Source organism: Streptomyces sp. XY431 (assembly GCF_001279805.1).
In the GTDB taxonomy this organism is placed as follows: domain Bacteria; phylum Actinomycetota; class Actinomycetes; order Streptomycetales; family Streptomycetaceae; genus Kitasatospora; species Kitasatospora purpeofusca.
Window position 1 is genome coordinate 1 of record NZ_LGDO01000140.1, and the last position, 56,475, is coordinate 56,475.

Sequence of the window (56,475 nt, forward strand, 5' to 3'; positions counted from 1 at the left end):
CGGTGGCATCGCGGCGGTCTCGCGGATTCCGGGCAGTATGGAGGTCTGGTACGTGGGCGGGAACGGCTCGGTGCAGGACCACTTCTGGTACGAGGGCAGCACCTGGCAGCGGTTCGAGCTCTCGCCCCCCGGCAGCGCGTCCACCCACAGCGGTGTCACCGCCGTCTCGCGGATCCCGGGCAGTATGGAGGTGTTCTTCGTGGGCGGGAACGGTTCGGTGCAGGACCGTTTCTGGTACGAGGGCAGTACCTGGCAGGGTTTCGAGCTCGCCCCCGCCGGCAGCGCGTCCGTCACCACCGGGCTCGCCGCGGTCTCCCGCGTTCCCGGAAGCATGGAGGTGTGGTTCACCGGTGGGGACGCGTCGATCCAGGACCACTTCTGGTACGACACGTCGAGCAAGAACTTCGACCAGGACGTCACGACCGACATCGCGATCGGCGGCTCGGTGCACGTGGTGATGCGGCAGGACGGCTTCTTCTCGTTCAGCACGCACGCGCACGACAGCGGCTTCGACAACATCGACTACACGATCTCCGCCGCCGTGCTGACGCCGGACGGACACGTGTTCACGTTCCAGCACTCCGGCCACACGGAAGGCACCGTCGCCGGACTGCCCTTCGGTACGCCGGACCGCAACGACGACTTCACGTTCGTCGGGAACAACCCCGAGATCACGGCCCGGTGGGACGGCATCCTCAACGGCACCTTCAAGGCGAGCCTGGACGCCACCGACACCCTCGCGGCCGGAGTGACCGGAGCCCTCGGCGACCTGGTGAAGGCGGTCCTCGCCGCCGCGGGGAAGGCGGCGGCGGACGCGGTCGTCAAGCTCGTCTCCTGACCGGGCCGGTCCCACGCGGGCCGGTCCCACCCCCGGGCTCCGGCCCGGACCGGTCGGCCGGGCGGTCGAAGCCGTGGGGCAGCTGCGGGGGTAGCACGAGGGTGTCCGCCCCGGTCTGTGAACGACCGGGGCGGACACCCTCGCGACCGCACTTCACGTACGCGTCGACGACCTGCTGAGGACTTCGCCCGAACCGGCGCCGGGACCGGGCGGTGCCGAGCCCGGTCGCTGCGGCGGTGTGCGGGACCCGCTCGGCCTCACTGCCGAGGCGCCCGACGGCAATCGGCTAGGCCGGGAGGAAGAAGCCGGTGATGTCGGCGAGGCGCCCGTCCTCGTGGTGGCGGGCGGCGCTGATGCCGGTCGACGCGGTCCCGTCCTGCCCGTCGAGCTGGGTCCAGCGGGCGAGGGAGCGGTCGTGGTGCTCCAGCACCTCGTCGATGCGGAACCGGTGGCCGGGGAAGGCTCCGGCGAAGCCGGCCATGTAGGCGGCGAGTTCGGTCAGGTTGCCGACCTCGGTCCCGGGGTCGCGGTAGGCGACCTCGTCGACCGCGACCGCGCCGAGGGCGGCGATCCGGTCGGCGGGGTCGGCCGACCAACAGGCGGCGTAGTCGTTCCAGAGCCGCTGGGTGTCACTCATGGTCGTCCTGCTTTCGTGGGGTCCTCAGGGAGCCGATCGACGCCATCGCGCCGTCGGTGACGCTGTGCAGTGCGGTGCGGGGCAGGCCGGCCCGGACGAGCACCAGCAGGCCCTGGTAGAGCGCGAGCAGATGGGCGGCCGTGGTTCCGACGTCGAGGTCCGCCGGCGCGTCGCCGTGCTGCCGGGCGCGGGTCAGCGCGTCGGCGAAGCCGCCTTCGATCGCTGCCAGGCCGTGGTGCACCCCGGCGGCGGCCTGGGGGAGGGCGAAGGACTCGACGGCGGTGTTGGTCAGCAGGCAGCCCGGGTCGGGCTCGGTGCCGGTCTCGATCGCCGAGGTGAAGAACGAGCGGATGCCGGCCAGGGGGTCCGCCGGCTCCAACAGGTGGACCCGGACCCGGCCCCGCACCACCCGCTCGTTGTAGGCGTCCAGTGCGGCGTGGAACAGGCCGTCCTTGTTCCCGAAGGTCCGGTACAGGCTCCCCGGGTGCAGTCCGGTGGCCTCCTCGATGTCCCGCAGCGAGGCGCCGAGGTACCCCCGATGGCGGAAGAGCCGCATGGCCGAGGCCAGCACCTCGTCCTGGTCCCAGAGCTGCCTGCGCCCCATTCCGACCTCCGTAGTTGAACGATTGCTCACAAAAATAGCACGGCCCGGAGGCGATCGGTTCCGAGGCCGGTCGTCGCCGACCGGGCCGGCCGCCCGGTCGGCCGCCGCTTCCCGACGGTCCCGGTGTGACCGGGATCACGCCCAGGGGAAAACCCGCAGGCCCGCGCGGCCGTCTACCAGGTGTGAGACGCGCAAGGGCGGCAGCGCCGCCGCAGGAACTGGACGAGGAGCAGCTGCTCCGACGGGTGGCCCGGGGGGACCGGGTCGCCTTCGAGGAGCTGTACCGCCGCACGTCGCCGTGGCTGGCGGTGCGGCTGCGCCGCCGCTGCGCCGACGAGCAGATGGTCGCCGAGGTGATGCAGGAGACCTATCTGGCGGTGTGGCGGGCGGCCGGGTCGTTCGCCGGGAGCGGGGCCGGCGGGTCGGCCGTCGGCTGGTTGTGGACGATCGCGGCCCGCCGTCTGGTCGACGCGTTCCGGCGCCGGGCCCACCACGCGGAGCCGCCGCCGGCCGCCGCCCCGCACCCCGTGGCGCCCGCCGCCGAGGAGGAGGCGCTGCTGGCCACCGTCGGCGGCGACGTCGGGGACGCGCTGGGCCGCCTCGCGCCCGAGCTCAGGGACGTCCTGCGGGCCATGGTGCTCGACGGACTGTCCGTCCGGGAGACGGCCGTCGTCCTCGGACTGCCCGAAGGCACGGTCAAGACCCGCGCCCGCCGGGCCAGGATCGCGATGCGGGAGGCACTGGCATGACCGTGGAACACCCCTCGGCCCGGCTGCTCGCCGACTACCTGGACGACGGCGCGCCCGGCGCCGCTCTCGCTGCCGACGAACTGTGGGCCGTGGAAGCCCATCTGGAGACCTGCCCGGCCTGCCGGGACCGGCTGTCGGCCGCCGTCGGCACCGGGGCGCCCGCCGTCGCGGCGCTCACCGCCGCCGTCTGGTCGGAGCTGGAACCGCAGCTGTCCGTGGCCGCCCCGGCGCCCCCGCGCCGCCTCGCGGCCCGGCTGTCCACCTGGACGACGCCCGCGATGACGCCGTGGCTGGCCATGGTGCTGGTCGTCACCGGGCTCGCGCTGCTGCTGGACCGGGCGAACGCCGGGCCGGACCCGGACCGGATCTCCCTGCTGCTGGTGCTCGCCCCCGTCCTGCCGGTCGGCGGTGTCGCGGCCGCCTGGTCGCGCGGCCTGGACCCGGCGTACGAGCTGACCGCCGCCACTCCGCGCGCCGGACTGCCCCTGCTGCTGCGGCGCACCGCCGCCGTGCTCGCCGTGGTGCTCCCCGCGCTGCTGCTCGGCGGGTGGGCGACGGGCGTGACGGCGGCGCAGTGGCTGCTGCCCTGCCTGGCGTTCACCTCGACCACCCTCGCGCTCGGCACGCTGGTCGGGGTGACCAGGGCGGCCGTCGCCGTGGCGGCCGGCTGGCTCGCGGTGGTGGTGGCGCCGACCCTGGCCGCCGGCCGGACCGCCGCCGTCCTGCGGGCCGACGGCCTGCCGGCGTGGGGCGTACTCCTCGCGCTCGGCGTGGCGGTCGTGGCCGCCCGCCGCGGGGCCTGGACCGCGCCGGGCCAGAACCGCTGACCTTCCCCCCCATTCACAGACAGGAGGACGCGCACCGTGCGTGCCGTCACCAGGGCCGAACTGGCCCCCACCACCTACGCCCGGGAGATCCGGGCGACCGGACTCCAGGTCAGGGCCGGCCGCAAACGGCTCGCCGTCGACGGGCTCGACCTGTCCCTCGGCACCGGGGTCCACGGCCTGCTCGGCCCCAACGGGGCGGGCAAGACCACCCTCATCCGGGCCCTGGCCACCGTGCTGCGCCCCGCCGGCGGCGAGCTGGAACTGCTCGGCGAGACCGTCCGCGGGCCCGGCGAGTACCGCGCGCTGCGCCGTCGGATCGGCTACCTGCCGCAGGAGTTCGGCTACTACAAGCGGTTCACCGTCCGGGAGTTCGTCGAGTACATGGCCTGGCTGAAGGAGGTCCCGGCGGCGGAGATCCCGGCCGCGACCCAGCGCGCCGTGGAGCGGGTCGGCCTCGCCGACCGCGCCGACGAGCGGATGAAGGCCCTGTCGGGCGGCATGGTGCGGCGCGCGGGCATCGCGCAGGCCATCGTCAACGATCCGGCGGTGCTGCTGCTGGACGAACCGACCGTCGGCCTGGACCCGGCGCAGCGGCTGCGGCTGCGCGAACTGCTCCAGGAACTGGGCACCGAGGCCTGTGTGGTGGTCTCCACCCACCTGGTCGAGGACGTCGCGGCCGCCTGCACCGATGTGCTGCTGTTCGCCGAGGGCCGGCTGGTCTTCCACGGCACCCCGGACGCGCTCGCCGCGGCGGGCGGTCCCGAACACCAGGGCGACAGCCCGCTGGAGCGCGGCTACTCGGCGCTGCTGGTCGATCCGGCGCGACGGACGCGGGGTGCCTGGTGAGCGTTCCCCGCCTGCTGAGCCTGTCCATCCCCTCCTCGGCCCTCCGGCTCCTGCGCACCGAACTGCGCCGCTCCGTCGCCCCGTGGGCGGGCGCGGCGGTCCTGGCGGCCGCGCTCGCGTTCCTGTCCCTCGCCCCCGGGCCGTGGGCCACGGGCACCACCGGCTGGACGGCGCAGTGGACCTCGATGGCCCTGTGGACCCGTCACCTGCTGGTCTTCCTGTGGCCGCTCGCCCTCGGACTCGGCGCGCTCCAGGGGCTGCGCGACCGCCGCTCGCGGACCGCCGAACTGCTGGCCTGCACCCCGAGGCCGGCCCGGCAACGGGCGCTCGCCCAGGCCGGCCCGATCGCCCTCGCGCTCGTCACCGGGTACGGGCTGCTCCTCCTCGTCGGCGGGGTGCGGGTACTCACCGGCGACACCCGGTACACCCCTGCGGGCTGGCTGCCGATCTCGCTGGTCGGAGCGCTCGCGCTGGCCGCCGGGGCGGTGCTGGGCATGGGCGTCGCACGGGTCCTGCCCTCCGTGCTCACCCCGCCCGCGCTGGCCGTCGGCGCCTTCCTGCTCACCAGCCTGCTCCGGCCGACCACGGACGCCGCGATCCCGGCCTCCGCCGTGCCCAACCGGCTCTCCCTGCTCTCACCGGTCTCGGCGCCCGTCCGCGACACGCTGCTCACCATCGCCGCCCCGGTCCACCTCGGGCAGGTCCTGTGGCTGCTCGGCGTGGCCGCGAGCGGCCTGGCGCTGCTCGCCGCCGCCACCCCGCGCGCCCGGCTGCTCGCCCTCGCCCCGCTGCTGGCGGGCGGCGCCCTCGCCCTGGCCGTGCTCCCGGCGGCGCCCCGGGACACCTATGTGGTCGACCGGGCCGCGGCCGCGCCGGTGTGCGAAGGACCGGTGTGCGTGACGGCGCTGCGGCAGTCCCGGCTCGACGCGCTGGCCGGCCCCGGCCGGGAGGCCCTGCGGCTGCTCCACGCGGCTCTCGGCGACCGGGCTCCCGGCAGCGTCCGCGAGACGGTGGAGTCGTACGCGCTCAGCGAGCCGGCGGAACGCTCGGCCGACGCCGTCCTGGTCGACTTCGACGATCCGGTGTTCGCCGCCGCCACCGGTGAGCGGCTGACCAGGGCCCTGGTCGCGCAGGGCATCGCGCCGAACTGCTACCCGCGCAGCGACGTCGAGAGTGGCACCCTGGACGACGCCGTCGCCCAGAGCGTCGCCGCGGCCTGGGTGTTCGGCGACCTCCGCCCGCTGGACGGGACGATGCACCGGGCGAGCGACCAGAGCGAGCTGGCCGGCCCGGTCTGGGAGCGGTTCCGTGCCCTGCCGGAGGCGGAGCAGCGGCGCCGGATGGCCGCTCTGCACGAGGCCGCGGTCGGTTGCGCGAACGATGTGCTCGCCACGCTGACGGGGGTGCCGACCCGATGAGGTGGCTGACGCTCTATGCGCGCTCGCGGCAGGTGCCGGCCGCGCTCGCCGCCGTGCTGGCCGGGGCCGTGGCGGTGTCCGTGCTCGGCCGGGCCGTCGGTGCGGTGGGCGACCCCCGGCTGTCCGTGCTGGTCCTCGCGGCCGGGGCGACGGCGCTCGCCGTCGGCCTGGCCGGGCCGGATCTCGCGCTGGACCGCACGGCCGCGGTCCGGTGGCCGCCCCGGCGGGCGGCGCACCTGCTCGGCGGCGCAGTGCTCGCGGCCGCGGTGCTGCTGACGGCGCGGGCGGGCGTCGGCCTGTCGACCGACCTCGCCCTGGTCGTCCGCGACAGCGCCGGGCTGACGGGGCTGGCCGCGCTCGGCGCGGCCTGGTGCGGCCGGTCCTGCGCGTGGCTGCCGCCGTTCGCGGCGCTCGCGCTCGCCTTCGTCCTGCCGCCCGGGCCTGGCACCCTCGCCCAGCTGCTGACCTGGCCGATGCTGCCGCCGGGCACACCCGCCGCCACCTGGGCCGCGCTGGTGGCGGCCGCCGTCGGCACCGCCGTGTACGCCCTCGGTGGGCCGAGGCGCTGACCCGGCGCCGACGGCGTGGGGAAACAGGGTTGCCCTCCGGCCGAAGATCACGTTGGGTGGGCGCCATGACCGATCTGCACACCGACCGTCTCCTGATCCGCCGCTGGCGGGAGTCCGACCTCGAACCCTGGGCGGCGATGAACGCCGACCCGGAGGTCCGCCAGCACCTGGGCGAGCCGCTCAGCCGGGAGCGGAGCGACGAGTCCGTGGCGCGCTTCGAGGCCGCCTTCGACCGGCGCGGCTACGGCTGGTGGGCCGTCGAGGTCCGGGAGACGGGCGAGTTCGTCGGCTTCGCCGGACTGGACGACATCGACTACGAGGCGCCGTTCACCGGCGTGGAGATCGGCTGGCGGCTCGCCCGTTCCGCCTGGGGCCACGGTTACGCCACCGAGGCCGCCCGCGCCGTGCTCGCCTTCGGCTTCGACAGCCTGGAGCTCCCCGAGATCCTCGCCGTCACCACCGCGACCAACCTCCGCTCCCAGGCGGTGATGACCCGCCTCGGCATGACCCGCGACCCGGCCGGTGACTTCGACGACCTCGACGCCCCCGAGGGGCCGCTCCGTCCCAACGTCCTCTTCCGCCTGGCCCGGCCCGCCACGTCCTGACCGGCCCGCCGGTCAGGTGACCGGCGGGCCGTGACGGCGCGTCCCCGCGGCGCCGTCGGTAGGAGCCGTCAGTACGAGCCCGACTCCAGCTCGGCCACCGCACCCGGCCGGTTCGGCTTCCAGTCGAGCGCGGTGCGGGCGGCGGCGCCGCTGACGCTCTGGTCGAGGGCGAGCGCGTCCGCGAACAGCGGGCCGAAGACCTCGGTGACCTGCGCGGCCGGCACGGCCTTCGGGTCGCCGGCCGCACCGGCCACCCGGCCGGCGGCCCGGGCGAGCTCCCGCACCGGGACGGCCGCCTCGCCCACACCGTGCCAGACGGTCCCGGCCCCGGCCCGCTCGACCGCCGCCAGGAACAGCTCGGCCAGGTCGTCGACGTGGACGGTCGGCCAGCGCACGCCCTCCTCGCCGTAGTACTCGGGCGCCCCCTGGGTGCGGGCCCGGTCGACCAGAATGGCCGGGATGCCGCCGCCCCGGCCGTACACGATGCCGGGCCGGACGACGACCGCGCGCACGCCCTCGGCGGCCTCGTCGAGCACCCGCCGCTCGATCCGGGGGCGGTAGCCGACGATGTCGATCGGGTCGGTCGGGGCCTCCTCGCCGACCTCCTGGGCCGCGCCGGTGGCGCCGAGCACCCAGACGCCGCTGGTGTAGACGAAGGGGCGGCCGGTGCCGCGCAGCGGGGTGGCGAGCGCCTCGATCACGGCGGTGTCGACCTCGGCGTCGCCGCTCGGCGGAGCGAGGTGGATCACGGCCTCGATGTCGGGCGTCACCGCGCCGGCCAGCGAGGCCGGGTCGGAGGTGTCGCCGACCAGCTGGGCGTGCCAGCCGCGAGCGGGCTGCGGCTCCGCGCTGCGGGTGAGGGCGACGACCTGGTGGCCGGCGGCGGTGAGGTGCTCGGTGACGGCGGAGCCGATGTAGCCGGTGGCACCCGTGAGCAGGACCTTCATGACAATCCCCCTGTGTTGGACACGCCTTGTCGAACATGCTCTGTCGAACATGTCGAACATTTCGATGTCGAAACTATAGGGAGCCATGATCCGCGATGTCAAACACTTCCATGTCGAAATGTTAGACTCCGGCGTATGACGGAACAGCAGCCGCAGCACGACGGCGTCGACCGCATCACCGCGCAGTGGCGGGCGGTCCGCCCCGACCTCGACACCTCGCCCATGGCCGTGATCGGTCGCCTCTCCCGCGCCTCCCGGCTGCTGGAGCGCGGGATCAAGGAGAACCTCACCGCGCACGGCGTCGAGCCCTGGGAGTTCGACGTCCTGGCCACCCTGCTCCGCTCCGGCCCGCCGAACGTCCTCACCGCCGGTGAACTCAGCGCGGCCGCGATGGTCAGCTCCGCGGCGCTCACCAACCGCATCGATCACCTCGTGGAGAAGGGCCTGGTGGACCGGGCCGTCGACCCCGCCCACCGCCGCCGGGTGCTGATCTCCCTCACCGACGCCGGCCGGGAGCTGACCAACCGTCTCGTCGAGCACCACCTCGTGGGTGAGGAACGCCAGCTCGCCGGGCTCACCACCGCCGAACGCGAGCGGCTCACCGAACTGCTCCGCCGCGTCCTGCTCACCCTCGGCGACCACGCCGACGGCACCCCATGAACGCCGGGCCGCCATCTTGAACGCAGGGTCGTCGTCCTCGGAGGGGCTTGACTCTCGGGTGGCACGAGACGGCACAGTCGGGGCCGTGGACAGGAGAAACCTGCTGCCGATCGGGCAGTTCTCGCAGGCCAGCGGCCTCTCGGTGACCGCGCTCCGGCACTACGACGCCAGTGGCGTGCTGCTGCCGGCGTTCGTCGATCCGGTGAGCGGCTACCGGTACTTCCGGCGCGACCAGGTGCGTACGGCGCAGTCGATCAGGGCGCTGCGGCAACTGGACATCCCCGTCGAGGAGGTGGGCCGGCTGCTCGGCGGCGGCGAGGAGACACTCGCTGCCGCCCTGCGGGCACGGCTGCTGGCCGCCGAGCGGCGGCTGGAGGTACAGCGCTCCGTCGTCCACGGCCTGTTGGACCGACTCACCGAAGGAGCAGGGATGACCCACCGCGTCACCGTCCGCCAGGGCGCCGCCGAACGGATCCTCGTCCGCGGGGCGACCGTGGACAACTCGGGGCTCAGCGCCTTCCTCCGCACCGCCTACCAGGAGATGTACGAGGTCGCCGGCCGCGGCCCGCTCACCTTCACCGGGCCCGCGTTCGCCCGCTTCCACGGGGTGTGCGACGACGAGAACGAGACGCTCGTCGAGGCGTGCCTGCCGTTCCGGCCGGACGGCGCGCAGCCCGTGGACCTGCCCGAGGGCATGATCGTGTGCGAGCTGCCCGCGAACACCCTCGCCTGTACCGAGGTCGAGGGCGAGGCCGCCGAGTTCCCGCGGATCCTCGGCGGGTACGACGCCGTCGCCGACTGGATCACGGGGCACGGCTTCGCCTTCGCGGGCCCGGTCCGGCTGGTGTACCGCCGCTGGACCGGGACGCCGGACCACCCGGACAACCGCCTGGAGATCGTTTGGCCCTTCGACGAGCCCGCGGACGAGCCTGCGGACGAGCCCGCCGACGAGCAGGGCGAGTCCCGTTGATCCACCGGCCCGTTCAGTCCTGCCACAGGAACAGCAGCGTGTCGATGCAGAGCTCCGTCCACTCGCCGAAGTAGCGGACCTCCAGGCCGGGGACCAGCGCCCCGCCGGTCCGCTCGTCGATCCAGTGGAAGCCGGCCTCGGTGAGGGCCACCCGGGGGCGCCCCAACCGCTCGTACAGGGCGCGCAGTTCGTCGCGGTCGCCCAGGTCGAGCGCGTCCCGCAGCCGCGCCTCGACCGAACGCGCGGCGCCGTCCTTCGGCCTGTCCGTGGAACCGGTCATCGCCCCCGTGCCTCCGGACTGCCGACGGGCAGGTCTAGGGTGGGTGGGGATCTTGGGCCCGCACAGGAGGATGCGCACGGATGAGTGGAACGGTCACGGCGGTCAGCAGCAGCGGTGAGTACACCTTCACCAAACCGAACCGGGCGAGCATCACCCTGATCGCCGGCCTCGGCGTGGCGGGCGACGCGCACGCGGGGGTGACCGTCAAGCACCGCTCCCGCGTCGCGCAGGACCCGACGCAGCCGAACCTGCGGCAAGTGCACCTCATCCACGAGGAGTTGTTCGCCGAGGTGGCGGAGCAGGGCTTCGCGGTGGCGCCCGGCGAGCTGGGCGAGAACGTCACCACCCGCGGGATCGACCTGCTCGGCCTGCCGGTCGGCACCCTGCTGCGGATCGGCGCCGAGGCCGTGGTCGAGGTCACCGGGCTGCGCAACCCGTGCGTGCAGATCGACGCGTTCCAGGACGGCCTGCTGAAGCAGGTCGTGGGCCGCGACGAGGAGGGCAACATCGTCCGCCGGGCGGGGATCATGGGCGTGGTCCGGGCGGGCGGCACGATCCACCCCGGCGACCCGATCGAGGTCGACCTGCCCCCGGGCCCGCACCGCCCGCTCGACCGCGTCTGAACCCCGCGGGGGTCGTCCCTGCCGCTCCGGGTGCCGGGGCCGCTTCCTCGTCATTCGTGAACTGGCACTGGGTCACAGGCTTTTACCGGTACAGGAGTTGTCGTCCCGGGGTGCTGACGGAGGGTGGGGCTAACCTGGCGCCGTGACGAATCGAAACCGAGCCTTCCGTACCGGCGCGGCTGCCCTTGCGGCTGCGGGCCTCGTTCTTCTCACCGCGTGCGGCGGCGGTGGCAGTAGTGGTAGTGGTAGTGGTAGTGGTAGTGGTGACAGCAAGGCGAAGCAGGTCGGCTGGTACCGCACGGTCGGCGACCTCTGCGCGGTGGTGGGGGATCCCGGCCTGCCGGGGGAGTTGAGGGACTCGATACCGGTGACGAGCGCGGGGATCGCGAGCGACCCGTCCAAGACGCTCAGCTGCAGTTACGACGGTGGTCCGGCCACGGAGGACTGGCGGGTGAGCATCGATGCGACGGTTTTCGAGGCGGCCCGCGGCTGCCACTGGCTGGAGGTCTCGGCGGAGAACGCCAGGTCGCCCATCGGCGGGCCCAAGCCGACGGAGACCCGGAAGTTCGAGAGAACCGACGGCGGTGGGCTCGGCCAGGAGGGGTACCGGGTGTCGGTCCGGCACCCGCTCACGGACACCGTCCCCGGGCCGGTCGACCAGCTGCGCTTCACGTCGGCCTTCTGCGACGGGAATCTGCGCCTGGCCGTCGATGTCGACTACGGCGCGGGTTCGGGGATGTCCGCGGACTACCCGGGTGCACTCGACAGGGCGGAGGAGGCGTCGCGGAAGAAGGCCGCCGAACTGCTCGGGCGGGCGCGGGAGAAGCTGTACGAGCGAGCGATGAGCCCGCAGCCGACGGCTTTGTGACGGGGCACCCCGGCCGGGGCGCCCGGTGGTCGGGCGCCCGGTGGTCGGGCTCGGGGTGTACAGGGCTCGGGGTGGACGGGGCTCGGGGTGGCCGAGCCGTTCACGCCCGGCCGTCGTGGGCGGCCGCCGTCAGGTAGGTGTCCAGGTGGGCGGCGGCGCTCAGCATGGCCAGGCCCCGGGTGGTGAGCCGCTCCTGCCAGTCGGTCAGGGCGGCGGCGAGCGCGCTGGTGCCGCCCGCAGTGCGGATCTGGCCGACGACGGCCGCGATGTGCGGCAAGCGGTAGCCGCCGCGCCGCAGCAGGTGGGCGAGTTCGGCGTCGCGGACGTCGGTGGCGCGGAAGACGCGGTGGCCGGTCGCGCGGTCGCGCTGGGGGAGGAGAATGCCGGCGGCCTCCCAGGTGCGCAGGGTGGCCGGGGTGAGTCCGAGGCGGTGCCCGAGTTCGCCGATGCTCAGGGCGAGCGGGCCGGGGTCGGGGGCGGGCTCCGCGGCCTGCGCCAGGTGCTCCACCGCCCCGCGGACCGAGGCGAGGGTCTCCCGGTCGCGGAGCAGCTGGGCGTGGCCGTGGTCGAGCGCGGTCAGGGCGTCGTCGGTCCGGCCCGCGTGGACGGCGTTCATGACCGCCCCGGCGGTCCCGTGCCCGTAGGCGCGGACGAGGGCGAGGAAGGTGCGCAGCGCCGCCGCGTGCAGCCCGGTGTAGATCCGGTACCCGGTGGGCGTCCGCTCGGCGGTCGGAAGGAAGCCGTCCTGCTCGTAGTTGCGGACGGCCTGCGCCGAGAGGCCGTGCTCGCGTCCCAGGTCGACCGGTCGCAGTCTCTTCATCGGTTCTGATGGCACTTTGAAACTTTACAGCCGATTCCCCGGGCGGAGAGCAGCAAAGTTTCAACGGGCACATCAAAGATACGCTTGAGGGGGTCAGGGCAGGGGAGCGGCGAGGGGGAGTGGCGGAGATGACCTGGAACGGCGCCGACCGCATCGTGGCCGCACTGGTCGGCGGGGAGGACTACCTCTTCGTCGCCGGGGGTCGCGGCCGCCCCGCCGCGCCGTCGGCGCGCTCCTGCGCGCCGCCGGTGCCTCCGCGCTCCTCGGCGGCGCCACGTCACTCCAACGAACCCGCGCGGACGGACGGGGGCGAACGACCTCTCAGGTAGGTTAGCCTTACCTAAATTCAGGTGAGAGGAGACGGCCCTGACCAGCACCACCGCCCCCGCGCGATTCCTGCTCTTCCCGCTCCAGGTGGTCCGGACCGCCAGGATCACCCGGCACATGGCCCGCATCACCCTGGGCGGCCCCAGCCTCGCCGGGTTCGTCAACGGCGGGCTCGACCAACGCGTGAAGCTCCTGCTGCCGCTCCCCGGACAGAGCGAACCCCTGCTGCCCGAGGGCGAGGACGAGTTCGGCTGGTACCAGCACTGGCGCACGATGGACCCGGCCGTCCGCCCGGTGCTGCGCACCTACACCGTCCGCGCGCAGCGCCACGACCCCGACGAGGTGGACATCGACATCGCCGTCAACGGCGACCACGGTCCCGGCTCCCGCTGGGCGGAGACGGCGGCGCCCGGTGACCGGGTGATCGTCTGCGGACCGGCGGTCGAGGAGGCCGGCGGCGTCGAGTTCCAGCTGCCCGACGCGGCGGACTGGGTGCTGCTGGCGGGGGACGAGTCCACCCTGCCCGCCGTCGCCGCGATCCTCGACGAACTTCCCGCCGGCCTGCCGGTCCGGGTGTTCGCCGAGGTCGAGGGGCCGACGGAGCACCACTACCTCCCCGCCGACCGGCCCGGCACCACGATCACCTGGCTGCACCGGGGCGCGCCGGGCACCCCCGCCCTCCCCGCCGCCGTCCGCGCCGCCGAACTGCCCTCCGGCACGCCGTACGCGTGGATCGCGGGGGAGGCGGCGGCCGTCCGGGAACTCCGCCGCCACCTGGTCGGCGAGCGCGGCTACGACCGGCGCGCCGTCTGCTTCATGGGGTACTGGCGCCTCGGCACCACCGAGGACCAGCGCGCCGACGAACCGGTGGAGACGGACGCCGACTGATCCGGGCGCCCGGAGGGCCTCGGTCCTTCGGGCGCGTTGCCCGAAAGGGCCGTCCTCCGCCCCCGCCGGAACCGTCCGGTCGGTGCACGAAGTCCTCTCCGGGGTGACCTCCGACGTGACCTCCGACGTGACCCCCGATACGCACCCCACCGGGCCCGCAGCCCCCGCCGGCGCTCCCCGGCCCGCGATCCACCGCCGCCGACTGCTGCTCAGCACCGTGGGCGGCCTCGGCGCCCTCGCGGTCCCGGCCGGCGTCCGGTGGTGGGCGGACCGGGTGCCCGTACGCGGCCCCCGGATCTGGAGCACGGCCGCCGCCGGCGGGCGGATGGTGCTGCCCGCGGGCCCGCGCGAGAGCCTCTACGTGTCGGGGTACGACGGCACCGTCCGGGCCCACGATCCGCGCACCGGCACCGTCCGCTGGAGCCGGGAGGTGACCTCGGCCGACGCTGCCGACTCCCCGGGCGGCTGGCCGCTCGCCGCCGGGAACGGGACGGTCTGCGTGAACTCCGCGACCGGCGTCCGGGCCCTCGACGCGGCGTCGGGGCAGGTGCGTTGGGAGGTCCAGGTCCCCGACTGGCGGGACCTGCCGGCGGAACAGGGTGTCGTGGTGGCCGGCGACCGCGTCCTGACGGGGTACGGGAACGCGCTCCGCTGCCACGACCTGGCCACCGGCGAGGTCCGCTGGAGCACTCCGGCGAACGTCTCGCCGGTGCCGCTCGTGGTCGGCGACACCGTGTACGTGCCCGGCCGGACGGGCGGACTGTTCGCCTTCGACGTGCAGAGCGGCGCACAGCGCTGGGCGCAGGAGGCCGTCGGCCCGGTCGACTTCGCGCCGACCGTGCACCGGGGCACCCTCCATGCGGTGTGCAACGACCCCGCGACGGGAGGTTCGACCGTGCACGCCCTGGACGCGGTCTCGGGCCGGCCGCTGTGGCGGCGGGCGCAGCGCCACAGCCTGGGCGAACTCGCGGTGGCCGACGGGACGGTGTGCCTGCTGAGCGGCACCGACCTGACCGCCCTGGACGCGGGCACGGGCGACACCCGCTGGACGGCCACCGTCCCCAGGGGCCTGGGCCGGGGCATGAGTTCGGCGGCAGCGGCGGGCGGCGCGGTCTACGTCGGGACGAACGACGACCGCCTCTTCGCCCACGACCTCGCCACGGGCCGGCTGCACTGGCGCGACGAACCGGCCACCTCGCCGCCGACACCGAGTACACCCGCATCGCCCTGGCCGCCGCCGGCCCGGCCGTCTTCCGGTCCGGCCGCACCGGCATCCAGGCCCTCGGCACCCTCCCGGCCGCCTGACGGCGCGACTCGCGCTCACGGTCAAGCCGCCTGCGGGGCCGGGAGGTTGCCGAGGCGGGGCATGGCTCCCGGTCGGGGCCGGGCGGCGGCGATTCTTCGCGGCAAAATGGCCGTAGTGAGCGTGGTCGTGGCGGGCGCCGCGTTCGGCCTCGCGACGCCGTCGCACGCCGTCGAGCGGGAGGCCCCGGCGCCCACCGCCTACGAACTCAACCAGGACGCCGCGGCCACGCACCCGGTGCCGGACAGGGCGAACCAGGGTCACTACTGAGCGGGGGACGAACGCCCGAACCGCCGACCGCGGTCCTTTCGGCCCCGGCCCGTTCCGGTCACTTCGGCAGGTCGGCGGAGAGGAAGGGAGCAAGGAGCGCGAACAATGCGTCGGGGCGGTCGAGGGGGATGATGTGGCCGCAGTCCTGGAGATGGTGTCCGACCAGATCATCGGCGACAGGACGGAGTTGGCGTTCGAGCCCGGTGCCGACGGGGTGGGAACCGACGGCCATGGTGGGCATGGTCAGCCGGGCCGTCGCGACGGCGTCCTGGATCTGCTGCGCGCTGGTGGGCAGGGCCCGGTAGTAGGAGAACGCGCAGCGCAGGGCCTCGCTCCCGGTGTACGCGCGGACGAAGGCCGCACGGATGTCGTCGGGTACTCCTCGCCCTAGCGTCCCCGAGTCGAGGAACCAGTCGATGTACGGGGCCTCGTTGCCCGCCAGGACGGTCTCGGCAAGGCCGGGGACGGCGTGGAAGCCGAACCACCACGGGGCGCCGCCCGCGACGACGTCTTCTGCTCCGGGCAGTTGGCCGAGCAGTGCCTCCATCACGACCAGGCGCCGGACGAGGTCGGGCCGGCGCAGCGCGAGCAGGACGGCGGGGGCGGTGCCCGCGTCGATACCGACCACCGCTGCCGAGGGCTCGCCGAGTGCGTCGAGCAGCCCTTCGGCGTCGGCGGCGAGGGTGCCCGCGTCGTAACCCTCGGCGGCGTGTTCACTGGCGCCGAAGCCGCGCAGGTCCGGGGCGATGACCCGGTACTGCCCGGCCAGTCGGTCCATGATGCCGCTCCAGAGCTGCCAGGTGTGCGGAAAGCCGTGCAGCAGGAGAACCGCAGGTCCGGCCCCGGCGATCGCGACATTGAGCCGGACACCGTTCGTCGTGATGCGGTGCAGGCGGTGTGCGGTGGGGACGGGCAAAACGGCTCCTCCGGGTGGTTACCATTGGTGACCACTGAACGATAGGCAACTGCCCGAACGCTTCCTAGACGGCACTTTCAGGGAAGGTGGTGAGCCGCAGGTGACCACCCGAGGAACCCGGGCCGCCGGTCGCGGGGTACGCGGCGATCTGTTCGATCCCCAGTGCCCGACGCGGCAGTTGCTGGACCGCATCGGCACGAAGTGGACGTCCATGGCCGTCAGGACGCTCGCCGACGCCGCACCGGACGAGGTGCGCTTCGCGGAGCTGAGACGCCGGATGCCCGGCGTCTCGCAGAAGATGCTGTCCGTGACGTTGCGGAGCCTGACCCGCGACGGGCTGGTGTCGCGCCGCGTCGAACCGACCGTGCCGCCGCGGGTCTTCTACCGGCTCACCGGACTCGGGCTGTCCCTGGAATCCGCGCTTGCGGGGCTGCGGACCTGGGCCGAGGAGCACATGGCCGAGATCGACCGCGCCAACGAAGCCGCCGACCAGGACGTCGACGAGGGACAGGCGAGCCGGTTCCGCCAAGACCCTTGAAGCCGACCGTCGAAGGCACCCGCTGCCCGGCCGGACCGCTACCGGGCGGACGGCTCCAGGAAGAAGTCCGCCACCGCCGGGGCGACGGCGGCGGGATCCGTCTCGGGGCCGAAGTGGTCCAGCTTCGGGCAGAGCAGCAGCCGGGAGCCGGGCAGGACCTCGTGCACGGACGTGGCCGCACGTCCCGCCCCGGTGCTGCGGGCCTCCTTGCCCGCCATGAGCAGCACAGGCCGGTCGAGCCGCCCGTACTCGCGGAAGGTGTTGTCCCGGGCGGCGATCTCGGCGTGTTCGCGGATCGCGGCGGGCAACAGGGCGTGCTTCTGCGGCCGTTCGGGCTTCTTCAGGGCGAGCGGGAGGATCAGCCGCAGCAGCCAGCGCGGTGCCTTGCCGCTGGTCCCGGGGTTGACGCCGCGGACGAAGGTCAGGAACGCCTCGGCCGGCTTCCCGGCGTCGAGTTCGCGGCGGCACCGCTCGGCCCAGTCGAAGGGGATGGAGCCGTCGACGGACACGCCGGGCTCGTAGACGGCGATCCGCTCGAAGGCGGAGCCGGCCAGCGCGGCCTCCAGGGTCAGGAAGCCGCCGAAGCTGTGGCCGAACACGAACCGCGCTCCGGTGGCCGCGCGGACGGCCTCGATGTCCGCGCACTCGGCGGCCGCGCTGTACGCGACACCCTGCGGGCCGCTCGTCCCGCGCCCCCGCCGCTCGACGGTGTGCACCGTGAAGCGGTCCGCCAACTCCGCCGCCAGCCCGTCGAAGTCGGCCGCGAGCGCGAACGCCCCGGGTATCAGCAGGAGCCCCGGACCGGAGCCGACGCTGCGGTAGCCGATGGCGGTTCCGTCGGCGGAACGCACCGATCCGATCGTGGTGCCCGGTGTTGTGACACGGGTGGCCATTCTGTTTCCCCCTGTTGAAACGATCACATGGACCCGTGCACAGTACCGGGGCGGCCGAGGTCACAACGCCGCCGAGCCCGCGAACTCCCTGTCCGGACAGGGCGGTGACGGTCCGAAAGATCCGCTTACAGGCCCTGGCGCCGCGGCGGGTCGACGTGGGTGCGGGCCGGGGCGAGCAGGAGGTTGAGCAGGGCGGCGCCCTCGGCGGTGTCCAGCGGGACGGGCGCGGGGTCGACCGGCTTGACGAGGGGAGTGGCGGCGTCGTGCTCGTAGAGGATGCAGGCGCTGCCGCCCAGGTCGCGCTTGGACGGCCAGCGCAGGCCGAGCGCCTCCGGCGCCTGGCCGCGGATCCAGGCGGCCCAGCGGCGGGTGTGCGGGTAGGCGTCCGGGGTGGAGTGGATCAGCCACTCGTCCTGGTGGACGGCCGCGAGCTGGTCGAGCGTCATCAGGCCGACGAGCGGGATGTCGCAGGTGGTCTCGATCCGTGACAGCACCCGGCCCCGCACCGAGGCGCGCCGGATCCGGCGCCAGCCGCGCTCGTCGAAGGGGATGCCCCGGACCAGGGTCTCCATCACGGCCGTGCGCTCGGAGAACCCCGCGTACAGGTAGGGCAGATGACTGCCGTCGCCCTGGTAGGAGCAGAACCGTCCGCCCTCGTAGTGGGTGTCGGACGGGTTCGGGTTGAACGAGGTGGCCGGGTAGGCGGCCGAGTGCACGCGGTGGAGCACGGTGCCGGCGGGCAGCACGTCTAGGTGCGGGGTGGCGCGCGCGGCGGGGGAGGGGACCTTCACGTCGGGCATGCGGTCACCAGTCCGCGATCTCGGCGCGGGCGGCGGCGAGCAGGCCGTGCTCGCCGGGGGTGCCCAGCAGGCGGGCGGGGACGGCGTCCAGCCAGGCGTTGGCGCCGAGCCACCAGTCGGCCACGCCCCACGGGTCGTCGTCCGCGTCGAGCAGGCGGTTGACGGCGACCACGACGGGCAGCGGCCGGCCGGAGGCGCCGTCGAACTGGAACGACGGCAGCCGGACGGTGCCCTGGCGGTCGGTCAGCCGGATCAGGTCGGGATCGGCGGGGTCGTGCCCGCCGGCCCGGTAGTCGGCGGCGCTGACGGAGTCCGCGTCGAGCAGCCAGTCGTCGGCGTCGTCGGGCGGGACGGGCAGCGCGTCGGCCTCGGCAGGAGTCTCGGGCCCGCCGCGGTCCGCGGACCGTCCGCGGACCAGGTCGAGCACCTGTAGGACGGCGTCACGGTTCAAAGATTCGACCCGGACGGCCCGTGAGTAGCGGACCGAGTCCTCAAGCGCGGCCCGCACCGGGTGCCCGTCCGGGAGGGCCGCCAGCACCAGCCGGACGATCCTCCGGGCGGTCCGCTCCGGGTCGGCGGACGGTGCGTCGAGCAGGGCCACGACGGCCGCCCTGGCGGTTTCGTCCAGATGCTCCTGGACCTCGTCCCAGTGCTCGTGCAGGACGTCGAGGAGTTCGGTCATCGCCATCGCCCCTCGCCCTCCGCTCTGGTCTCCCGTGTCCGCCGGCCGAGCGCCAATGTAGCGCGAAAGCGGCGGCTGCGGGCGGCCGCGGGCGATGATCCCGGATTGGCAAAGGCGGAACGTGACTGCCTGATCTGCGGCATGATGGGCCATCAGCAGCACTTCGGGGGCGGTGCCGGTTCGCGCGCGGTCGAGATGTCTCGTACACGACCCGCACCGGCCCCGGTGGCGCGCACGGGGTGAGAACCGGACCGGTGCCAAGCTCCCGGTCGGTGGTGCGCGACGCAGGTCATGACTCGCGCTCGGAAGGCGGCCGGTGAGCAGTTCCGCGGGATACGGGTGGTCCTATGTCAACCAGGAGGCCGAGCGCCGCCGGCAGTTGCGCGCCCGCCTCGCCGCCGAGGCGCAGCGGGCCGAGAACCTGCGCCGGGCCGAGGCGCGACGGGCGGAGCTGCGGGCCCGGCTGGGCGAGCTGAACGAGCAGGCCCAGGGGCTGCGCGGGGAGGCCGGGCAGCTGCGGCGCGCCTACCGGACAGCCCGGGTCACGGTGGAGACGGTGACCGTCGGGGCCGGGGCGGACGAGGCCGAGCTGACGCGGGCGGTCGAGCGGGCCCGGGCGGCGAACGCGCGGGCCGCCCAGGAGCTGGCCGAGGCGGTGCAGGACGTGTGGTCTGCCGTGCTGCCGGAGGCGGTGGCCGAACCGGAGCGCATCCGCCCGACCCGCGCGGAGACGCGCCGAAGTGCCGGAGAGGCGAAGGCGGCGGCCGAGGCCGCCGCCGAGCAGGCCCGGGCCGAGCAGGCCGACCGCGTCGAGCGGGTCCGGGCCGGCGCGCTCGTCGAGGCGCAGGCGGTCCTCGACCGCGACGTGCCCCGCTGCGACCCGGCCGACCTGGAACGGGTGGCGGGCCTGGTCCGCGCCCTCAGGGCGGCCGCCACCGTCCCCGATGTGCGGGCCACGCTCACCGACCTCGCCGCCCTGGTCCAGCACTCGGTGGGGCGCCGCGCCCGCGACGAGGAGCGGGCCGAACTGCGGGCCGCCCTGGCCGAGCTGGTGCGGGAGGCGGAGCCGGCCGAGCGGGACCGGCTGCTCGCCGACCTCGCCGCCGCCGAGGACCCGGCCTTCCTGCGGCCCGCCGTGGAGGCGGCCGTGGCGCGGGCCGACGCCCGCCGCAACCGGGTGCCGGTGGCGGCGGCGCTCGCCGAGGTGCTGCGCGAGCGGGACTACCTGGTAGGCGAGGACTTCGAGGACCTGCTCGCCGCCGAGGGCGAGGTGGTGGTGCCGTTCGGCGACCCGGATCCGGGCCGGGCCGTCGCGGCTGCGGGTGGAGCGGCCGGGGACGGAGAGACCGGGGCCGGACAGGCCGGGGACGGCGGCGAGCCACCGGCCGCCGGGTACGGGCTGCGCCTGGTGCTGGCCCCGGACCGGGCGACCCTCTCCACGGCGGTGGTCCGCCGGGAGGACGCCGGGACCGGTGACGCCTGGCAGGACGAGGAGCAGGACGAGAGCGTCCAGCAGTGGTTCTGCGAGGAGCAGTTGCCCGCGATCGAGGAGGGCGTCCGGTTGCAGGGCGTGCGGCTGGAGCGGACGTCCGCGATGGTGCCGGGTGCGATGGCCGCGGGCCTCGTCCCCGGCGGGTCGTGGCCGCAGCCGCCGTCCGCCGCGGCCCCGCGCCGCCGCGGCGGCCGGTCGAAGCGCTCCGGCACCACCGGCGCCGCCGCCGTCCGCAAGCCGCAGGAGCGTGGCCGTGAGCGCTGAGCAGCAGGGGAACGGGCCGGCCGGCCTGCGCAAGGACGCGCCGCCGCCCGGCTCCGACGCCACCCGGGGCGGCGCCGACCCCCGCCCCGCGACGCCCAGTTGGATCCGCGAGCTGGACATGGCACTCACCGTGCACCCGCAGGTGCTGCTGACCGGCAACGTCCGCGACCAGTACCTGCTGCCCGACGACCACGCGGCCGGCAGCAGCCCCACCCTTGCGCCGTACAGCCTCGGCGGGGTGATCGAGTCCCTCTGCGCCGCCCGGGGTTACGGCGCGCTCGCCTTCCTCGACCAGGTGCACGAGCGGATCACGCTGCTGCGGCTGAGTGCGACCGTCGACCAAGTACCGGCGGTGCTGAGGGAGTTCGCCGAGCGGGACGAGAAGTGGCGGCGCGGCCGGGACAGTCAGGGCACGGACGGCACCGACGACGAGGACGAGCCGGAGATGCTGGACCGGCTGCGCGACGCGATGGTGGGCGTCGTCCACCACCCCGGCCCGCCGATCGGACTGGTCGTCCCCTACTCCGGCCGGCTCGGCTCGCCGCAGGCACCCGTCGCGGGGGAGGCCGCCCGGCTGTTCGCGGCCGCCGAGGAACTGGGCCACACCGCCCGGCCGGTGCAGGGCGCGAGCGCCGTCACGCCGTACAACACGGTGTTCTGGGTGGTGGAACGGCAGGAGGAGCTGCCCCGGGAGTTCGCGGTCGGCAGCCGTGCGGTGCGGGTGATCAGCGTCCCGCAGCCGCCGCACGACCAGCGGCTCGCCGCCGCCCGGCACGTGGTCGGCGGGCTCGCCCGCTACCAGGCGGCGACCGGCGGACCGGCCCTCACCGAGACCGAGACCGCGACGGCGGCCAAGGCGCTCGCCGACTCCTCGCACGGCATGGGCAGTTCGGAGGTGATGGCGATCGGCAGGATGGCCCTGGACCGGAACCTGCCGGTGCAACGGCTGGACGAAGCGGCCCGGCTCTACCGGATCGGCGTGCTCGACAACCCGTGGGCCACCGACGAACTGCGCGAACGCATCGCCACGGGCGAGGAGTTCCTCAACGGCAAGGTGATCGGCCAGCCGTACGCGGTGCGCCGCACCCTGGAGATCTTCATGCGCTCGGCGGCCGGGCTGAACGGCGCGCAGGCGTCCAGCTCGCCCAGCCGGCCGCGCGGCACCCTGTTCCTCTCCGGCCCGACCGGTGTCGGCAAGACCGAACTCGCCAAGGGCGTCGCGGAGATGATCCTCGGCAAGGACGCCCGGCCGATCCGCTTCGACATGAGCGAGTTCGCCGAGGAGCACGCCCGGGACCGGCTGATCGGCGCCCCGCCCGGCTTCGTCGGCCACGACGCCGGCGGTGAACTCACCAACGCCGTCCGGGCCAACCCGATGAGCGTGCTGCTCTTCGACGAGATCGACAAGGCGAACCCCCGGCTGTTCGACCTCTTCCTCCAGATCCTGGAGGACGGCCGGCTCACCGACGGCCGGGGCGCCACCGTCTACTTCACCGAGTGCGTCCTGATCTTCACCTCGAACCTCGGCATCACGGCCGCCGTGATGGGCGAGCCGCCGAAGGGCGAGGCGGGCACCGGGGACGCGGGCGGCAGCGGTGGCACCAGTGGCACCAGTGGCACCGGCGCGGCCGGGAGCACCGGCGCCACGGAGGTCGCTCCCCGCACCAACCGGCGCCCACTGAGCCGCCACGACGATCCGACGGTGGTCCGCCAGAGCCTGCGGGAAGCCTTCGACGCCTTCTTCAACGACAGCATCAAGCGGCCCGAGCTGCGCAACCGCTTCGGTGACAACTTCATCCCGATGGACTTCATGCAGGAGAAGTGGGTGCCGCGGATCCTCGACAAGGCCATTGCCTCCGTCGTGGGCCGCGTCCTGGAGGCCCACGGCGCCGAGCTGACCCTCGCCGACGACGCGTGGGAGGTGCTGCGGGTCGAGGCGACCCGGCGGTTGGACCACGGCGGCCGAGGAGTGCTGACCGCCGTCGAGTCGGCGCTGGTCAACCCGCTCGCCAAGGAGGTCTTCCGGACCCCGCCCCGCCGGGGCGAGCGGCTCCAGGTCGTCGCGATCGAGGGCGACGGGGACGGCGAGGGCTACCGGCTGGAGGTCGAGCGGTGGCAGGGCTGAGCCCGGACGGCGGCCTCCCGGCGGCTGCCGCTGCTGAGACCGCCACCGAGACCGCGACCCAGGCCGCGACCCCGGCCGCCGCGGCCCTCGTCGGCCAGGTCTACCGCCCTGTGACCTCGCTCGGGCCCGGCCGACGGCTCGGCATCTGGTTCCAGGGCTGCACCCTGGCCTGCCCCGGCTGCATGTCCCGGCACACCTGGGAGGCCACCGGAGCACGGGAGTTGACCGTCGAGCGGTTCGCCGCACTCTGGCGGGCGGCACTCGACGACGGACTCGACGGCCTCACCGTCAGCGGCGGCGAACCACTGGAGCAGCCGGCCGCCCTCGCCGCGCTGCTCGCCGCCGCCGACGCCGAACGCCGCCGGGCGGGGCGCCCGGCCGACCTGCTGGTGTACACCGGCTGGGAACCGGAGGAACTGGCCGCCGAACCGGCCACCGCCGCCGCGCTGGACGGCGCGGACGCGGTGATCACCGGCCGCTACCGGGCCGGGCAGCCCACCCGGCTCGCCTGGCGCGGTTCGGCCAACCAGCGGCTGACCACCCGCACGGCGCTCGGCCGGGAGCGGTACGCGCCCTACCTGGAGCACCGGCCGGAGCGGCCCGAGCTCCAGGTGCGGGTGAGCGAGGGCGAGGTCCGGGTGATCGGGGTGCCGCGCCCCGGGGACCTGGGCCGGATCGAACGAGACCTGGTCCGACGCGGCGTGACCCTTCGGGAGACCTCGTGGCGACCGTGATCTACCGCTGCCCGGTGGGAGCACCGGGGGAGTGCCCGCCCTCCGCCACCCGGGGGTACTGCCAGGTGCACATGTTCCAGCAACTGGAGCGTTACGACCCGGCCGAGGACATCCCGCCGGCCGACACCCCGGCCGACGCCCCGGCCGAAACCCCGGTCGACCGTGTGTCCGCCGGTCCCCGGCCGGCCACCGACCCGGAGGCCGCGACCCGCCCGGCGCGCCCGGCCCGCCCGGCGCGCCCGGCCCGCGCGGCGCAACCGGAGCAGAACCAGCACCGGCAGCAGGACCAGCGCCGGCAGCAGCAACAGGACCGCCGGCAACAGCCGCGACCCGCCCGACCGCCGGTGGTCCGGCTGGCCCTGGTCGTCGCCGGGGTACTGCTGCCCGTCCGCGCCGAACACCGGCGCGGGGGCGGCGGACTGGCGATCGGCCGCGATGAGCCCGACTGCGCGGCGGTCCCCGGCCTGGCCGGCCTCGACCAGCTCTCCCGGCACCACGCCCGGCTGTGCTGGACCGACGGCGCGCTGTACGTCGAGGACCTGGGGTCGACCAACGGCACCTTCGTCGACGGCCGCCGGATCGAGGCGCCGACCCGGATCGGACCGGGGAACCGGTTGAGGTTCGCGCTGGACCTGGACGTCCAGGTGGTCGAGATCGACGAGTTCGGCGCGCCCCGGTGAGCCGGGGCCGTGAGGAGGAGAACGGCGCGATGGCCGACACACCGCCGGAGCCCGGCCCGCCCACCCGCGTCCAGCGGCCCGGCCGGGGCAAGGGCGAGGGCCAGGGTCAGGGCCAGGGACAGGGCCCGACGCCGGACGCGCCCGGCGGCGCCTCCGCCGAGAGCCCGCGTACCCGCGTGCAACGGCCGCGCACCGACCCCGGCGCCTCCGCCGAGAGCCCGGGTACCCGCGTACAACGCCCGAAGACCGACCCCGGCACCGCCGCCGCTACGGGCACCGTTCCCGGCGCACGCACCCGCGTCCAGCGCCCGGGCGGCCCGGTCCCGCCCAGGACCCCCGCCGAACCGTCGCCCACCGCCGCTCCACCCACCGCCGCTGCTCCACCCACCGCTGCTCCACCCGCCGCCACCCCGCCCACCAGCGTCCCGCCTGCCGGTCCCGCCGACTTTCCCACCGCCCTCACCGACCGCTACCACCCCGTCGGCCGGGTCGGCTCCGGCAGCGAGGGCACCGTCTGGCACGTCAGCCGCGCCGACGGCCGTGGCAGCAGCAGGGGCAGCAACAGGGGAAGCGGCGACGGCGACGGCTACGCGGCCGTGAAGGTCGGCAACCCGGGCGTGCGGGCCGACACCGAACTCCTCGCCCACCTCGCCAGCGACCCGCTCTTCCGCCGCCACGTCCCCGAGATCCTCGGCCACGGCCAGGTCGAGCACGCGGGCGCGCTCTGCGACTGGCTGGCGATGGAGTACCTTCCCACCACCCTCGCCGACCACGTCGCCGAGCTGCGCCAAGAGGGCCGCCTCGGCCGCCGCGGCGCGACCGAGCGGATCATCCGCGAACTCGTCGACCTGCTGGAGTTCTGGCAGGTGAGGATCAAGCGCAACCCGGTCGACTTCAAGCCCGCCAACATCCTGGTCCGCGGGGGCGGCCGGAACGGCGGCTCCGCCACCGAGTTCGTGGTGGCCGACTTCGGCGGCGTGGCCAAGCTCACCGCCAGTCGTCGCTTCTCCACCGACATGCAGGTCACCGTCGCCTACATGGCACCGGAACAACTCGCGGGCAGCAACGACCCGGCCGGGCCGTGGTGGGCGCTCGGCACCATCCTCTACGAGGTGTTCACCGGCGCGAGCCGCTACCGCCGCGCGGACGGTGGCCTGGTCAGCGACGAGGCACTGCAGTTCCGGCTGGTGATGGACGACGAGGTGGACCTCACCGCCGTCGCCGAGGAGCGCCACCGGCTGCTGCTCCAGGGCCTGTTCACCAAGGACCCGGCCGACCGGTGGACGGCGCCGCAGGTCCGGGCCTGGCTGAAGGGCGAGAGCCCGGAGGTGGTCCGCAGCCGGGTCGCCCCGCCGCCGCCCGGTCCGACCCCGCCGCCCGGGCCCAAGCACCGTCCGATCGCGTTCCGGGGCGAGGACTTCCACGAACCGGCGGCGCTCGCCGAGGCGTTGCTGAAGCGCTCGGCGGACGCGGCGGCCTGGCTGGTCAGCGGCGGTGCCCGGCGGCTGCGCGACTGGCTCCGGGACGAGGTCAAGGACACCGTCCTCGACCTGCACTACCTCAAGGACGTCGAACGCGGCACCTCCGCCGAGAAGTCGGCGGCGGCCTCCCGGGCCGTGCTGGCCCTCGGCGCCGCGTTCACCCCCGAGGCGGTCCCGTACGTGCGGGACCGCCGGGTCGACGTGGCCGGGCTGCTGGAGCTGGCCGAGCAGCCGGACGCGTCGACCGTGGTCGACGAACTGGTGGCGGCCGGGCTGCTAGGGCTCGCCGCCCGCTTCCACTGCGGCCACCCGGCCTGCCCGGAGCGGGCCTGCGCCCGACTGCTCGGCCTCACCGAACTCGCCGCCGTGCTGAACCGGGTCGAGCGCGAGGCCCGCACCCTCGGCGGCCGCAACGGCGGCACCAGCAACGGCAGCACCAACACCAACACCAACACCAACACCAACGGCGACGGCCGCCTCACCGCCGCCGAACGCAAGGCCGCCCGCCGCTGGATCCTCCTGCTCACCCTCCAGCCGGACGGGCAGCGGCGTGCCCTCGTCCGTCGCCTCTCCGCCCTGCCCGGCCCGCTGGGCGCCCTGCCCGCACCGGTCCACTCGACCGTGGCCGCCGTCGCCGACGGGGCGGGCGCGGTGGCGGCGCGGGTGCGCGGCGGCGGCCGGGAGCAGTTCCGCCGCAACTGGTCGGAGCTGCGCCGCCGGGCGCTCACCGCCGACCCGGCGACGGCCGACGGGCGGGGCGTGCTCGCCGCGGCGGCCGTGCTCCAGGTGCGGAGCGTCCGTTCCGGCGGTGCACGGCGCGGCCGCAACCGGGAGGCGTGGAAGGCGGACCTGCGCGCCTGGCGGAGCGGCGCGCAGAGCGCGCTGCCCCGGCGCGCGGTCGCCGGCGTGCTGCTGTTCCTCTGCCTCGCCGTCACCCTCTGGGCGGGCGCGGTCTGGCGGATCTCCGTCGACGCCGGGGTGGGCGGGGCCGTGGCGCCCGGCGGCGCGTTCGACGGCCCGCTGCGGACGGCGGGGGAGGCCGCCGCGCGCGCGACGGCCGGTCAGCTCGGCGCCGCCCTGGTCGCCGCCCTCGCGGTGGCGGCGTTCCCGGCCCGGATCGGGCGCCGGATCCTGTTCCTCGCCGCCGCCGCCTCCTTCGCCGTCGGCTACCTGCACCTCGGGCCGCCGATGACCGTGCTCAGGCCGCCGCAGCAGGTGATCGACCGGGTGGTCATGTTCGAGGGCGGGACAGCGAGTTGGGCCGGGGTGGCCGCGACGGCGACCCTCGTCCTGGTGCCGGTCCTCAACGGCCGCTCGGTGCGGTGGCTGCTCGCCCCGGCGCACGAGGCCGCGCAACGGGCGGCCGGCGACCGCCGCAACCTCGCCACCCGCCGCCGCGCCCGGGGCGGCGGCACCGGCGCGGCCAGGGGCTGGCGTCCCGGCCGCGACGGCTACCGGGACCGGCTGCTGTTCTGGCTCGGCGGGACGCTGGTGCTGACCCTGGTCCTCTGGGCGGTGGTCGAAGTCCGGCTGGCGGTGGTCCACCGCGACCAGCACCCGAGCCCGGAGTCCTGGGGCACCGGCCAGGTCGGCGCGGCCTACCAGGCCGACTACCTCCTCCTGCTGGCCTTCCTCACCCTCGTCGCCGCGGCCACCGTCCCGCGCGCGGCCCGCCGTCTGCTGGCCGCCGCCGCGGTCGGCACGGCGGTCCTCGGCGCCTGGCCCCCGCCGCTGGGCCCGCTGGAGGCGCTGCGCATCCCCGTCCTGGGCCCGTGGTTCCGCTCGATGGCCGAGATCTGGGGCCACGCCGCCTTCTGGGCGGCGCTCCTGGTGATGCTCCCGCTCGCGTGCTACCTGGCCGTCTGGACCTCCCGCCGGATCGGGGAGTAGGAAGTCGGCCGGTCCGACTTCCCACTCCTCCTCCGCATGCACGCCGGCACCCCGCCCCGCCCGGACCCACCTCCCGGGGCGGGGCGGGGCGGGGGCGGGACGAGGCGGGGTGCGCGGCGGTGCCGGGTTACGGGCAGAGGCGGCCGGGGCGGCACTCGGGGTCGGCGTCGGCGGGACGGTAGTTGGACCACCACAGCGCCCGCTGGTTGTAGTAGACGACCAGGTTGCCGCCGTTCTGGACGGCGAGGTAGGCGCCCGGGTGGCCGGCCGTGCGGCTCTCCCACAGGGGGCGCCAGGCGGCGTCGTAGGCGGTGAGGTTGCCGTCGGCCTGGACGTAGAAGTACGAGCCGAGACCGTAGGTGCCGACGGCCGTCCAGATCGGGACGTTGTTCTTGTACAGCACCACGTGGCCGTCGTACTGCTGGAACAGCACGGTGCTGCCGTCCGGTGAGGACCAGCTCTGGCCCGGGCTCAGGCCCGCGGTGGCCCGGATGACGGTCTGGTCGGCGTTCGACACCGCGGCCGCGGAGACGGCAGCGGTGGCTGCGGGGCCGCTCGCGGCCGGGGCGCCGCCGGCGGCCTGGGCGGTGCCGCCCAGCAGGCCGGCCGCCATCAGCACGGCACCGGCCGCGACACCGGCGCGGGGGACGAGGGATCTCGCGATTCTCATGACGGACACACTCCCGAAGTCGTCTCTGCCTGGGTGCGGCCAGTCTCACGGCGCCCGCCGCACCCGGGCAAAGCCCTTCGACGCCCCTCGAATCCGGGCGCACGGACGGGCGGGGCGGGTCCCGGTCCAGGGGTTCAGTGCCGGGGGCTCAGTGCGGCCGCAGCCCGGTGAACACCACGTCCAGGACCCGCCCGTGGGCGGCCGGGTCGGGGCCGAGCTGCTCCAGGGTGGCGCCGGTGCCGACGATCAGCGCGATCAGTTCGGGCAGGGTCAGGTCCGCGCGGACGGCCCCGGCCCGCTGGGCGCGGTCCAGCAGTTCCGCCAGCCGGGTGCGGATGACCTCGGAGGACGCGCGCAGCGAGGAGTGCACGTCGATGCCGGCCGCGGCGAGAGCCCGGGCGAACTCGTTCTTGCCGGCGGACTGTTCGACGATCAGCCGGAAGCAGCCGAAGAAGGCCTCGGCGGGCCCGGCCCCGGCGGCGAGTTCGGCGGTCCCCGCCGCGATCGTCTCCAGCCGGCGCACCATCACCGCCTCCAACAGGGCTTCCTTGGTGGGGAAGTGCCGGAACAGCGTGCCGACGCCGACACCGGCGGCGCGGGCGATCTCCTCCGTCGGCACGCCGACGCCGCAGGTGGTGAACACCTCGGTGGCGGCGTCCAGCAACTTGGCCCGGTTGCGGGCCGCGTCCGCCCGGAGCGGGCGCTCCTGTGTGCCGCTCATCCTCTCAACTCCCTTTTGTTCGAAGGCGGGAACGCCGGTCGGCGGACCCTGGACAACCGGACTGTCCAGTCCGTATCGTCTTTACCGGAGTCGCTGGTCCGTTTCCAGCGGCCACATCCTCGTCCCTGTCGCTCCGTCCTTGTCGTTCCGGGGGTTGATCATGTCCGAAACGCGGTCACCGCGCGAGACCTTCCACGTACTGCTCGACGGCATCACGGCCGGCCGCTTCACCGAGCTCGCCGCGCTCTACGCCGAGGACGTCGTGGTGGAGACGCCCCTCGAACCCGGCGGCCCGGGCCGGTTCGAGGGGCGCAAGGTGCTCGCCGAACGGTTCGCCCAGCTCGGCGAGCAGTCCCCACTGGAGCTGAGCTCCCGGAACGTGGTGGTCCGCGAGACCGACGACCCCGAGGTGATCGTCGCCGAGTGGGACTACGAGGTGCGCCACCGCACCACCGGGCGGAGGCTCACCGCCGCCAACATCCAGGTCCTGCGGGTGCGGGACGGACTCATCGTGCACAGCCGCGACTTCCACGACCACCTGGCGCTCGCCGTGCTCACCGGCACCCTGCCGCAGCTGGTCGCGGCCCTGGAGGCCGAGTAGCCGCCCGCCTCCCCGGGGTCAGCTCCGGAGGACGCGGCGCAGCCAGCGCAGCCGGGCGTCCCGGGCGTCGCGGCTGACGGCGGCCTCCGGGGCGTAGGTGTCGAATCCGTGGCACGCGCCCGGCCAGACATGCAGCTCGGCGGCGCCGCCGGCCCGCCAGATCGCGTCCGCGTACGCCACCGCCTCGTCCCGGAAGGTCTCGGCCGAGCCGACCTCCAGATAGGCCGGCGGCAGCCCCGTCAGATCCGTGGCCCGGGCGGGCGCCGCGTAGGGCGGCAGGTCGGCGGCGCCGTACCGCTCGCCCAGCACGGCCCGCCAGGCGGTCGCGTTCGAGGTCCGGTCCCAGGTGTCGTGCCCGGCCAGCTGATGGGTGGAGAAGGTGCGGTCCCGGTCGTCCAGCATCGGGCTCAGCAACAGCTGGCCGGCCGGAACCGGCCCGCCCCGGTCCCGGGCCAGCAGGGCGAGCGCCGCCGCCAGACCGCCGCCCGCGCTCTTGCCGCCGACGACGATCCGCCCGGCGTCCGCGCCCAGCTCCGCCGCGCGCCCGGCCACCGCGAGCAGCCCGGCGTAGCAGTCCTCCACCGCCGCCGGGTACGGCGCCGCCGGAGCCAGCCGGTACTCCGCCGAGACCACGGCCAGCCCCAGCGGCTCGGCCAGTTCGCGCAGCAGACGCGGCAGCACCGACCACGCGTTCCCCATCACCATGCCGCCGCCGTGCAGGTAGTAGAGCAGCGGCAGCGGTCCGCCCGCCCCGGCGGGCCGCGCGCTCACCAACCGCACCTCCGGCCCGCCGCCGAGCCCCGGTACCGCCAGCTCGGCCACCTCGAACCGGCCGCCGTCCCGAAGCTCCGCCACCCCGGGCCTCGGCCGCGCCGCCGCGTCCCGCGCCTGCCGGGCGGCGAGGTTCTCCGGCGTGAGCGGCTCCCCGGCCCCAACCCCGGCGGCCCGCACCTCCGGGTCCACCGCCGGCGGGACCGCCCGCCCGCCGCCGTCACCGTTCACGACCCGCCCCTCCGTCCGGCCGGGGTGGGAGACCGGCCGGCCACCCACCCCTCGTCACCTCCCCGAGGCTACTTGCCGGGCGGGATGTTGTAGACGTGATCGGGCGTCACGATGCTGGTGACCGCCCTGCCGAGCAGCGTGCTGGGCTCCGAATTCTGCGCGGTGATGTCGGAGTTGAGCAGCAGCACCAGGGTCGCGCACTCCTCCGGCAGGTAGATGGTCAGGCTCTCGTAGCCGGGCAGCGAGCCGTTGTGGCCGATCCAGCCGCCGATGTTGAAGATCCCGAGCCCGTAGTCCGCCCCGGGGATCCCGGTCGGCAGCATCTTCAGCCGCTGCGCCTGGGTGGCGGGGGAGAGCAGGGTGCCGGTGGCGAGGTCCTCGGCCCAGTGCTTCAGGTCGCGCAGGTCGGAGACCATCGCACCCGCCGACCACGCCCAGGAGGGGTTCCAGTGGGTGGAGTCGGCGATCTCCCCGGACAGCGTCTGGTTGGTGTAGCCGTGCGCGTACGGCACGGGGAGCGAGGTGCCCTCCGGGTAGAGCGTGTGCCCCAGGCCGCTCGGCGCGGTGATCCGGTCATGGACGAACTGCTCGATGCTCTGCCCGCTCTGCTTCTCCACCAGCAGGCCGAGCAGGACGTAGTTGGTGTTCGAGTACTGGTAGCGGGTGCCGGGCGGGAACACGTTGTCGTGCTTGTACCCGTACGCGAGCAGCTCCTGCGGGGTGAAGACGCGCTGCGGGTCGCTCAGGAAGTCGTTCCCGAAGTCCTCGTCCGCGCTGTACGGGAACAGCCCGCTGCGCATCTCCAGCAGGTTGCGCACGGTGATGATCTCCCCGCACGGGACGCCGTCCAGGTAGGCGGCGATCGGCTCGTCCAGGCCGACCAGGCCCTCGTCCACCAACTGCAGCACGGCGGTGGCGGTGAAGGTCTTGGTCTCGCTGCCGATCCGCATGTTCAGCCGGTCCGTCATCGGCGCGCCGGTCTCCTTGTCGGCCACACCGAAGGAGCGGACGTACCGCCCCCGCCCCGGCAGCCACAGCCCGACCTGCACCCCGGGGATGCCCGCTTCCCCCATCACCCGCTGCACGGCCTCGTCGAGCCTCGCCCGCAACTCCGGGCTCAGCTCCCGCGCCTCGTCCTCCTCCACGCCGCCGTACCCGGCGGGCGCGACCACGGGCACGGCGGTGGGCACGGCGGCGGCCGCGAGCGTGGGCGCACCGGCCGCCGTCAGCGGCAGCAGCCCGGCAACGGCGAGCGCCGCCACGGCGAGCGTACGGACCGGCGAACGTCTTCTCATGATCCAGGGCCTCTTTCGGCTGGGGGACTCCGCCGCCGACCACGGCGACGAACCTCCGCGAACTACCCCGTCCACCTGTACGAATCATCACAAAAGCTACTGATCCACCCGATCGGCGGATACGGGCCGCGATGAGGAAACCCGCAGCCGAGCTGTCCCGGCAACAGTGCGGGCCAGGTCCGGGGAGCAGCGCCGCCACCCGATCGTGTCCTCCAGGGCGCCGTTGGCCAACGGCGCCCTGGGGGGGTTCACCGTTCGCGGCCCGGGTGAGTCTTCAAGCATCTCGGACGGCCATCCTGCACGGACTCCGGATGATTGATGGTTCGTCAGAAACGGAAATCCTGACAGGGAGAGTCCCAGGCGGAATACTGGGCACCAGATCGTCTGCAGCTGAACGTAACCGGCTCGGCACAGGAGGTTCGAATGGCTCTACGGTTCGTTGCGAAGGACGAGAAGTCGGGGGATCATGGCTCTCCCACTGTGTGGGTCGACCCGGAGACCAGGGACTTCGTCATCCAGGGGTGGAAGATCGACGAGGCAACGACGGCGGATTGCTTGGCCGACGGTCCGATCCCGGACCATGAGACCGTGGTCCGCATCCCTGCCCGCATGGCCAAGGCACTCAGGGAGGCGTTGAATGTCGCAGAGCTTGAACAGCTTCGCTGATCTCCTGAGGTCGGCGCGGAAGTCGGCAGTCCACCTCGAACTGCGCGATGTCTACTCGATCGACAACGAGGACGAAGGCTTCCGAGCGTGGAGGTCCGGTCACCGGCTCGACCCTGCTGACCGCGTGTCGTGGTGGAGGCCGTGGCTCGACCTCGTCCAGGAGGTGACCGCCAATGGTGTCTCCGTGCGGCGAGCCAGGGTGATTTCGGAGCCCGCCAGCGAGTACATCCGGTATGAGCACTCGTTCACGTTCACCAACGTGGCCGGTGGCGAGGAGGTGAGATGGCTGCCCCGCCGGGCGGCCTCGGATCTTCTGCTGCCCGGAAACGACTTCTGGCTGTTCGACGGCAGGATCGTCCAGTTCAACGTCTTTGACGGCGACGGCCGATGGGTGCACACGGACCAGAGTGACGATCCCGCTGTGGCACGGAGCTGCGCGGCAGCTTTCGACGCCGTGTGGGAGCGCGCTGTTCCGCACGAGGCCTACAGCCTCGCCGAGTAGTCAGCGCAGCCGACCGGTTCATGTCCCCTTCCCCCTACTCCAGTGCCCAGGCCGCACGGAAGGCGCTCGCCGATCAGCTCGACCGGATCCGGCGGGACGCCGGGCTTTCGGGGCTTGAACTGGCCGTGCGGTGCGGCTGGCACAAGTCCAAGTCGTCCCGCATCGCCCGCGGTCTGACAGTCCCCTCCGACAGCGACATCCGTGCCTGGTGCACGGCCTGCGGCTCTCCGGAGAAGGCATCGGATCTGATCGCGGCGTCACGCACCGCCGAGTCGATGTACACGCAGTGGCGGGACCTCCATCGTGACGGTATGAGGCGGGTGCATCAGAAGACGCTTCCGCTCTATCAGCGGACACGAAAATTCAAGGTGTACGCCTCCAACGTCATGCCGGGGATGACGCAGACGGCTCCGTACGCCTCCGGGCTTCTCCGCTCGATCACGACCTTCCAGGGCACCCCGGACGACGTGGAGGACGCGGTGAAGGCCCGGCTGATGCGTTCCCGTGTCCTGCACGATGCCGGTCATCAGTTCGCCCTGCTCCTGGAAGAGGCCGTTCTCTACTACGGCGTCTGCGACGACGAGGCACTCGTCGGTCAACTCGACCACTTGCTCCGGGTCTCCTCCCTGCCGAACGTCTCCGTCGGAGTCATCCCGTTCCGGGCTCGCCGGACCGTCTGGCCGCTCGAAGCGTTCTACGCATTCGACGAGAGCCTCGTGGCAGTCGAGACCCTGACGGCGGAGATCAACGTCACGGCTCCCGGCGAGATCCGCACCTACCTTCGTGCCTTCGCCGAGCTGGCCGAGATCGCTGTTCACGGAGCCGAAGCCCGAAGCCGTATCGCGAAGGCCCGCAGCACTCTCGGGTGAACCTGTGCAACCACGTGCAACTTCCTGGCACCGTTTGCAGTCGACTCCCTACGGTCTGTCATGAGCCCCCACCGCTACGGCGAAGGCGGACACACCGACCCTCGGCCCGGCGCGGGACTTCGGCCCGCAGAACCTCGGCGGACCGGTAGGCAATGAGTCGATCGATCCTGCACCGGCCCGGCGGGCCGGCCAACACGATGGAGGCACAGTGAGCAAGCCGACGTTCGGCGGCAAGCACGGCGGCGGCACCGGTCCCGGTGACGGCGGCAAGCAGCAGGACGACAGCAACAAGGGCTCCGGCCACGGCGGTGGTGGTTCGGACGAGGGCGGCAACACCTCCGACGGTTCGGGCCCGGCGGGCGGCAAGTGACCGGCGGGACGCACCAGGAGGCGGGCCCGCACGGGCTCGCCTCCGCGCTGGTGGCCGGCGGCGCGCTCACCTCGGACTGGCTGCCCTCCTTCAAGGCCGTACCCCGCGAGTTGTTCGTCCCGGACCGCATCTGGCCCGGCATCGCGGACGGCACCCGGCAGAGCCCCGTCGTGGACCGGTCGCAGGATCCCGAGGCGTGGCGCGCGGCGGTCTACTCGGACATCCCGCTGACGACCCAGTGGGACGACGGGGAGCACGAGGGCGACGGTCTCGGCACCACGCCGAGTTCTTCGAACTCGCTGCCCACCATGGTGTTCTCGATGCTCCAGGATCTGGAGGTCCGCCCCGGGGACAGGGTGCTCGAAATCGGGTCCGGGACCGGGTGGAACGCGGGTCTGCTGGCCCACCGGCTCGGCGGCACCAACGTGGTGAGTGTCGAGTACGAGCCGGAGGTGGCGCGCGGGGCGCGGGACAACCTGGATCGGGCCGGGCTGGATCCGATCACGGTCGAGGGCGACGGCCGGGCGGGCTTCGGGCCGGGCGCTCCGTACGACCGGATCATGGCCACCTGCTCCGTGCTGGAGATCCCTCCGGCCTGGCTGGAGCAGACGGCTCCGGGCGGGCTGATCGTCGCTCCGTTCGGCACCGAGTACGGCGGCGAGCACATCGTCCGCCTGACCGTGGACGACGACGGCACCCGCGCGAGCGGGCGGTTCACCCGAAGCTCGGCCTTCATGAGGCTGCGGCAGCAGCGCACCGACCGCCCGTTGGTCGACGCCTACCTCCACGGGAGGCCCTGGCCGGCCGACGGCGAGAAGAGCACCACGACGCTGCCGCCCAGGGACACGGGCGGATGGCTCGACCAGTTCGTCATCGGGCTGGGCGTGCCCGGCGTGTTCTGGCGGGCGGAACGCTACGACGACGGCTCGTACACGCTGTGGCTGTACAGCAGGAGCACCCTGTCGTGGGCCACCGCCGACTACGAGCCCGACCGCAGCGAGTACGAGGTGGTCCAGTCCGGCCCCCGCAACCTCTGGGACGAGGTGGCCGCTGCGTACCGGTGGTGGTCCTCGCAGGGTCACCCGGGCTACGGGCGCTTCGGCCTCACCGTCACCCCGGAAGGCCACACCGCGTGGCTGGACTCCCCGGACAACGCGGTGCCCCTTCAGTCCTGACACCCCCGGCCGGCCAGCACGCCGGGTTCATCGGCTACGTGTCGCGGCCGCCCAGTCCGTCAGGGCGGCGAAGTCGGCGGCCGTCAGGCCCACCCGCGGGTCGACGCGGTGGAGGAGGGCCGGGCCGTTGTGGTGGGTGGCGACCCAGGTGCGGTCGGCGTCCGTGATCTCGTCGTCCACCCAGGCGAACGGGCGGCCCCGGGCCCACGAGACGATCGCGGGCGTCTTCCAGAACACCCCGTCCTCCGGCTGCGGCCGGGGGTCGGGCCAGGTGATGACGGGGAGTTCGGGCAGGCCCAGCAGCGGGGCGACGAAATCGTTGGCTTCGCCCTCCCAGGTTGTTGCCCAGACGAGGTCGAAGGGGAGTGCCGTGAGGGCCGGGCCGTGGTCCGGGTTGAGCCAGATCCGCAGGGGTTTGACCGGTTTGTTCGGCAGGCCGTGGGCGCGGAGGCGGGCGCGCTCGGCGGCGTGCCAGCGGGGTGTCAGCAGGCGGTGGGTCCGGTAGCCCTCGGGGCGGCGGTGCGGTTTGGCCGCGTAGGGGTTCAGGGGGCCGTCGACGTCGAGCAGGAGCAGGGGTTGCACCGGTTCACCTCCGGGGACCGTCCCCGCACCGTAGCGTGTGGGCGGCGTTCGGGGCATCGGGATTGACGTGGTGGAGGGGCGGTCCGGGTGGTGAAGGTCGACGAGGTCGGCGGGCTGGTCGGGCGGGGGCGGCGGCTGCTGGACGAGCACGACGCGGCGGCGGATCCGCGGCGGGCGGCGATGGCGCTGTCCGGGGCGCTGACGGCGTTCACGCAGGCGCGCACGCTGCTGGAGGACGCGGGGCCGGCCGCGCCGGGAGGGGTGCTCGCGGAGGTGCGGTGCCTGCTCGGGCTGACGCTCGCGGTCCGGTACTGGAACGGCGTCGAGCGGCCGGAGTTCGCCGAGGACGAGGAGATCCGGGCCGCGGTGTGGGCCGAACGGGCCGAGGCCGTCGGGCTGTTGACGATCGGCGTGGCCGTGCTCGACCCGGGCGACCCGGAGCGGGCGGTGGTCGCGGCGAAGCTCGGGCTGCTGCTGTACGCGCGGTTCGAGGACGGGGAGGAGGACGAGCGGGCCCGTCCGGAGGACCTCGACCGGGCGGTGGAGGCGCTGCGCCTGGCCTGCCCCGTCCCGGTGCCGCCCGGGCCCTGGCAGGTGCTCGGCCCCGGCGGACCGGGCCGCACCGGGGACGGGCGGGACCGGGACGACGCCTATGGCGCCCACGACGCGTATGGCGCCCACGACGCGTATGGCGCCCACGACGCGTATGACACCTACGACGCCTACGACGACCAGGATCCCGGCCACCTGATGGCCCTCGGCTGCGCGCTCGCCGACCGCTTCGACCGCGACGGCGCCCCCGCCGACCGTGCCGCCGCCGACGCCGTCCTGACGGGCCTGCTCGACCGGCTGCGCCCGCAACCGTGGCACGAACCGGGCGACGCCCCGCCGCGTCCCGACCCGGCCGCCGTTCCGGGCCCGGCCGAGCTCGCCGACCCCGTCGAACTGCTCGCCCGCCAACGCCTGGTCCGGCTGCTGCTCGGCCCGGAGGCGGACGGCGGCGGGGACGCCGGGACGGCCGACCGGGCCGTCGCCCAGCTGGAGACGATCGCGGCCACCACCGAGCCCGACGCGCCCGCCCGGCTGTGGGCCGCGCTGGTCCTGGTGGACCGGTACGAGGCCCGCGGCGGCGGCACCGTCGGCCCCGAGGACGCCGCCCACCGGCTCGCCCGGCTGCGCGACCTGCGCCGGCTGGTCCCGCCCGAGGACCCGGACGGCGGCACCGTGCGCTGGGTGCTCGGGAGCACGCTCGGCGGCCTCGCCCGGCTCGACCGCTACCTCCTGACCGCCGAGGCGCGGGAGGCCGTCGAGGTGCTGCGCGAGGGCCTCGCCGGGATGGCCGGGGACGACCCGGTGCGGCCGCCCTCGCACGCGATGCTCGGCACGATGGTCAACGCGCTGTGCGAGCAGGAGCCGGACTCCTACCGCCTGGAGGAGGCGCTGCACCACCTCGAACGGGCCGTCGACACCATGGGCGAGGAGGACCACGGCATCCGCCGCAGCGACATCCTCCAGCAACTCGCCCACGCCTCCATCGCCCGGGACGAGTTCTCCACCGACCGGGCCGCGCTGGACCGGGTGATCGGCCTGCTCGACGACGCCCGGGCCCGGCCCTCCGGCACCCTGTGGTCGGAGGAGCACCTGGACGGCTCGCTGGCCGCCGTGATGAGCAAGCGGTTCGCGTTCACCAACGCCGCCGCCGACCTGGACGCGGCGATCCGGTACGAACGCGCCGCGTTCCGCCGGGCCGCGCCGGACGACGTCAACCGCGTCGTCCATCTGGAGAACCTCTCCGTCAGCCTCTACCGGCGCTACCTCATCGGCGGCGACCACCAGGACCTGGAGGCCTCCCGCCGCTACACCGACGAGGTGGTGTCCTTCCTCGCCACCAGCGACCTCCCGGGCGTCGGGCGGCTGCTCGGCGGGCAGCGGCCGATGCTCGAACGGACCCGGCTGATGCTGGAGTTCCAGGCCGCCCTGGTGGTCCAGGACGTCGAGGCGATGGCGCGGGTGGTGGCCGAGCTGGAACCGCTGGTCGCGGCGGTGCCCGAGGACGATCCGCTCCGGCTGATGGCACGCGGCGACCTCGGCGTGGTGATGTTCTTCCACGCGGTGCACGGGGGCTCGGCCCGGCTGACGGACGCGGTCGCTCTGATGATGGAGGCGGCGGACGGAACGCCGGCCGGGCACCTGTACAAGGCCGTGCTGACCATGCGGGCCGCCGGCGCGCTCGTCATGCTCGCCGTGCAGCGGCCGTTCAACGAGACCCACGCGGGGGGCGCGCTCCGCTACCTGGACGCCTTCCTCGCGGAGACCGACCCGGCCGGCCTGGAGGGCTCCCGGGGCCTGCTGCTGCGGGCCACCCTGCTGCTGGAGCGCTACCGCCACGCGCGCCGGCCCGCCGACGCCGCCGAGGCGCTGGCCGCCGCGGGGTCCGTGCGCGAGCGGATGCGGCAGGGGACGCCGACCCGGATGCTGGCCAAGGTGAGCGGGATCCTCGCCGCCGTCCACCGGGCCCGACTCGGGCCGGAGGACCGCCGGCTCGGCCGCGAGTTCGGGCTGGCCGGGCTGCGCGAACTCGCCGCCGCGACCATGCTCCAGGCCTCGGCCGAACCCGCCCTGGTGCTGGCCAGGGACGCCGCGTCCGAGGCGCTGACGATCGCCGGGTGGTACATCGCCGACCGGGAGCACGAGGCGGGGGAGGCCCTGCCCGGCACCCCCGTCCCCGGCGCCCCCGTCCCCGGCGCCCCCGGTCCCGGTGCCTCCGGTCCCGGTGCCTCCGTCCCCAGTGCCCCCGGTCCCGGCGCCGAGCCCCACCTGCGGGCCGCCGTCGAAGCGCTGGAACTGGGCCGTGGCCTGGTGCTGCACGCCTCCACCGCCACCACCGACGTCCCCGACCTGCTGCGGATCGCCGGGCACCAGGACCTCGCCGAGGCCTGGCTCGGATCCGGCGGCGACGGCGCCGGATCCGACGGCGGGCCCGCCGACCCATTCGACTTCGACGCGCTGCTCGGCCTGCCCGGCACCCTGCTCGAATCCCTCCCCGGCGGCGCCGACATCCCCATGCCCGACGACCTGCGCCGCCGCGCGCTCACCGCCCTCGCCGCCGCCCCGGCCGGGACGGCACTCGTGTCCGCGCCCCCGGTCGAGGAGATCGCCCGGAGCCTGCGCGCGGCCGACGCGGACGCCCTGGTCTACCTGCTGCCGCCCGCCGACGGGCGCAGCGGCACGGCCCTGCTGATCACCGCCGGCGAGGACGGCGGCGCCGTCGACCTGCTGCCGCTCACCCTGGTCAGCAGCTCGGCGCTCGACCTGCTGCACACCTACCGGCGGGCGCACCGCGAACGCCAGTCCACCCTGGACGAGTTGCCGTCCCGTCACCCGGAGCGGGTCGCCGCCCGGCGCCGCTGGCTGGGCACCCTCGGCGAACTCTGCGACTGGGCCGGCACCGCCGTGATGCGCCCGCTGCTGCGCCACCCGGCCCTGCGGTCGGCCGCCGCCCGCCGCGCGCCGGGTGCGCCGCCCCGGCTGGTGCTGGTGCCGTTCGGCGCGCTGGGCGGTGTGCCCTGGCACGCGGGGCTGCTCAGCAGCGGGCTGCGCGACGGCGGACGGCCGGTGCGGGCCGTGGAACGCGCGGTGGTCTCCTACGCCGCCTCCGCCCGGCAGTTCTGCGAGGTGGTCCGGCGGCCCCGGCTGCCGCTCGCCGAACGGCCGGTGGTCGTCGGCGACCCCACCAGGGACCTGATGTTCGCCGAGGTCGAGGCCGAGTACCTGCACGCCGACCACTACCCGCACGGCACCCTGCTCGGCTACGTCGAGGACGCCGAGGGGGCGGGCACCCCGGCCGAGGTGCTGGCCGCGCTGCCCGCGCCCGGACGGGCCGGGGCCTCCGTGCTCCACCTGGCCTGCCACGCACTGCCGTCCGGGCGCTCGCCGCTCGACGCCTACCTCGCCCTCGCCCCCGACCCGGGTGCCGGGGACCGCGAGGGCCGGCTGCCGGTCGGCGACATCCTCCGCCAGGCCCTGGGCCGACCGCCGGGCTCCCCGGGCGGGCTGGTCGTGCTCGACGCCTGCGTCAGCGACCACACCGGCGAGGACCTCGACGAGGCGCTCACCCTCTCCAGCGCCTTCCTCGCCGCCGGGGCGACGGGCGCGGTCGGCTCGCGCTGGGAGGTGTCCGACGAGATGGTCTGCGTGCTGATGTACGTCCTCCACGGCCGCCTCGCCGCCGGCGACCCGCCCGCCGAGGCCCTGCGCCGCGCCCAGCTGTGGGCCCTGGACCCCGACCGCAGCCTGCCGCCGGGCGCCCCGCCCGAACTCGTCTCGCTGGCCCGCCGCGCCCCGGACGCCCTGGAGGTCTGGGCGGCCTTCTCCTACCAGGGCTACTGACCGGATGGCGGTAAGCCCTGAACTTGCGCTACGGCAGAGCGAGTTCCTTGCGGGCCTCGGTGATCCGGTCCAGCACGCCGTGCGCCTCGGAGGTCTCCGCCAGTCCGGTCGCCTCCGCGAGCAGAGCGGCGGCGTCCTCCCGCCGGTCCTGCTGGGCGGCGAGGTGGGCGAGGCCGACCAGGTTGGCCGCCACGGCGGGCAGGAAGCCGAGTTCCCACCGCAGCCGGGTGGATTCCTCCAGCCGTTCGCGGGCCGTCGGGAGGTCCCCGGTGATGTGGGCGGCGATGCCGAGGTGCCGCAGTGCGTAGCTCATGGTGAGGAGGTCCCCGGTGCGGGTGGCGAGGGCGAGCGCGCCCTCCAGGGCGGGGAGGGCGGCAGCCGCGTCGCCCCGGACGACCTGGTGGAACGTCCCGGTCCAGAACAGCGCCTCGCCCTCGCCCCGCGCGTCGCCGAGCTCCCGGTAGAACGCGGCGGCCCGCTCGAACAGCTCCAGCTCGCGCGGATCCTCGACCCGGTCCGCCAGGAACCGGGCGTGCAGCACCCGCCCCCGGGCCAGCGCGAGGTCCGCCTCGACCCCGTCCAACCCCCGCTCCGCCGCCGTCAGTCCACTGCCGTCGCCACCGAACACGGCTGTCTCGTAGTGGAGTCCGGCCTGCTCGATCCGTATGTCCCTGGTCATGCGCCGATCCTAGCCAGGCGGTCCGCCCGCGGTGGGGCCTCCTCGGCGGTGGCCGCTTCGCCCCGGGCGGAACCGCCGGTCGGGGTCCGTGCGTGATCGGGGGTGTCCCAGTACCGCCCGTCCCCGCACACGCTTGGAGTCCCATGACCGACTACCGGACCGTCGGCCTCATTCACCTGTTCATCGCCGCCGTCTCGGTCCTCACCCCGTTGATCGGCGCCGTGGTGGCGGGTACGTTCCTCCGTCGCCGGGGGCGCAACGCCCGCCTGGCGATGATCGGCTGTCTGGTGACGGCCCCGGGGCCGGTCGTCCTCGTCCTGGGGGCGGGCCTCGGCCTCGACACCGTGTTCGCGGACCTGGAGCCGCTGGTGGCGATGAGCGTGCTCTCGGGGATCGCGACCCTGTTCCACCTGACCGGTCTCGTGCTGATCCTGGCCGGGGCCCTCAGTGCGCCCGCCCGGCCCGCTCCTCTCCAGGCTCCCTATCCCTACGCGGCCCCGTTCCACGTGTATCCCAACGACGCGCCCCCGGGGCACTGACGCGAGGGAGACATGCCGGTGCCCGCCCCCGCGAACGCGGCGGGGCGGGACGCCGTCAATGGCCGGGGCGGGCCTTTGACGACATCCCGCCATCGCGGCGCCTGCCGCTGCAACAAGTGCTGGGGGGAAGGGACTTGGCGAAGCCCGGCGGCAGTCGAAGGGCGGCCGGGAGCGGGGGAGGAGGTCGGTTCCGACCCGGGTCGCAGCCGTCCCGGGTCCGACGGGGGAGGCGGACCCGGGACGTGCTGAAATCGCGCTGCTGACAAGCGCGTTCACCGGTCCGCCGAGGGGTCGGGGTCCGGCTCTGCGACTACCGTGGACCAGGCCGGCCCGGGGTGTCAACGCGAACCGCCCGCCAGGCCCCTGTCGGGCCGTCAGGGACTGCCTCAAGGGGCACCGCGCGGCGCGCCGGCCTCACTCCGCCGGGATGTGCGCGAGCATCCGCTCCATCCCGCCGATCCAGTTGGCCCGCAGGGCGGTGATGGCGCCGGGTAGGTCGTCCTCCAGCAGCCGGCGGGCGATCTCGCAGTGCTCCTCCGACTCGCGGGCCACCGGCTCGTCCTCCGCGACGACCAGGTTCTCGTAGCGCCGCATCCCGGCCTTGACCCGGGTGAGGAGGTCGAGCAGGCGCTCGTTGGAGCAGCCGCTGAGCAGCAGGCCGTGCCACTCGTCGTCGCGCCGGTCGACCGTCGCGTGGGCGGCGACCTGGTCCGGGAAGCCCTGGGCGAGGTCCAGCAGGCGCGGGGCGATGGACCGCAGGTGTGCCGGGTCGGAGGACTCCAGCGCCAGCGACTCCAGGGCGGCGACGATCGCGACCAGTTCGCGGAACTCGGTGCGGCTGACCGGCGCGAAGCGGAAGCCCCGGCCCTGGCTGCTCTCCAGCACGCCCTCGCCGGCCAGGGCGATCAGGGCCTCCCGCAACGGGGTGCGGCTGACCCCGAGTTCGGCGGCCAGGACCGCCTCGTTCACGTCGGTGCCGGCCGCGAACTCGCCGCGGGTGAGGCGGTCCATCAGCTCGTCGCGGATCTGCTCGCGCAGTGGGCGGCGCTCGATCGCCATCGGGATCCCCCTTTTTTCGGATTCGCAGCATAGCCCTTGACCGCATTCAGTGTACTGCACTATGTATTTTGAATACAAAATTCCCAGCGGGGTCCTCGACCCCTGGAGGAGGCGGAGCATGGGCCTGACCCGGGTGCCGGGACTGCTGTTCGGGGGCGACTACAACCCCGAGCAGTGGCCCGAGGAGGTCTGGCAGGAGGACGTCCGGCTGATGGCGGAGGCGGGCGTCAACCTCGTCACCGTCGGCGTCTTCTCCTGGTCCCGACTGGAACCCGCCCCCGGCGTCCACGACTTCGGCTGGCTGGACCGTGTGCTCGACCTGCTCCACGCGCACGGAATCGCCGTCGACCTCGCCACCGCGACCGCGACCCCGCCGCCCTGGCTGGTCCGCGAGCACCCGGAGGTGATGCCGGTCGACGCCGCCGGGACCAGGCTGGAGTTCGGCTCCCGCCAGGGCTACTGCCCCTCCTCGCCGGTGTTCCGCGCCGCCACCGTCCGGCTCGCCCGGGCCGTGGCCGAGCGCTACCGCGGCCACCCCGCGCTCGCCATGTGGCATGTGAGCAACGAGTACGCCGACCACACCGCCGAGTGCTTCTGCCCGGAGTCGGCCCGCGACTTCCGCCGCTGGCTGCAGGAGCGCCACCGCTCCCTGGACGGCCTCAACGCGGCCTGGGGGACGTCCTGCTGGGGCCAGCACTACACCGACTGGACGCAGATCGAGCCGCCCCGCAAGGCGCCCGGACCGGTCAACCCGGCGCAGCTGCTGGACTGGCGCCGCTTCTCCAGCGACGCGCTGCTCGCCTGCTTCGAGGCCGAGCGCGCGGTGCTCAAGGAGGTCACCCCGGACGTGCCGGTGACCACCAACTTCATGAGCGTGCTGCGCGACCTCGACTACTGGGAGTGGGCCGCCGCCGAGGACGTCGTCACCGACGACGCCTACCCGGACCCGGCCGACCCCCGGGCCGCGGTGAAGGCCGCGCTCAGCTACGACCTGATGCGCTCGCTGAAGCGGCAGCCCTGGCTGCTGCTGGAGTCCGCGCCGAGCGCGGTCAGCTGGCGGCCGGTCAACGTCCCCAAGGACCCCGGGGTGATGCGGCTGCACAGCCTCCAGGCGCTCGCCCACGGCTCCGACGGCGTGATGTTCTTCCAGTGGCGCCAGGCCCGCTACGGCCCGGAGAAGTTCCACTCCGCGATGCTGCCGCACGGCGGCACCGCGACCCGGCAGTGGCGCGAGACGCTCGCCCTCGGCGCGGACGTCCGCCGGCTGGCCGAGGTCGCCGGCAGCACCACCCGGGCCGAGGTCGCGCTGCTGCTGGACTGGGACAGCTGGTGGGGGCTGGAGGCGCCCGAGTCGATGCCCTCCGACCGGCTCCGGCTGCACGAGCTGCTGCTCTCCTGGTACGCGCCGCTGCACGCCCGGGGCATCGCCGTCGACCTGGCCCCGCCCGGGCGCGACCTCTCCGGCTACCGGCTGGTGATCGCCCCCAACCTCTACCTGTGCACGGCCGAGCAGGCCGCCGCGCTGGCCGCCTTCCCCGGCCACCTGGTGGTCGGGCCGTTCAGCGGGGTGGTCGACGCCGCCGACCAGGTCCACGACGGCGGGGCGCCCGGGCCGCTGCGCGAACTGCTCGGGGTGCGGGTCGAGGAGTGGCGGCCGCTGCCCGACGGCGTCACCCAGGAGGTGGAGACGGCGGACGGCACCCGGCTGACCGCCCGCACCTGGACCGAGTGGCTGGAGGCCGACGGGGCCGAGGTGGTGGCGCGCTACCGGGGCGGCCCGCTGGACGGCCGCCCGGCCGTCACCCGGCGCGGTGCCAGGACCGGCAGCGCCACCTATCTGAGCTGTCTGCCCGAGGACCCGTCCCCGCTGCTGGAGGAGGTGCTGGCCGCCGCCGGCGTCACCGGCGTCGTCGGGCCCGACCTGCCCGAGGGCGTCGAGGCCTGCCGCCGCGGCCGCTACCTCTTCCTGCTCAACCACGGCAGCCGGACGGCCACCGTCCCGCTGCCGATCCCGGCCCCGACCGGTACCGACACCGACACCGACATGGTGTTCACCGACCTGCTGACCGGCCGTCCGCTGCCGAGCGGCCCCCTGAAGCTCGCGCCCGGCGACGCCGTCGTCCTTGAGCAGTCCTGATCCGGTCCTGATCCGGTCCTGATCCGGTCCTGGAGCAGTCCTTAAGCAGTCCTGATGCCCGAAGCCCTGACCCGAGGAGTGCCAGTGGCCCATCCCTACATCCCCAACGCGGGGCCCGAGACCAGGGCGGCGATGCTCGCCGAGATCGGCGCCCCCGACGTCGCCGAGTTCTACCGCGACATCCCCGCCGAACTCCGGCTCGACCGCCCGCTCGACCTGCCCGCGCCTTACACCGACGAGCCCGGCCTGGTCCGGCACCTGCACGGCCTGCTGGCCCGCAACACCCACCCGGCCGAACTGCTGAGCTTCCTCGGCCACGGCTGCTACCACCACCACGTCCCGGCGGTGTGCGACGAGGTCAACGGCCGGGGCGAGTTCCTCACCGCCTACGCGGGCGAGCCCTACGAGGACCACGGCCGCTTCCAGGCCCTCTTCGAGTACGTCTCGATGATGGCCGAGCTGCTGGAGATGGACGTCGTCAACGTCCCGGTCTACGACGGCTACCAGGCGACCGGGACGGCCCTGCGGATGGCCGCGCGCCGCACCGGACGCTCCAAGGTGCTGGTGAGCGGGGCGATCGCGGCCGACAAGCTGGCCAAGATCCGCGACTACCTCACCCCGGACGTCGAGGTGCAACTCGCGCCCGTGGCCGATTCCGGGGAGATGGGCGAGGTGCGGCTGGACGACACCTTCGCCGCCCTCTACCTGGAGACGCCCACCGTGCACGGCGTGGTCGAGACCCGGGGCCGGGAGCTGGCCGAACTGGCGCACGGCGTCGGCGCGCTGCTGGTCGTCGGCACCGACCCGATCTCGCTCGGCGTGCTCGCCCCGCCCGCCTCCTACGGCGCCGACCTGGTCTGCGGGGACATCCAGTCGCTCGGCATGCACCCGCAGTACGGCGGCGGCCAGGCCGGGTTCATCGCGAGCCACGACGACGAGCGGCTGGTCGCCGAGTTCCCGTCCCGGCTGTTCGGCATCGCCCCGACGGCCGTGCCCGGCGAGTACGGCTTCGGCGACGTCTTCTACGACCGGACCTCGTTCGCGCTGCGCGAGGAGGGCAAGGAGTGGGTCGGCACCGCGGCCGCCCTGTGGGGCATCACCGCCGGCGTCTACCTCGCGCTGATGGGCCCGCAGGGGATGCGGGAGATCGGCGAGACCGTGCTCGCCCGGACCCGCTACGCGATGCGGGCGCTGGCCTCGGCCGGCGCCGTGGTCCGGCACCAGGAGGCCGTGCACTTCCGGGAGTTCGCCGTGGAGGTGCCGGACGCCGACGCGCTGCTCGCCGACCTGCACGGCCGGGGCATCCTCGGCGGCGTGCGGCTCGGGGACCGCGAGGTCCTGGTCTGCGTCACCGAACGGCACTCGATCGCCGACATCGACACCCTCGCGGCGGCCGTCAAGGACGCCCTCTCCGCCCTGGGAGGCGCCGAGTGAGCTCGCACACCGAACCCTTCGCCAGCCTGCCGGTCACCCCCAAGCCGGGCCTGCGGCGCTTCCACCAGGCCCGCTGGGACGAGGAGGTCGTCTTCGAGCTGTCCCGGCCCGGTCGGCGCGGCGTGGGCGTGCCCGCGCCCGGCGCTCCCCTGGTCGAACTGCCGGAGTCGATCGCCCGCCACACCCCGCCGGCGTTGCCCGAGCTCTCCCAGAACCAGGTGGTCCGGCACTACCTGCGGCTCTCCCAGGAGACCCTCGGCGCGGACTTCAACATCGACGTCGGCCAGGGCACCTGCACCATGAAGTACAGCCCCAAGGTCAACGACTCCTTCGTCCGTGACCCGAGGATCGCCGCGCTGCACCCGCTGCAGCCCGAGTCCACCGTGCAGGGCGTGCTGGAGATCTACTGGCGGCTGGAGCAGATCCTCAAGGAGATCTCCGGCATGGCCCGGGTGTCGCTGCAACCGGGGGCGGGCTCCGCGGCGATCTACGCCAACATCGCGATGATCCGCGCCTACCACGCCTCACGGGGCGAGGGCGGGCAGCGGGACCAGGTGATCACCACGATGTTCTCGCACCCCTCGAACGCGGCCTGCGCCAAGGTCGCCGGCTACGAGGTGATCACCCTCATGCCGGACGCCGACGGCAACCCGGACCTGGAGGCGCTGCGGGCGGCGGTCGGGCCCCGCACCGCCGCGCTGATGATCACCAACCCGGAGGACACCGGGATCTTCAACCCGCGGATCAAGGAGTTCGTCGACCTGGTGCACCAGGCCGGCGGGTTGGCCTGCTACGACCAGGCCAACGCCAACGGCATCCTCGGCATCACCCGGGCCCGGGACGCGGGCTTCGACCTGTGCCACTTCAACCTGCACAAGACCTTCTCCACCCCGCACGCCTGCGGCGGCCCGGCGGCCGGCGCCTGCGGCGTCTCGGCGGCGCTGGTGCCGTTCCTGCCCGGGCCGGTCGTCGACCGGGTGGAGGCCGCGGAAGGGGCGCAGGAGGTGTTCACCCTGACCACCCCCGAGCGCTCGGTCGGCAAGATCCGCCCCTTCCTCGGCGTCACCCCCAACGTGGTGCGCGCCTACGCCTGGGTGATGGCGCTCGGCGCCGAGGGCCTGCGCGAGGTCGCCGAGACGGCCGTGCTCAACAACAACTACCTGCTGGCGAAGGTCGCCCGGATCCCCGGCGCCTCGGTGCCGTGGGCCGACCGCCGCCGGGTCGAGCAGGTCCGCTACTCCTGGCAGCAGCTGACCGAGGAGACCGGCGTCCACTCCGAGGAGATCGGCATCCGCGCGGCGGACTTCGGCGTGCACTACTGGACCAGCCACCACCCGTACGTGGTGCCCGAACCGTTCACCCTGGAGCCCACCGAGTCCTACTCCAGGGAGGACCTCGACGAGTACGCGGCGATCCTCGCCCATGTCGCCGACGAGGCCCGCAAGGACCCGGAGTTCGTCCGCAACGCGCCCTACCGGCAGACGGTGCACCGGATCGACCCGGCCTCGCTGGACGACCCGGCACAGTGGTCGCCCAGCTGGCGCGCCTACCGCCGCAAGCACGGCGGGCAGCCCCGGGCATGATCGTCGGCCTGATCGTGAACCCTGTCGCCGGCCTCGGCGGAGCCGTCGCCCTCAAGGGCAGCGACGGGACGGACATCCAGGCCAGGGCGCTCGCGCTGGGCGCCGTCCCCCGGGCGGCCGAGCGCGCGGCCGCCGCGCTGCGCGCCCTGCGGGCCCGCCGCCCGGACGTCCTGGTGCGCACCGTGGCCGGGCCGATGGGGGAGGACAGCGCCCGGGCGGCGGGCGTCCCGTACCGGCTCGCGCACCGTCCGCCCGCGACATCGGCGTCCACCGGGGCATCGGCCACCGGCGCGGCCGACACCCGGGCGGCGGTCTCGGCGCTCGGCGAGGTGGACCTGCTGCTGTTCGCGGGCGGTGACGGGACGGCGCGCGACGTCCTGGACGCGGGGCCGCGCCCACCGGTGCTCGGCGTCCCGGCCGGGGTGAAGGTCTACTCCGGCTGCTTCGCCGTCAGTCCGGCGGCGGCGGGCGCGACCGCCGCCGGGTTCGACGGCCGGACCGTCGACGCGGAGGTGGTCGACCTGGACGAGGAGGGCCACCGCGCGGGCCTGGTCGGCGCCCGGCTGTACGGCACGCTGCGGGTGCCGGCGGCCCGGGAGCGGCTGAGCGGGCGCAAGACCGGCTCCTCGGCGGCGCCGCCCGGCTCGGCCGAGTCCATCGCCCGCGCGGTGGTGGCGGGCATGCGTCCCGGCACCGCCTACGCGCTCGGCCCCGGCGCCACCACGCTCGCCGTCGGGCGGGCGCTCGGGCTGGCGCTGACACCGCTCGGCGTGGACGTGGTCCGGGACGGCGCCCTGCTCGCCCCGGACGTGACCGAGCAGCGGCTGCATGCCATTGCCATGTCACAGGTGACGCATGGTGTGTTGTCGGTGATCGGTGGGCAGGGTTTCGTGATCGGGCGCGGGAACCAGCAGTTCAGTCCCCGGGTCCTGGCCGCGCTCGCCGGGGTCGTCGTGCTCGCCACCCAGCAGAAGCTGGCCGCGCTCGGCGGGCGGCCGCTGCTGGTCGACAGCGGCGACCCCCGGGCCGACGCCGCGTTCGAGGGCCACGTCCGGGTGGTCACCGGACACCGTGAATCAGTGCTGTACCGCATCAGTTCGGCGAGTGAGGAGCTTTCATGAACACCCTGCGCAACAAGGTCGCCATCGTCACCGGCGGCGCCTCCGGCATCGGCCGGGCCACCGCCGAACTGTTCGCCGCCGAGGGCGCCGCCGTGGTCGTCGCCGACCTCGCGGACGCGAGCGAGGTCGTCCGCGGCATCGAGGCGGCCGGCGGCCGGGCGGTGGCGGTGCGCGCCGACGTCTCCTCGGAGACCGACTGCGAACGGATCGTCACCATCGCCGTGCAGACCTTCGGCGGGCTGCACGTCCTGTTCAACAACGCGGGCATCATCCGCCGCCAGACCGCGCTGGAGATCTCCGCCGACGACTGGGACCGGGTGATGGCCGTCAACGTGCGGTCCGTCTACCTGATGTGCCGCTTCGCCGTGCCGGCCATGACCGAGGGCGGGTCGATCGTCAACACCGGCTCCGGCTGGGGGTTGAAGGGCGGCGGCAACGCGCTGTCCTACTGCGCCTCCAAGGCGGCGGTCGTCAACATGACGCGCGCGCTGGCGATCGACCACGCGGCCGCCGGCATCCGGGTCAACTCCGTCAACCCGGGCGACACCATGACGCCGATGCTGCGCGACGAGGCGCGCCAGCTCCAGGAGGAGTGGGCGGTGTTCGAGAAGGACGCCGCCGACCGGCCGATGGGCCGGGCCGGCACGCCGCAGGAGATCGCCGCCGCGGTGCTCTTCCTGGCGGGCGACGCCAGCAGCTACATGACCGGCTCCGCCCTCGTCGTCGACGGCGGCGGCCTCGCCTGACACCCGCACCATCCGCTCCACGTACGTACGGACGCACCACCCGCTCCAGGTACGGACGCACCACCCCCAGCACGCACCGAGGTACCACCCCCCTTCGCGACACCCCACCCTCACGAAAGCCCAGGAGGCATCCGATGTCCGCTTTCACGAGTCCGACGAGGTTCACGAGAAGAACAGCCCTGGTCGCCGCCGCGGCGGCACTGGCCGTCACCGTCACCGGCTGCAGCGGAACCAACGGCGCGGGCGGCGCCGGCGACGCCAAGGCCGACGGCGGCAAGGTCACCATCCGCTGGTCGACCTGGGGCTCGGCCGAGGACATGGCGGTCTTCAAGACCTTCACGGACGAGTTCGCCAAGAAGTACCCGAACATCACCCTCAAGCTGGAGCAGGTCGCCTCCTACGAGGACTACCACCCCAAGCTGCTCACCCAGCTCACCTCCAAGACCGCACCGGACGTCTTCTACGTCGGTGACGACTACATCGGCAAGCTGGTCGCCGACGGCGTGCTCTCCCCGCTCGACCAGCAGCTCGCCGGACCGGACAGCCGCAGCAAGCCGGCCGACTTCTTCGAGGGCATCTACGGCGGCGCCAAGAAGGACGGCGTCACCTACGGCGTCCCCAACGACACCAACCCCGAGGTGCTCTGGTTCGACAAGAAGGCCCTCGCCGCGGCCGGCATCACCGAGGACCCGGCCGCGCTGAACGAGGCCGGCCAGTGGACCACGGCGAAGTTCCTGGAGATGAACGCCAAGCTCAAGGCGGCGGACCGGACCGGCACCATCTTCTGGAACTGGTACGGCGCCAACTACAGCGTCGTCAACGGCTTCGGCGGCAAGGTGTGGGACGGCGGGAAGTTCGTCGCCACCTCCGACCCGAAGACCCGCCAGGCGCTGAAGACCCTCTCCGACGGCTACCGGGACAAGACCTTCGCCTCCGCCGACCTGCTGCCCGAGGGCAACGGCGCGGCCACCCAGTTCATCAAGCACAAGGCCGGCTTCTACGCCGGCGGCCGCTGGGTCATCGAGGGCATCGACAAGGGCGGCGACCGCGAGAGCTACGACATCGTGCCGTTCCCGTCCGAGAGCGGGCAGCCGATACCCGGCGCCGTCGCCGCCTCCTACCTGACCGTCAACAAGGACAGCAAGCACCCGAAGGAGGCCTTCACCTTCCTGACCGAGTTCGTCAGCAAGGAGGGCCAGCAGCTGCGGCTCAAGGGCGGCAGCGCCGTCCCCTCCGTCCGGGGCGCCGAGAGCCTGGTCACCGAGGGCAACTACCCGCCGCACGCCAAGACCTTCCTGGACGTCCGCGACCGGGGCTTCGCCAACTACCCCGACGAGGTGGCCGTCCCCGGTCTGACCAAGGCCATCAACGACCAGCTGATGAAGATCTGGGAGGGCAAGACCGGCTTCGACGAGGGCATGACCCAGCTCCAGACCCTGGTCGACGGCATGAAGGGCAACAAGGGGTGAGCGCCCCCACCCAGGCCGCGGCCCGGCGGCGGGAGCGTCCCGCCGCCGGCCCGGCGGGCAGCGCCCCCACCGCGCGCGGCGGCCGCGAGCCGCTCTGGCGCCGCCGCGACCGGCGGTGGGCCCTGGTCTTCCTCGGCCCCCAACTGCTGGGCCTGCTGGTCTTCCTGGTCGGCCCGCTCGGCTTCGCCGTGGTCCTCTCCTTCATGCGCTGGGACGGCCTCGGCGACGCGACCTGGGTCGGACTGGACAACTTCCGCACCCAGCTGACCGATCCGGAGTTCGGCCGGGCGGTGTGGAACACCCTCAAGATCGGGCTGATCACCGTGCCCGGCGGCCTCGCCCTGGCGCTGCTGATCGCCCTCGCCCTGCACGGGGTGCGCGGGCGGACCGCCTACCGTGTCGTCTACTTCCTCCCCGTGGTGACCAGTTCGGTCGCGGTGTCGGTGATCTGGCAGATGATCCTCGGGGGCGGCGCCGACGGCATCCTCAACGGGACCGTCCACGACATCCTCGGGATCACCCTGCCCGACTGGCTGGCCGACCCCGACTGGGTGGTGGTCGCGGTCTCGGTGGTGACCGTCTGGTCCTCGCTCGGCCTCAATGTGGTGATCTTCCTGGCCGGGCTGGCCACCGTCCCGACCAATCTGCTGGAGGCCGCCCGGATCGACGGAGCCGGCCCCTGGCAGACCCTGCGCTCGGTCACCCTGCCGCTGCTGTCGCCCACCGTCTTCTTCACCGTGGTGGTGTCGGTGATCAGCTCGTTCCAGGCCTTCGACCTCGTCTACGTCCTGGTCAACCCGGACCACAACGAGGGCGCCCAGACCATCGTCTACAAGGTCTACCAACAGGGCTTCCGGGAGTTCCACTTCGGACTGTCGAGCGCCGCCGCCCTGCTCCTGCTGCTGCTGACCCTGATCGTCACGGCGGTCCAGTTCCAGGCGCAGAAGCGCTTCGTCCACTACGAGTCCTGAGGCGCCGCCATGACCACCGTCCGCCACTCCACCGCCCCCCGGCAGCTCCTCCTGCACACCGGGCTCGTCCTCGGCGGCCTGCTGATGCTCTTCCCCTTCGTCTGGATGGTCCTGACCTCCTTCAAGGGCGTCAGCCAGATGATCAACGAGCCGCTGTCCTGGCTGCCCACGCCCTGGCGCGCGCAGAACTACCCCGACGTGCTGAACGAGGTGCCGATCGGGCGCGCGTACTGGAACAGCATGTACATCGCGGCGATCACCGTCGCCGCCACCCTGTTCACCGGCGCGATGGCCGCCTACGCCTTCGCCCGGATCCCGTTCCGGGGCTCCGGGCCGCTGTTCGGACTGTTCCTGGCCACCCAGATGGTGCCGGCCCAGGTGACCATCGTGCCGCTGTACATCATGCTGGCCAAGCTCCAACTGATCGACTCGCACCTGGCGTTGATCCTGCCGGCGATCGCCAACCCGTTCGCCGTGTTCCTGCTCCGGCAGTTCATCCGGGCCGTCCCGGTCGAACTGGAGGAGGCGGCCCGGATCGACGGCGCCGGCCGCTGGACCATCTTCTGGCGGATCGTGCTGCCCAACATCCGGCCCGGCCTGTGGACGCTGGGCATCATCGTCTTCCTGGCCAGCTGGAACAGCTACTTCTTCCCGCTGGTGTTCCTCAACACCTCGGAGCTGTTCACCGTCCCGCTGCTGCTCGACTCCTTCAACTCCGGCCGCGGCGGCGTCGACTACGGGCTCACCGCGGCGCTCTCCGCGATGACCGTGGTGCCGATGCTGATCGCCTTCCTGATCGGGCAGCGCAAGATCCTCAACAGCATGGCCTCCTCGGGCCTGGGAGGCCGCTGATGTCCACCGCCCCCACCTGCGCCGTCGAACTCGACCTGGACGAGCGGCCGTTCACCGAACGCGGCTCCCGGCTGCTGGTCACCGCCGGCCCGGACGGGCTGCGGGTGGCCCGGGCCGAGTACGAGACCCGGCTCGCCGACACCGTCGAACTCACCGGGCTGGTGCTGCGCGATGCGGACGGGCACCCGCTGCCTGTCCGCTCCGCGACCCCCGCGGCGGTCGAATTCGCGGGCGGGGCAACGCTGTTGTTCGCCGACCCCGCCACCCTGGTGCTCGCCGGGCACGGCGTGCACGCCTCCTGGCGGCTGCCGGACGGCACGGAACGGGCGCTCGCGCTCGACGGCTGCCACGTCCTGCACGGGCCGCCGGGGGAGTGGTCGGCCCCCGCCGTGCGCGCCGCTGCCGAGGCCCGCTGGGCGGCGTGGTTCGCCCGGATGCCGGCCGTCCGCCCCGACCTCGCCGCGGCCGCCCGGACGGCCTGGTGGACGCTGGCCGTCAACCTGCTGCCGATCGCCGGCCGCGAGGGCCTCGTCCCGTCCAAGTACGGCTACGTGGGCGTGTGGAACTGGGACGCGCTCTTCCACGCCGTCGCCCTGCGGCACGCCGATCCGGCGCTCGCCCGGGACCAGATCCTGCTCTTCCTCGACCACCAGCTGCCCGACGGCCGACTCCCGGACGTGGTGCACGAAAACGGCGTGCTCGCCGACACCACCGACCTGCCCCGCGCCGACCACGCCCGGCTCGCCGAGCACGTCGGCACCGCCAACGGCGCCCGGCCCACCCCCGAACCGGTGCCGGTCACCAAACCGCCGCTGGCCGCCTGGGCCGTCTGGAAGGTCCACGAAACCGACCCCGACCTGCCCTTCCTCGCCGCCGCCTACCCCCGGCTGGTCCGCGCCCACCGGTGGTGGTTCGCCGCCTCCGACCCGGACGGCGACGGCCTGCCCGAATACCTGCACCCCTACTCGTCCGGCCTCGACGACAGCCCGGTCTGGGACTACGGCCCCCGCGCCGAACCCCCCGACCTCAACTCCTACCTGGTCCTGGAGGCCGACCGGCTGGCCGACATCGCCGATGCCCTCGGCCGGACCGCCGAGGCCGCCGACTGGCGCTCGCGCGCCGCCGCCCACACCGACCTCCTGGTCGCCCGCCGCTGGGACGGCACCCGCTTCACCACCCTGGCGGCCGGCGCCCCCGTGCCCGTCCGCACCGCGCTCGACCTGATGCCCCTGTTCACCGGCCGACTGCCCGCCGGGATCGCCGCCACCCTGGAACGCACCCTGCGCTCACCCGCCTACTGGGGCGAACGGCCCGTCCCCACCGTGGCCTTCGACGACCCGGCCTTCGACCCGGAGGCGATGTGGCGCGGCCCGGTCTGGCTCAATATCAACTACCTGCTGATCGAGGGCCTGCACCGCTCCGGATTCCCGGACACCGCCGAGGAGCTGCGCCAACGGACCCTCGCCATGGTCCGCGAGGGCGGCGGCCTCTACGAGTACTGGAACCCCCGCACCGGCACCCGGGCGGCCCGGGCCACCTCCGGCTTCGGCTGGTCCGCGGCGCTGTTCGTCGACCTCGCCCGGGCGGACCGACAATCAGACTCTCCCTATTGACCGGACAGACCTGATGCGTCGTCACTAGTCTTGCTGCTTGCGAACGGAGGAACATCGGCAACGGACAGGGAGTACCGACCGTGCGAACCCGGCTCAGGAACACCGTCGTCGTCCTCGTGGCGACCCTCCTCGCCGCCGCGGCGGCACTGACCGCCGCGGCCCCGGCGAACGCCGTCGTCGGGGGCACGGTGCTGCCCCCGGGGCAGGCCCCCTACCTGGTCTCGATCGGAAGGCCGACCCACGTCTGCGGCGGCACCGTCATCGGTGCCACCTGGATCCTCACCTCCGCCCACTGCGTCGCCGGCGCCGCCCCGACCGAACTCCGGGTCCGGGCCGGCACCCTGATCCATGCCTCCGGAGGAGTGCTGGTCGGCGTCGCGGAGGTCGTTCCGCACGGCTCCTACAACGCCTCGACGATCGACTACGACCTCGCCCTGCTGCGCCTCACCAAGGCGCTGCCGCTCGGTGCCGGCATCGCCACCGTCCCGCTCGCGGCCAACGGCAACGACCCGTCCACCGGTACCGCCCGGGTCTCCGGCTGGGGTGCGACGACCTCGGACGGCCCGCTCGTCGCCGCCGCCCGTGTCGTCCCGGTGCCCCTCATCAGCCGGGCCAAGTGCCGTACCGAGTACGGCGCCACGGTCATCACCGACCGCATGCTCTGCGCCGGGGAGGACGCCGGCGGCAAGGACGCCTGCCGGGGCGACAGCGGCGGCCCGCTCGTCCTCTCCGGCGTTCTCGTCGGCATCAGTTCCTGGGGCCGGGGCTGCGGTCAGGCCGGATATGCCGGCGTCTACACCCGGGTCGGCGCCCTGCGCTCCTGGATCGACGCCGAGCGCGCCGGCACGCGGCTCGCCGCGTCCCGCCCGGCCCCGGCCGGCGGTGCCCCGGCCCCCGGTACTGCCAGGTAGCGTCCGTCCGGTGTTCGCGCCCGCGGCGTCGGTCCCGGTCGGTCTCGGCCGGTCTCACATGTGGGCGCTGATCCGGCCGCCCGCGGTGAGCACGATGTACGAGCCGTTGGCGACGGCGCCGATGTCGTGCTGGTCGGCGTCCAGGGTGTCGTTCACAGCGTTGTCGAGGCCGAGGATCTGCGCCCGGTAGTGGAGTTCGCCGACCTTGGTGACCTTGGCCGTCCAGCCGCCGGCGAGCTTGAAGGTGCCCGGGCCCTGGTGGGCGCCGCCCGTCCAGGAGTGGACCGTGCCGTCGACGGAGAGCACCACGAACATGTCGTTGGCGTCCAGACCGGCGTCGGCGTCCTTGGTCTCCAGGGTGGCCAGGACGGAGCCGCGGGCGACGATCCTGGCGGTGTAGTTCTGGTTCCCGGTGGGCTGGACCTCGGCGGTGCTGATGCCGTCCGCCAGGGGGAAGCTCTTGCCCGGGGACTTCGGCTTGGCCGTGGTGGCCGTCGTGGGTGCGGTCACCGTGGGCGTGGCGGTGGGCGTGGCCGTGGGCGTGCCCGTCGGTGTCGCGGTGGCGGGCTTGGTCGCGGTGGTCGTGGCGGCCGGTGTGCTCGGTGCGGTGGCGACCGGTGTCGTCGGCGCGGTCGCCGTGGGCACGGCGGCAGCTGTCGTGGCGGCCGAGGTGGCGGACGCGTCGGAGTCGGGGCCGCAGGCCGTCGCCACGGGCACGATCAGGGCGACCGTCAGGATCGCTCCCGCCAGCGTGCGGACGGTGGTCGGGCGGTGGGTGGCCTTGCGGGACAATGGGGGGTCTCCTGAGCGGTGTGCTGGGTGGCCGTGCGGCGCTGTGCACGATCGAACGTAGTGCGAACAATCGACGGAATCGGGCCTTCCGTGTCACCGGACTGCAACGCCTGGGGCAGACTGGACGCCCGACCACCCGACGAGCCGGGGGAGTACCGGGTCATGACGTTTCCTCACCCTGTC

Annotated in this window: 54 protein-coding genes and 1 pseudogene (1 of these 55 only partly in view); 38 read left to right on the top strand and 17 right to left on the bottom strand. The window is 74.1% G+C overall.

Annotated elements, in window-relative coordinates:
- Positions 1-838: pseudogene (locus ADK60_RS16915) on the top strand (hypothetical protein); the annotation flags it as partial.
- A 286-nt stretch (positions 839-1,124) separates the two neighbouring features.
- Here ADK60_RS16915 and ADK60_RS16920 read toward each other — a convergent pair.
- Positions 1,125-1,475, bottom strand: a complete 351-nt coding sequence (locus tag ADK60_RS16920; protein WP_045940860.1) for a nuclear transport factor 2 family protein — start codon at positions 1,473-1,475, stop codon at positions 1,125-1,127.
- On the bottom strand, positions 1,468-2,079 hold the full coding sequence (locus tag ADK60_RS16925) for a TetR/AcrR family transcriptional regulator (RefSeq protein ID WP_053646924.1): 612 nt from the start codon (positions 2,077-2,079) through the stop codon (positions 1,468-1,470). Before ADK60_RS16925 ends, ADK60_RS16920 begins: the two co-directional genes overlap by 8 nt.
- Before the next feature lie 245 nt (positions 2,080-2,324).
- Between ADK60_RS16925 and ADK60_RS16930 the strand changes: the two genes are divergently transcribed.
- The 6 genes from ADK60_RS16930 to ADK60_RS16955 all read left to right on the top strand — a co-directional run bounded on the left by ADK60_RS16930 (position 2,325) and on the right by ADK60_RS16955 (position 7,093).
- On the top strand, positions 2,325-2,828 hold the full coding sequence (locus tag ADK60_RS16930; protein WP_051756083.1) for an RNA polymerase sigma factor: 504 nt from the start codon (positions 2,325-2,327) through the stop codon (positions 2,826-2,828).
- Positions 2,825-3,655: a zf-HC2 domain-containing protein gene (locus ADK60_RS16935; RefSeq protein WP_053646926.1), complete on the top strand. Its 831-nt coding sequence runs from the start codon at positions 2,825-2,827 to the stop codon at positions 3,653-3,655. The genes ADK60_RS16930 and ADK60_RS16935 overlap by 4 nt, the downstream gene beginning before the upstream one ends.
- A gap of 36 nt (positions 3,656-3,691) precedes the next feature.
- Complete coding sequence (locus ADK60_RS16940; protein ID WP_053646928.1) at positions 3,692-4,501, top strand: ATP-binding cassette domain-containing protein; 810 nt, start codon at positions 3,692-3,694, stop codon at positions 4,499-4,501.
- Entirely contained in the window at positions 4,498-5,919 is a 1,422-nt protein-coding gene (locus tag ADK60_RS16945; RefSeq protein ID WP_234371117.1) for a hypothetical protein, read from the top strand. The genes ADK60_RS16940 and ADK60_RS16945 overlap by 4 nt, the downstream gene beginning before the upstream one ends.
- The gene (locus ADK60_RS16950; RefSeq protein ID WP_053646930.1) at positions 5,916-6,488 is read left to right on the top strand and encodes a hypothetical protein; all 573 of its coding nucleotides are present in this window, start codon (positions 5,916-5,918) and stop codon (positions 6,486-6,488) included. Before ADK60_RS16945 ends, ADK60_RS16950 begins: the two co-directional genes overlap by 4 nt.
- Positions 6,489-6,553: 65 nt before the next feature.
- A complete protein-coding gene (locus ADK60_RS16955) occupies positions 6,554-7,093 on the top strand; it encodes a GNAT family N-acetyltransferase (protein WP_053646933.1) in 540 nt (179 codons plus the stop codon).
- A gap of 68 nt (positions 7,094-7,161) precedes the next feature.
- Here ADK60_RS16955 and ADK60_RS16960 read toward each other — a convergent pair whose 3' ends face one another.
- Positions 7,162-8,040 (bottom strand): NAD-dependent epimerase/dehydratase family protein, encoded by an 879-nt coding sequence (locus ADK60_RS16960; protein ID WP_053646935.1) that lies wholly within the window; start codon positions 8,038-8,040, stop codon positions 7,162-7,164.
- Positions 8,041-8,175: 135 nt separating this feature from the next.
- Here ADK60_RS16960 and ADK60_RS16965 point away from each other — a divergent pair, with 135 nt between their 5' ends.
- Positions 8,176-8,700, top strand: coding sequence for a MarR family winged helix-turn-helix transcriptional regulator (locus tag ADK60_RS16965; protein WP_045940855.1), 525 nt, complete (start codon positions 8,176-8,178; stop codon positions 8,698-8,700).
- 85 nt (positions 8,701-8,785) lie between these two features.
- The gene (locus ADK60_RS16970) at positions 8,786-9,670 is read left to right on the top strand and encodes a MerR family transcriptional regulator (protein ID WP_053646937.1); all 885 of its coding nucleotides are present in this window, start codon (positions 8,786-8,788) and stop codon (positions 9,668-9,670) included.
- 13 nt (positions 9,671-9,683) lie between these two features.
- On the opposite strand, the gene ADK60_RS16975 is transcribed toward ADK60_RS16970, so the two are convergent.
- Complete coding sequence (locus ADK60_RS16975) at positions 9,684-9,950, bottom strand: hypothetical protein (protein ID WP_053646939.1); 267 nt, start codon at positions 9,948-9,950, stop codon at positions 9,684-9,686.
- Positions 9,951-10,030: 80 nt separating this feature from the next.
- Here ADK60_RS16975 and ADK60_RS16980 point away from each other — a divergent pair, with 80 nt between their 5' ends.
- Positions 10,031-10,573 carry an MOSC domain-containing protein gene (locus ADK60_RS16980; protein WP_053646941.1) on the top strand — a complete coding sequence of 181 codons (543 nt, stop codon included), beginning with the start codon at positions 10,031-10,033 and terminating at the stop codon, positions 10,571-10,573.
- A 142-nt stretch (positions 10,574-10,715) separates the two neighbouring features.
- Entirely contained in the window at positions 10,716-11,441 is a 726-nt protein-coding gene (locus ADK60_RS45725; RefSeq protein ID WP_107094638.1) for a hypothetical protein, read from the top strand.
- 100 nt (positions 11,442-11,541) lie between these two features.
- Here the strand turns inward: ADK60_RS45725 and ADK60_RS16990 are convergent, their stop codons facing one another.
- Positions 11,542-12,261: a TioE family transcriptional regulator gene (locus ADK60_RS16990; protein ID WP_053646945.1), complete on the bottom strand. Its 720-nt coding sequence runs from the start codon at positions 12,259-12,261 to the stop codon at positions 11,542-11,544.
- A gap of 414 nt (positions 12,262-12,675) precedes the next feature.
- Here ADK60_RS16990 and ADK60_RS17000 point away from each other — a divergent pair, with 414 nt between their 5' ends.
- Both ADK60_RS17000 and ADK60_RS17005 read left to right on the top strand, forming a co-directional pair.
- Complete coding sequence (locus tag ADK60_RS17000; RefSeq protein ID WP_353651753.1) at positions 12,676-13,476, top strand: siderophore-interacting protein; 801 nt, start codon at positions 12,676-12,678, stop codon at positions 13,474-13,476.
- Positions 13,477-13,558: 82 nt separating this feature from the next.
- Complete coding sequence (locus ADK60_RS17005) at positions 13,559-15,049, top strand: outer membrane protein assembly factor BamB family protein (protein ID WP_159400469.1); 1,491 nt, start codon at positions 13,559-13,561, stop codon at positions 15,047-15,049.
- A gap of 58 nt (positions 15,050-15,107) precedes the next feature.
- Here the strand turns inward: ADK60_RS17005 and ADK60_RS17010 are convergent, their stop codons facing one another.
- Positions 15,108-15,965, bottom strand: a complete 858-nt coding sequence (locus ADK60_RS17010; RefSeq protein ID WP_053646953.1) for an alpha/beta fold hydrolase — start codon at positions 15,963-15,965, stop codon at positions 15,108-15,110.
- Between the two features lie 100 nt (positions 15,966-16,065).
- On the opposite strand from ADK60_RS17010, the gene ADK60_RS17015 reads away from it, so the two are divergent.
- Positions 16,066-16,503, top strand: coding sequence for a winged helix-turn-helix transcriptional regulator (locus ADK60_RS17015; RefSeq protein WP_053646955.1), 438 nt, complete (start codon positions 16,066-16,068; stop codon positions 16,501-16,503).
- A 38-nt stretch (positions 16,504-16,541) separates the two neighbouring features.
- Here the strand turns inward: ADK60_RS17015 and ADK60_RS17020 are convergent, their stop codons facing one another.
- From ADK60_RS17020 to ADK60_RS45730, 3 genes are all read right to left on the bottom strand, one after another.
- Complete coding sequence (locus ADK60_RS17020) at positions 16,542-17,354, bottom strand: alpha/beta fold hydrolase (RefSeq protein WP_199839685.1); 813 nt, start codon at positions 17,352-17,354, stop codon at positions 16,542-16,544.
- 167 nt (positions 17,355-17,521) lie between these two features.
- Positions 17,522-18,196 carry an RES family NAD+ phosphorylase gene (locus ADK60_RS17025; protein WP_053646959.1) on the bottom strand — a complete coding sequence of 225 codons (675 nt, stop codon included), beginning with the start codon at positions 18,194-18,196 and terminating at the stop codon, positions 17,522-17,524.
- Between the two features lie 4 nt (positions 18,197-18,200).
- Positions 18,201-18,878, bottom strand: coding sequence for a hypothetical protein (locus tag ADK60_RS45730; RefSeq protein WP_199839686.1), 678 nt, complete (start codon positions 18,876-18,878; stop codon positions 18,201-18,203).
- A 316-nt stretch (positions 18,879-19,194) separates the two neighbouring features.
- Here ADK60_RS45730 and ADK60_RS17035 point away from each other — a divergent pair, with 316 nt between their 5' ends.
- Genes ADK60_RS17035 through ADK60_RS17055 form a run of 5 tightly spaced genes read left to right on the top strand, consistent with a single transcriptional unit; the run spans position 19,195 to position 27,544 of the window.
- Entirely contained in the window at positions 19,195-20,634 is a 1,440-nt protein-coding gene (locus ADK60_RS17035; protein WP_159400470.1) for a hypothetical protein, read from the top strand.
- Positions 20,624-22,759, top strand: coding sequence for an AAA family ATPase (locus ADK60_RS17040; RefSeq protein WP_234371119.1), 2,136 nt, complete (start codon positions 20,624-20,626; stop codon positions 22,757-22,759). Before ADK60_RS17035 ends, ADK60_RS17040 begins: the two co-directional genes overlap by 11 nt.
- Positions 22,747-23,493, top strand: a complete 747-nt coding sequence (locus ADK60_RS17045; protein WP_234371120.1) for a 4Fe-4S cluster-binding domain-containing protein — start codon at positions 22,747-22,749, stop codon at positions 23,491-23,493. The genes ADK60_RS17040 and ADK60_RS17045 overlap by 13 nt, the downstream gene beginning before the upstream one ends.
- Positions 23,481-24,173: an FHA domain-containing protein gene (locus tag ADK60_RS47680; RefSeq protein ID WP_053646963.1), complete on the top strand. Its 693-nt coding sequence runs from the start codon at positions 23,481-23,483 to the stop codon at positions 24,171-24,173. Before ADK60_RS17045 ends, ADK60_RS47680 begins: the two co-directional genes overlap by 13 nt.
- 29 nt (positions 24,174-24,202) lie before the next feature.
- On the top strand, positions 24,203-27,544 hold the full coding sequence (locus ADK60_RS17055; protein ID WP_053646965.1) for a protein kinase domain-containing protein: 3,342 nt from the start codon (positions 24,203-24,205) through the stop codon (positions 27,542-27,544).
- 127 nt (positions 27,545-27,671) lie between these two features.
- On the opposite strand, the gene ADK60_RS17060 is transcribed toward ADK60_RS17055, so the two are convergent.
- Both ADK60_RS17060 and ADK60_RS17065 read right to left on the bottom strand, forming a co-directional pair.
- Entirely contained in the window at positions 27,672-28,214 is a 543-nt protein-coding gene (locus ADK60_RS17060) for a hypothetical protein (RefSeq protein WP_053646967.1), read from the bottom strand.
- A gap of 148 nt (positions 28,215-28,362) precedes the next feature.
- On the bottom strand, positions 28,363-28,935 hold the full coding sequence (locus ADK60_RS17065; RefSeq protein WP_053646969.1) for a TetR/AcrR family transcriptional regulator: 573 nt from the start codon (positions 28,933-28,935) through the stop codon (positions 28,363-28,365).
- Positions 28,936-29,095: 160 nt separating this feature from the next.
- Between ADK60_RS17065 and ADK60_RS17070 the strand changes: the two genes are divergently transcribed.
- Complete coding sequence (locus ADK60_RS17070; protein WP_045940838.1) at positions 29,096-29,536, top strand: nuclear transport factor 2 family protein; 441 nt, start codon at positions 29,096-29,098, stop codon at positions 29,534-29,536.
- Positions 29,537-29,554: 18 nt separating this feature from the next.
- Here the strand turns inward: ADK60_RS17070 and ADK60_RS17075 are convergent, their stop codons facing one another.
- Entirely contained in the window at positions 29,555-30,538 is a 984-nt protein-coding gene (locus ADK60_RS17075; RefSeq protein ID WP_502687428.1) for an alpha/beta hydrolase, read from the bottom strand.
- A gap of 68 nt (positions 30,539-30,606) precedes the next feature.
- The gene (locus ADK60_RS17080; protein WP_053646971.1) at positions 30,607-31,833 is read right to left on the bottom strand and encodes a serine hydrolase domain-containing protein; all 1,227 of its coding nucleotides are present in this window, start codon (positions 31,831-31,833) and stop codon (positions 30,607-30,609) included.
- 423 nt (positions 31,834-32,256) lie between these two features.
- Between ADK60_RS17080 and ADK60_RS17085 the strand changes: the two genes are divergently transcribed.
- The 5 genes from ADK60_RS17085 (at position 32,257) to ADK60_RS17100 (ending at position 35,415) form a co-directional block, all read left to right on the top strand.
- Positions 32,257-32,499 (top strand): hypothetical protein, encoded by a 243-nt coding sequence (locus ADK60_RS17085; protein WP_053646973.1) that lies wholly within the window; start codon positions 32,257-32,259, stop codon positions 32,497-32,499.
- A complete protein-coding gene (locus ADK60_RS17090) occupies positions 32,471-33,001 on the top strand; it encodes a DUF6879 family protein (protein ID WP_053646974.1) in 531 nt (176 codons plus the stop codon). Before ADK60_RS17085 ends, ADK60_RS17090 begins: the two co-directional genes overlap by 29 nt.
- 20 nt (positions 33,002-33,021) lie before the next feature.
- Complete coding sequence (locus tag ADK60_RS17095; protein ID WP_053646976.1) at positions 33,022-33,870, top strand: helix-turn-helix domain-containing protein; 849 nt, start codon at positions 33,022-33,024, stop codon at positions 33,868-33,870.
- A 208-nt stretch (positions 33,871-34,078) separates the two neighbouring features.
- Positions 34,079-34,240 carry a hypothetical protein gene (locus ADK60_RS45735; protein WP_199839687.1) on the top strand — a complete coding sequence of 54 codons (162 nt, stop codon included), beginning with the start codon at positions 34,079-34,081 and terminating at the stop codon, positions 34,238-34,240.
- Positions 34,237-35,415, top strand: coding sequence for a methyltransferase domain-containing protein (locus tag ADK60_RS17100; RefSeq protein ID WP_079008435.1), 1,179 nt, complete (start codon positions 34,237-34,239; stop codon positions 35,413-35,415). Before ADK60_RS45735 ends, ADK60_RS17100 begins: the two co-directional genes overlap by 4 nt.
- Before the next feature lie 27 nt (positions 35,416-35,442).
- On the opposite strand, the gene ADK60_RS17105 is transcribed toward ADK60_RS17100, so the two are convergent.
- Entirely contained in the window at positions 35,443-35,988 is a 546-nt protein-coding gene (locus tag ADK60_RS17105) for an HAD domain-containing protein (protein ID WP_079008445.1), read from the bottom strand.
- 96 nt (positions 35,989-36,084) lie between these two features.
- On the opposite strand from ADK60_RS17105, the gene ADK60_RS47685 reads away from it, so the two are divergent.
- Complete coding sequence (locus ADK60_RS47685; RefSeq protein ID WP_053646978.1) at positions 36,085-40,386, top strand: CHAT domain-containing protein; 4,302 nt, start codon at positions 36,085-36,087, stop codon at positions 40,384-40,386.
- A 28-nt stretch (positions 40,387-40,414) separates the two neighbouring features.
- Here ADK60_RS47685 and ADK60_RS17115 read toward each other — a convergent pair whose 3' ends face one another.
- Positions 40,415-41,065, bottom strand: coding sequence for a hypothetical protein (locus ADK60_RS17115; protein WP_053646980.1), 651 nt, complete (start codon positions 41,063-41,065; stop codon positions 40,415-40,417).
- 143 nt (positions 41,066-41,208) lie between these two features.
- Here ADK60_RS17115 and ADK60_RS17120 point away from each other — a divergent pair, with 143 nt between their 5' ends.
- The gene (locus tag ADK60_RS17120; protein WP_053646982.1) at positions 41,209-41,604 is read left to right on the top strand and encodes a hypothetical protein; all 396 of its coding nucleotides are present in this window, start codon (positions 41,209-41,211) and stop codon (positions 41,602-41,604) included.
- A 414-nt stretch (positions 41,605-42,018) separates the two neighbouring features.
- Here the strand turns inward: ADK60_RS17120 and ADK60_RS17125 are convergent, their stop codons facing one another.
- The gene (locus ADK60_RS17125) at positions 42,019-42,663 is read right to left on the bottom strand and encodes a GntR family transcriptional regulator (RefSeq protein ID WP_052709184.1); all 645 of its coding nucleotides are present in this window, start codon (positions 42,661-42,663) and stop codon (positions 42,019-42,021) included.
- Between the two features lie 118 nt (positions 42,664-42,781).
- On the opposite strand from ADK60_RS17125, the gene ADK60_RS17130 reads away from it, so the two are divergent.
- The 10 genes from ADK60_RS17130 (at position 42,782) to ADK60_RS17175 (ending at position 55,500) form a co-directional block, all read left to right on the top strand.
- Positions 42,782-44,800 (top strand): beta-galactosidase, encoded by a 2,019-nt coding sequence (locus tag ADK60_RS17130; RefSeq protein ID WP_053646983.1) that lies wholly within the window; start codon positions 42,782-42,784, stop codon positions 44,798-44,800.
- Between the two features lie 84 nt (positions 44,801-44,884).
- Positions 44,885-46,234, top strand: coding sequence for an aminomethyl-transferring glycine dehydrogenase subunit GcvPA (gene gcvPA, locus ADK60_RS17135; RefSeq protein WP_053646985.1), 1,350 nt, complete (start codon positions 44,885-44,887; stop codon positions 46,232-46,234).
- Positions 46,231-47,817: an aminomethyl-transferring glycine dehydrogenase subunit GcvPB gene (gene gcvPB, locus ADK60_RS17140; protein ID WP_079008436.1), complete on the top strand. Its 1,587-nt coding sequence runs from the start codon at positions 46,231-46,233 to the stop codon at positions 47,815-47,817. Before gcvPA ends, gcvPB begins: the two co-directional genes overlap by 4 nt.
- A gap of 14 nt (positions 47,818-47,831) precedes the next feature.
- Positions 47,832-48,938 (top strand): ATP-NAD kinase family protein, encoded by a 1,107-nt coding sequence (locus ADK60_RS17145; RefSeq protein WP_234371121.1) that lies wholly within the window; start codon positions 47,832-47,834, stop codon positions 48,936-48,938.
- The gene (locus ADK60_RS17150) at positions 48,935-49,684 is read left to right on the top strand and encodes an SDR family NAD(P)-dependent oxidoreductase (RefSeq protein ID WP_045940822.1); all 750 of its coding nucleotides are present in this window, start codon (positions 48,935-48,937) and stop codon (positions 49,682-49,684) included. The genes ADK60_RS17145 and ADK60_RS17150 overlap by 4 nt, the downstream gene beginning before the upstream one ends.
- A gap of 134 nt (positions 49,685-49,818) precedes the next feature.
- Positions 49,819-51,153, top strand: a complete 1,335-nt coding sequence (locus tag ADK60_RS17155) for an ABC transporter substrate-binding protein (protein WP_079008437.1) — start codon at positions 49,819-49,821, stop codon at positions 51,151-51,153.
- Entirely contained in the window at positions 51,150-52,124 is a 975-nt protein-coding gene (locus ADK60_RS17160) for a carbohydrate ABC transporter permease (protein ID WP_079008438.1), read from the top strand. The genes ADK60_RS17155 and ADK60_RS17160 overlap by 4 nt, the downstream gene beginning before the upstream one ends.
- 9 nt (positions 52,125-52,133) lie before the next feature.
- The gene (locus ADK60_RS17165; protein ID WP_053646989.1) at positions 52,134-52,976 is read left to right on the top strand and encodes a carbohydrate ABC transporter permease; all 843 of its coding nucleotides are present in this window, start codon (positions 52,134-52,136) and stop codon (positions 52,974-52,976) included.
- Positions 52,976-54,589 carry an amylo-alpha-1,6-glucosidase gene (locus ADK60_RS17170; protein ID WP_053646991.1) on the top strand — a complete coding sequence of 538 codons (1,614 nt, stop codon included), beginning with the start codon at positions 52,976-52,978 and terminating at the stop codon, positions 54,587-54,589. Before ADK60_RS17165 ends, ADK60_RS17170 begins: the two co-directional genes overlap by 1 nt.
- 80 nt (positions 54,590-54,669) lie before the next feature.
- Positions 54,670-55,500, top strand: a complete 831-nt coding sequence (locus tag ADK60_RS17175; RefSeq protein ID WP_053646993.1) for a serine protease — start codon at positions 54,670-54,672, stop codon at positions 55,498-55,500.
- A gap of 54 nt (positions 55,501-55,554) precedes the next feature.
- Here ADK60_RS17175 and ADK60_RS17180 read toward each other — a convergent pair whose 3' ends face one another.
- Positions 55,555-56,292 (bottom strand): hypothetical protein, encoded by a 738-nt coding sequence (locus ADK60_RS17180; RefSeq protein ID WP_053646995.1) that lies wholly within the window; start codon positions 56,290-56,292, stop codon positions 55,555-55,557.
- A gap of 162 nt (positions 56,293-56,454) precedes the next feature.
- On the opposite strand from ADK60_RS17180, the gene ADK60_RS17185 reads away from it, so the two are divergent.
- Positions 56,455-56,475: the 5' portion of a type III PLP-dependent enzyme domain-containing protein gene (locus tag ADK60_RS17185; protein WP_053646997.1), read on the top strand. 1,293 nt of this gene lie beyond the right edge of the window; 21 of the gene's 1,314 nt are visible here — the first part of the coding sequence; it begins with the start codon at positions 56,455-56,457; its stop codon lies beyond the right edge, outside the window.

Coding starts and splice junctions, on each gene's coding strand:
- ADK60_RS16965 (WP_045940855.1), top strand. CDS start 8,176: ATGACGGAACAGCAGCCGCAGCACGACGGCGTCGACCGCATCACCGCG.
- ADK60_RS17130 (WP_053646983.1), top strand. CDS start 42,782: ATGGGCCTGACCCGGGTGCCGGGACTGCTGTTCGGGGGCGACTACAAC.
- ADK60_RS16960 (WP_053646935.1), bottom strand. CDS start 8,040: ATGAAGGTCCTGCTCACGGGTGCCACCGGCTACATCGGCTCCGCCGTC.
- ADK60_RS17165 (WP_053646989.1), top strand. CDS start 52,134: ATGACCACCGTCCGCCACTCCACCGCCCCCCGGCAGCTCCTCCTGCAC.
- ADK60_RS17155 (WP_079008437.1), top strand. CDS start 49,819: ATGTCCGCTTTCACGAGTCCGACGAGGTTCACGAGAAGAACAGCCCTG.
- ADK60_RS16925 (WP_053646924.1), bottom strand. CDS start 2,079: ATGGGGCGCAGGCAGCTCTGGGACCAGGACGAGGTGCTGGCCTCGGCC.
- ADK60_RS17095 (WP_053646976.1), top strand. CDS start 33,022: ATGTCCCCTTCCCCCTACTCCAGTGCCCAGGCCGCACGGAAGGCGCTC.
- ADK60_RS17125 (WP_052709184.1), bottom strand. CDS start 42,663: ATGGCGATCGAGCGCCGCCCACTGCGCGAGCAGATCCGCGACGAGCTG.
- ADK60_RS17070 (WP_045940838.1), top strand. CDS start 29,096: ATGTCCGAAACGCGGTCACCGCGCGAGACCTTCCACGTACTGCTCGAC.
- ADK60_RS16990 (WP_053646945.1), bottom strand. CDS start 12,261: ATGAAGAGACTGCGACCGGTCGACCTGGGACGCGAGCACGGCCTCTCG.
- ADK60_RS45730 (WP_199839686.1), bottom strand. CDS start 18,878: ATGACCGAACTCCTCGACGTCCTGCACGAGCACTGGGACGAGGTCCAG.
- ADK60_RS17080 (WP_053646971.1), bottom strand. CDS start 31,833: ATGAGAAGACGTTCGCCGGTCCGTACGCTCGCCGTGGCGGCGCTCGCC.
- ADK60_RS17065 (WP_053646969.1), bottom strand. CDS start 28,935: ATGAGCGGCACACAGGAGCGCCCGCTCCGGGCGGACGCGGCCCGCAAC.
- ADK60_RS17170 (WP_053646991.1), top strand. CDS start 52,976: ATGTCCACCGCCCCCACCTGCGCCGTCGAACTCGACCTGGACGAGCGG.
- ADK60_RS16975 (WP_053646939.1), bottom strand. CDS start 9,950: ATGACCGGTTCCACGGACAGGCCGAAGGACGGCGCCGCGCGTTCGGTC.
- ADK60_RS16980 (WP_053646941.1), top strand. CDS start 10,031: ATGAGTGGAACGGTCACGGCGGTCAGCAGCAGCGGTGAGTACACCTTC.
- ADK60_RS17060 (WP_053646967.1), bottom strand. CDS start 28,214: ATGAGAATCGCGAGATCCCTCGTCCCCCGCGCCGGTGTCGCGGCCGGT.
- ADK60_RS17115 (WP_053646980.1), bottom strand. CDS start 41,065: ATGACCAGGGACATACGGATCGAGCAGGCCGGACTCCACTACGAGACA.
- ADK60_RS17150 (WP_045940822.1), top strand. CDS start 48,935: ATGAACACCCTGCGCAACAAGGTCGCCATCGTCACCGGCGGCGCCTCC.
- ADK60_RS16935 (WP_053646926.1), top strand. CDS start 2,825: ATGACCGTGGAACACCCCTCGGCCCGGCTGCTCGCCGACTACCTGGAC.
- ADK60_RS16955 (WP_053646933.1), top strand. CDS start 6,554: ATGACCGATCTGCACACCGACCGTCTCCTGATCCGCCGCTGGCGGGAG.
- ADK60_RS17090 (WP_053646974.1), top strand. CDS start 32,471: ATGTCGCAGAGCTTGAACAGCTTCGCTGATCTCCTGAGGTCGGCGCGG.
- ADK60_RS17085 (WP_053646973.1), top strand. CDS start 32,257: ATGGCTCTACGGTTCGTTGCGAAGGACGAGAAGTCGGGGGATCATGGC.
- ADK60_RS17025 (WP_053646959.1), bottom strand. CDS start 18,196: ATGCCCGACGTGAAGGTCCCCTCCCCCGCCGCGCGCGCCACCCCGCAC.
- ADK60_RS17055 (WP_053646965.1), top strand. CDS start 24,203: ATGGCCGACACACCGCCGGAGCCCGGCCCGCCCACCCGCGTCCAGCGG.
- ADK60_RS16920 (WP_045940860.1), bottom strand. CDS start 1,475: ATGAGTGACACCCAGCGGCTCTGGAACGACTACGCCGCCTGTTGGTCG.
- ADK60_RS17120 (WP_053646982.1), top strand. CDS start 41,209: ATGACCGACTACCGGACCGTCGGCCTCATTCACCTGTTCATCGCCGCC.
- ADK60_RS16950 (WP_053646930.1), top strand. CDS start 5,916: ATGAGGTGGCTGACGCTCTATGCGCGCTCGCGGCAGGTGCCGGCCGCG.